The organism is Marinobacter sp. B-12 (assembly GCF_056857915.1).
The window spans coordinates 1-57,536 of sequence record NZ_JBSXOB010000034.1 but is presented as its reverse complement, the minus strand read 5'-3'; the positions used below and the strand labels follow the sequence as shown (position 1 = coordinate 57,536).

Annotated in this window: 52 protein-coding genes and 1 pseudogene (1 of these 53 running past the window's edge); 32 read left to right on the top strand and 21 right to left on the bottom strand. The window is 55.9% G+C overall.

What is annotated here, in order from left to right; translation table 11 throughout:
- The 9 genes from AC13D2_RS03970 to AC13D2_RS03930 all read left to right on the top strand — a co-directional run.
- Positions 1–1,426 carry the 3' portion of a long-chain-fatty-acid--CoA ligase gene (locus AC13D2_RS03970; RefSeq protein ID WP_300496246.1) on the top strand. 185 nt of this gene lie to the left of the window's left edge, so only the last 1,426 of its 1,611 coding nucleotides appear in the window; its start codon lies beyond the left edge, outside the window; the stop codon is at positions 1,424–1,426.
- A gap of 133 nt (positions 1,427–1,559) precedes the next feature.
- Positions 1,560–2,783, top strand: a complete 1,224-nt coding sequence (locus tag AC13D2_RS03965) for an ABC transporter substrate-binding protein (RefSeq protein WP_482938243.1) — start codon at positions 1,560–1,562, stop codon at positions 2,781–2,783.
- Between the two features lie 77 nt (positions 2,784–2,860).
- Entirely contained in the window at positions 2,861–3,730 is an 870-nt protein-coding gene (locus tag AC13D2_RS03960) for a branched-chain amino acid ABC transporter permease (RefSeq protein ID WP_007152275.1), read from the top strand.
- On the top strand, positions 3,727–4,674 hold the full coding sequence (locus AC13D2_RS03955) for a branched-chain amino acid ABC transporter permease (protein ID WP_007152274.1): 948 nt from the start codon (positions 3,727–3,729) through the stop codon (positions 4,672–4,674). Before AC13D2_RS03960 ends, AC13D2_RS03955 begins: the two co-directional genes overlap by 4 nt.
- Positions 4,671–5,453 (top strand): ABC transporter ATP-binding protein, encoded by a 783-nt coding sequence (locus AC13D2_RS03950; protein WP_300496255.1) that lies wholly within the window; start codon positions 4,671–4,673, stop codon positions 5,451–5,453. Before AC13D2_RS03955 ends, AC13D2_RS03950 begins: the two co-directional genes overlap by 4 nt.
- Positions 5,450–6,154, top strand: a complete 705-nt coding sequence (locus AC13D2_RS03945) for an ABC transporter ATP-binding protein (RefSeq protein WP_292048158.1) — start codon at positions 5,450–5,452, stop codon at positions 6,152–6,154. Before AC13D2_RS03950 ends, AC13D2_RS03945 begins: the two co-directional genes overlap by 4 nt.
- Positions 6,155–6,184: 30 nt before the next feature.
- Positions 6,185–6,892, top strand: coding sequence for a TetR/AcrR family transcriptional regulator (locus AC13D2_RS03940; RefSeq protein WP_300496258.1), 708 nt, complete (start codon positions 6,185–6,187; stop codon positions 6,890–6,892).
- Positions 6,893–6,919: 27 nt separating this feature from the next.
- Positions 6,920–8,383: an NAD-dependent succinate-semialdehyde dehydrogenase gene (locus AC13D2_RS03935; RefSeq protein WP_300496341.1), complete on the top strand. Its 1,464-nt coding sequence runs from the start codon at positions 6,920–6,922 to the stop codon at positions 8,381–8,383.
- 23 nt (positions 8,384–8,406) lie between these two features.
- Complete coding sequence (locus AC13D2_RS03930) at positions 8,407–9,630, top strand: CaiB/BaiF CoA transferase family protein (protein WP_300496261.1); 1,224 nt, start codon at positions 8,407–8,409, stop codon at positions 9,628–9,630.
- A 10-nt stretch (positions 9,631–9,640) separates the two neighbouring features.
- On the opposite strand, the gene AC13D2_RS03925 is transcribed toward AC13D2_RS03930, so the two are convergent.
- The 7 genes from AC13D2_RS03925 to AC13D2_RS03895 form a co-directional block, all read right to left on the bottom strand.
- The gene (locus tag AC13D2_RS03925; protein ID WP_482938242.1) at positions 9,641–10,258 is read right to left on the bottom strand and encodes an SCO family protein; all 618 of its coding nucleotides are present in this window, start codon (positions 10,256–10,258) and stop codon (positions 9,641–9,643) included.
- On the bottom strand, positions 10,255–11,097 hold the full coding sequence (locus AC13D2_RS03920; RefSeq protein ID WP_300496267.1) for a cytochrome c oxidase assembly protein: 843 nt from the start codon (positions 11,095–11,097) through the stop codon (positions 10,255–10,257). Before AC13D2_RS03920 ends, AC13D2_RS03925 begins: the two co-directional genes overlap by 4 nt.
- Before the next feature lie 107 nt (positions 11,098–11,204).
- Positions 11,205–12,767, bottom strand: a complete 1,563-nt coding sequence (locus AC13D2_RS03915; RefSeq protein ID WP_300496269.1) for an FGGY-family carbohydrate kinase — start codon at positions 12,765–12,767, stop codon at positions 11,205–11,207.
- On the bottom strand, positions 12,764–14,392 hold the full coding sequence (locus AC13D2_RS03910; RefSeq protein WP_300496272.1) for a glycerol-3-phosphate dehydrogenase/oxidase: 1,629 nt from the start codon (positions 14,390–14,392) through the stop codon (positions 12,764–12,766). Before AC13D2_RS03910 ends, AC13D2_RS03915 begins: the two co-directional genes overlap by 4 nt.
- On the bottom strand, positions 14,392–15,987 hold the full coding sequence (locus AC13D2_RS03905; RefSeq protein ID WP_292048151.1) for an FAD-binding oxidoreductase: 1,596 nt from the start codon (positions 15,985–15,987) through the stop codon (positions 14,392–14,394). Before AC13D2_RS03905 ends, AC13D2_RS03910 begins: the two co-directional genes overlap by 1 nt.
- A 127-nt stretch (positions 15,988–16,114) precedes the next feature.
- Positions 16,115–16,777, bottom strand: a complete 663-nt coding sequence (locus tag AC13D2_RS03900; protein WP_292048150.1) for a transglutaminase-like cysteine peptidase — start codon at positions 16,775–16,777, stop codon at positions 16,115–16,117.
- 8 nt (positions 16,778–16,785) lie between these two features.
- Positions 16,786–17,448, bottom strand: a complete 663-nt coding sequence (locus AC13D2_RS03895; protein ID WP_292048149.1) for a type II secretion system protein N — start codon at positions 17,446–17,448, stop codon at positions 16,786–16,788.
- 193 nt (positions 17,449–17,641) lie between these two features.
- On the opposite strand from AC13D2_RS03895, the gene gspE reads away from it, so the two are divergent.
- The 11 genes from gspE to gorA all read left to right on the top strand — a co-directional run bounded on the left by gspE (position 17,642) and on the right by gorA (position 27,551).
- Positions 17,642–19,150, top strand: coding sequence for a type II secretion system ATPase GspE (gene gspE / locus AC13D2_RS03890; protein WP_151982116.1), 1,509 nt, complete (start codon positions 17,642–17,644; stop codon positions 19,148–19,150).
- A gap of 4 nt (positions 19,151–19,154) precedes the next feature.
- Positions 19,155–20,366: a type II secretion system inner membrane protein GspF gene (gene gspF / locus AC13D2_RS03885; protein WP_292048147.1), complete on the top strand. Its 1,212-nt coding sequence runs from the start codon at positions 19,155–19,157 to the stop codon at positions 20,364–20,366.
- Between the two features lie 64 nt (positions 20,367–20,430).
- Complete coding sequence (gspG, locus tag AC13D2_RS03880) at positions 20,431–20,868, top strand: type II secretion system major pseudopilin GspG (protein WP_292048146.1); 438 nt, start codon at positions 20,431–20,433, stop codon at positions 20,866–20,868.
- Entirely contained in the window at positions 20,850–21,404 is a 555-nt protein-coding gene (gene gspH, locus AC13D2_RS03875; protein WP_292048145.1) for a type II secretion system minor pseudopilin GspH, read from the top strand. The genes gspG and gspH overlap by 19 nt, the downstream gene beginning before the upstream one ends.
- Positions 21,401–21,775: a type II secretion system minor pseudopilin GspI gene (gene gspI, locus AC13D2_RS03870; protein WP_292048143.1), complete on the top strand. Its 375-nt coding sequence runs from the start codon at positions 21,401–21,403 to the stop codon at positions 21,773–21,775. Before gspH ends, gspI begins: the two co-directional genes overlap by 4 nt.
- Positions 21,775–22,545: a type II secretion system minor pseudopilin GspJ gene (gene gspJ / locus AC13D2_RS03865; protein ID WP_292048142.1), complete on the top strand. Its 771-nt coding sequence runs from the start codon at positions 21,775–21,777 to the stop codon at positions 22,543–22,545. Before gspI ends, gspJ begins: the two co-directional genes overlap by 1 nt.
- On the top strand, positions 22,538–23,551 hold the full coding sequence (gene gspK / locus AC13D2_RS03860) for a type II secretion system minor pseudopilin GspK (RefSeq protein WP_300496285.1): 1,014 nt from the start codon (positions 22,538–22,540) through the stop codon (positions 23,549–23,551). The genes gspJ and gspK overlap by 8 nt, the downstream gene beginning before the upstream one ends.
- 77 nt (positions 23,552–23,628) lie before the next feature.
- A complete protein-coding gene (gene gspL, locus AC13D2_RS03855; protein ID WP_300496287.1) occupies positions 23,629–24,933 on the top strand; it encodes a type II secretion system protein GspL in 1,305 nt (434 codons plus the stop codon).
- A gap of 4 nt (positions 24,934–24,937) precedes the next feature.
- The gene (locus AC13D2_RS03850) at positions 24,938–25,468 is read left to right on the top strand and encodes a type II secretion system protein M (RefSeq protein WP_292048137.1); all 531 of its coding nucleotides are present in this window, start codon (positions 24,938–24,940) and stop codon (positions 25,466–25,468) included.
- A 22-nt stretch (positions 25,469–25,490) separates the two neighbouring features.
- The gene (locus AC13D2_RS03845; RefSeq protein WP_292048136.1) at positions 25,491–26,156 is read left to right on the top strand and encodes a GNAT family N-acetyltransferase; all 666 of its coding nucleotides are present in this window, start codon (positions 25,491–25,493) and stop codon (positions 26,154–26,156) included.
- Positions 26,157–26,189: 33 nt separating this feature from the next.
- On the top strand, positions 26,190–27,551 hold the full coding sequence (gene gorA / locus AC13D2_RS03840; RefSeq protein WP_292048135.1) for a glutathione-disulfide reductase: 1,362 nt from the start codon (positions 26,190–26,192) through the stop codon (positions 27,549–27,551).
- Positions 27,552–27,578: 27 nt separating this feature from the next.
- Here the strand turns inward: gorA and AC13D2_RS03835 are convergent, their stop codons facing one another.
- From AC13D2_RS03835 to AC13D2_RS03825, 3 genes are read right to left on the bottom strand one after another with little or no spacing between them, the layout of a single operon-like run.
- On the bottom strand, positions 27,579–29,522 hold the full coding sequence (locus tag AC13D2_RS03835) for an ATP-binding protein (RefSeq protein WP_292048134.1): 1,944 nt from the start codon (positions 29,520–29,522) through the stop codon (positions 27,579–27,581).
- Complete coding sequence (locus AC13D2_RS03830; protein ID WP_292048133.1) at positions 29,515–30,498, bottom strand: ABC transporter substrate-binding protein; 984 nt, start codon at positions 30,496–30,498, stop codon at positions 29,515–29,517. Before AC13D2_RS03830 ends, AC13D2_RS03835 begins: the two co-directional genes overlap by 8 nt.
- Before the next feature lie 35 nt (positions 30,499–30,533).
- Complete coding sequence (locus AC13D2_RS03825; protein WP_367190958.1) at positions 30,534–32,651, bottom strand: TonB-dependent receptor plug domain-containing protein; 2,118 nt, start codon at positions 32,649–32,651, stop codon at positions 30,534–30,536.
- A gap of 196 nt (positions 32,652–32,847) precedes the next feature.
- Between AC13D2_RS03825 and AC13D2_RS03820 the strand changes: the two genes are divergently transcribed.
- Complete coding sequence (locus AC13D2_RS03820) at positions 32,848–33,516, top strand: J domain-containing protein (protein ID WP_482938241.1); 669 nt, start codon at positions 32,848–32,850, stop codon at positions 33,514–33,516.
- Here the strand turns inward: AC13D2_RS03820 and AC13D2_RS03815 are convergent.
- From AC13D2_RS03815 to AC13D2_RS03800, 4 genes are all read right to left on the bottom strand, one after another.
- The gene (locus AC13D2_RS03815) at positions 33,478–34,491 is read right to left on the bottom strand and encodes a bile acid:sodium symporter family protein (RefSeq protein ID WP_292048129.1); all 1,014 of its coding nucleotides are present in this window, start codon (positions 34,489–34,491) and stop codon (positions 33,478–33,480) included. The two genes, AC13D2_RS03820 and AC13D2_RS03815, sit on opposite strands and share 39 nt — an antisense overlap.
- Positions 34,488–35,168, bottom strand: a complete 681-nt coding sequence (locus AC13D2_RS03810) for a FadR/GntR family transcriptional regulator (RefSeq protein ID WP_292048128.1) — start codon at positions 35,166–35,168, stop codon at positions 34,488–34,490. Before AC13D2_RS03810 ends, AC13D2_RS03815 begins: the two co-directional genes overlap by 4 nt.
- Before the next feature lie 88 nt (positions 35,169–35,256).
- Positions 35,257–36,738: a flavin-containing monooxygenase gene (locus AC13D2_RS03805; RefSeq protein WP_300496299.1), complete on the bottom strand. Its 1,482-nt coding sequence runs from the start codon at positions 36,736–36,738 to the stop codon at positions 35,257–35,259.
- 78 nt (positions 36,739–36,816) lie between these two features.
- The gene (locus AC13D2_RS03800; RefSeq protein WP_292048124.1) at positions 36,817–37,785 is read right to left on the bottom strand and encodes a beta-ketoacyl-ACP synthase III; all 969 of its coding nucleotides are present in this window, start codon (positions 37,783–37,785) and stop codon (positions 36,817–36,819) included.
- 186 nt (positions 37,786–37,971) lie between these two features.
- Between AC13D2_RS03800 and AC13D2_RS03795 the strand changes: the two genes are divergently transcribed.
- The 3 genes from AC13D2_RS03795 to AC13D2_RS03785 all read left to right on the top strand — a co-directional run bounded on the left by AC13D2_RS03795 (position 37,972) and on the right by AC13D2_RS03785 (position 39,402).
- Positions 37,972–38,754, top strand: a complete 783-nt coding sequence (locus tag AC13D2_RS03795) for a hypothetical protein (RefSeq protein WP_482938240.1) — start codon at positions 37,972–37,974, stop codon at positions 38,752–38,754.
- 91 nt (positions 38,755–38,845) lie between these two features.
- A complete protein-coding gene (locus AC13D2_RS03790; RefSeq protein ID WP_292048120.1) occupies positions 38,846–39,100 on the top strand; it encodes an HP1242/YdcH family protein in 255 nt (84 codons plus the stop codon).
- A 149-nt stretch (positions 39,101–39,249) separates the two neighbouring features.
- The gene (locus tag AC13D2_RS03785; protein WP_167319384.1) at positions 39,250–39,402 is read left to right on the top strand and encodes a hypothetical protein; all 153 of its coding nucleotides are present in this window, start codon (positions 39,250–39,252) and stop codon (positions 39,400–39,402) included.
- A 17-nt stretch (positions 39,403–39,419) separates the two neighbouring features.
- Here AC13D2_RS03785 and AC13D2_RS03780 read toward each other — a convergent pair whose 3' ends face one another.
- A complete protein-coding gene (locus tag AC13D2_RS03780; protein WP_420388692.1) occupies positions 39,420–40,802 on the bottom strand; it encodes an aminotransferase-like domain-containing protein in 1,383 nt (460 codons plus the stop codon).
- Positions 40,803–40,967: 165 nt separating this feature from the next.
- Between AC13D2_RS03780 and dctP the strand changes: the two genes are divergently transcribed.
- The 4 genes from dctP (at position 40,968) to AC13D2_RS03760 (ending at position 45,238) form a co-directional block, all read left to right on the top strand.
- A complete protein-coding gene (dctP, locus tag AC13D2_RS03775; RefSeq protein ID WP_482938239.1) occupies positions 40,968–42,023 on the top strand; it encodes a TRAP transporter substrate-binding protein DctP in 1,056 nt (351 codons plus the stop codon).
- A gap of 70 nt (positions 42,024–42,093) precedes the next feature.
- Complete coding sequence (locus AC13D2_RS03770; RefSeq protein ID WP_482938238.1) at positions 42,094–42,609, top strand: TRAP transporter small permease subunit; 516 nt, start codon at positions 42,094–42,096, stop codon at positions 42,607–42,609.
- Entirely contained in the window at positions 42,606–43,928 is a 1,323-nt protein-coding gene (locus AC13D2_RS03765) for a TRAP transporter large permease (protein ID WP_300496320.1), read from the top strand. Before AC13D2_RS03770 ends, AC13D2_RS03765 begins: the two co-directional genes overlap by 4 nt.
- A 23-nt stretch (positions 43,929–43,951) precedes the next feature.
- The gene (locus AC13D2_RS03760) at positions 43,952–45,238 is read left to right on the top strand and encodes a hydroxymethylglutaryl-CoA reductase, degradative (protein WP_300496323.1); all 1,287 of its coding nucleotides are present in this window, start codon (positions 43,952–43,954) and stop codon (positions 45,236–45,238) included.
- 57 nt (positions 45,239–45,295) lie between these two features.
- Here AC13D2_RS03760 and AC13D2_RS03755 read toward each other — a convergent pair whose 3' ends face one another.
- The 5 genes from AC13D2_RS03755 to AC13D2_RS03735 form a co-directional block, all read right to left on the bottom strand.
- Positions 45,296–46,519, bottom strand: a complete 1,224-nt coding sequence (locus AC13D2_RS03755) for an MFS transporter (RefSeq protein ID WP_300496326.1) — start codon at positions 46,517–46,519, stop codon at positions 45,296–45,298.
- A 92-nt stretch (positions 46,520–46,611) separates the two neighbouring features.
- Entirely contained in the window at positions 46,612–47,550 is a 939-nt protein-coding gene (locus AC13D2_RS03750; protein ID WP_300496329.1) for a peptidoglycan-binding domain-containing protein, read from the bottom strand.
- 106 nt (positions 47,551–47,656) lie between these two features.
- Entirely contained in the window at positions 47,657–49,519 is a 1,863-nt protein-coding gene (locus tag AC13D2_RS03745) for a methyl-accepting chemotaxis protein (RefSeq protein WP_482938237.1), read from the bottom strand.
- Between the two features lie 216 nt (positions 49,520–49,735).
- Complete coding sequence (locus AC13D2_RS03740; protein WP_292048110.1) at positions 49,736–50,701, bottom strand: ABC transporter substrate-binding protein; 966 nt, start codon at positions 50,699–50,701, stop codon at positions 49,736–49,738.
- Positions 50,702–50,986: 285 nt separating this feature from the next.
- Positions 50,987–52,249 (bottom strand): MFS transporter, encoded by a 1,263-nt coding sequence (locus tag AC13D2_RS03735; RefSeq protein WP_300496335.1) that lies wholly within the window; start codon positions 52,247–52,249, stop codon positions 50,987–50,989.
- Between the two features lie 210 nt (positions 52,250–52,459).
- Here AC13D2_RS03735 and AC13D2_RS03730 point away from each other — a divergent pair, with 210 nt between their 5' ends.
- Positions 52,460–53,908, top strand: coding sequence for a malate:quinone oxidoreductase (locus AC13D2_RS03730; RefSeq protein ID WP_482938236.1), 1,449 nt, complete (start codon positions 52,460–52,462; stop codon positions 53,906–53,908).
- Positions 53,909–53,991: 83 nt separating this feature from the next.
- Here AC13D2_RS03730 and AC13D2_RS03725 read toward each other — a convergent pair.
- Positions 53,992–55,299 (bottom strand): annotated as a pseudogene (locus AC13D2_RS03725) (ATP-grasp domain-containing protein).
- A gap of 240 nt (positions 55,300–55,539) precedes the next feature.
- Between AC13D2_RS03725 and AC13D2_RS03720 the strand changes: the two are divergent.
- The 3 genes from AC13D2_RS03720 (at position 55,540) to AC13D2_RS03710 (ending at position 57,422) form a co-directional block, all read left to right on the top strand.
- Complete coding sequence (locus AC13D2_RS03720; RefSeq protein ID WP_300500229.1) at positions 55,540–56,220, top strand: glutathione S-transferase family protein; 681 nt, start codon at positions 55,540–55,542, stop codon at positions 56,218–56,220.
- A gap of 1 nt (position 56,221) precedes the next feature.
- A complete protein-coding gene (locus tag AC13D2_RS03715; protein WP_300500227.1) occupies positions 56,222–56,917 on the top strand; it encodes a glutathione binding-like protein in 696 nt (231 codons plus the stop codon).
- Positions 56,918–57,083: 166 nt separating this feature from the next.
- Positions 57,084–57,422, top strand: a complete 339-nt coding sequence (locus tag AC13D2_RS03710; protein ID WP_482938235.1) for an Hpt domain-containing protein — start codon at positions 57,084–57,086, stop codon at positions 57,420–57,422.
- The last annotated feature ends 114 nt before the right edge of the window (positions 57,423–57,536 follow it).

Here is a 57,536-nt window from a genome sequence, read left to right as displayed (position 1 = left end):
CGGTATCGAGACGGGCGACACGGTCGCAATCCTGTGTCCAAACTCCCACGAAATGCTTGAGGCCCATTACTCCGTGCCTATGTCCGGAGGGGTACTTAACGCCATCAACATCCGTCTGGATGCCGGGGCCCTGTCGTTTATCCTGGCTCATGGTGAGGCCCGGGTTCTGTTTTACGACACCCAATGGGAAGAGCAGGTACGGGCCGCTGTGGCCGAGCTTGAGGTTAATCCCTTGTTGGTGGCCATCGATAGCAAGGCCGGGAAGAGCCAGGGGCTGGCGGATCTTGATTACGAAGCCTTGCTGCAGGAAGGCGATGCCGAGGCTGGCTGGCAGCATGCGGCAGACGAGTGGGACGCTATTTCCCTGAATTACACCTCTGGAACCACCGGCAATCCAAAAGGCGTGGTTTACCACCATCGCGGTGCCTACCTTGCGGCCATGACCAACGCCATGGCTTTCGACATGACGGCCGAGACGGTCTACCTGTGGACACTGCCGATGTTCCATTGCAATGGCTGGGCCTATACCTGGGCAATCACCGCCGTCGGGGGTACTCACGTGTGTCTTCGGGAGGTAAATAGTCAGGAGATCTACCGCCGGATTGAAGACTACGGTGTGACCCACATGTGTGGGGCGCCGGTGGTGATGAACCTGCTGATACAGGACCTGGGGCGGGCGAGCCTGACACTGTCCCGGCCGGCCCGATTTGCTCTCGGTGGCGCAGCGCCCCCCAGCAGTGTCATCCGCAAGGCAGAGGAGATTGGCTTCCAGATTACTCACCTGTATGGCCTGACCGAAACGTTCGGCCCTTCGACACTGTGTGTGCCCCAGCCGGAATGGCAGCAGTTGCCACTGGAGGATCGGGCGAAAAAAATGTCCCGCCAGGGCGTTCCCACGCACGGCCTGGATGAAGTTGCAGTGCTGGATATGGTCAGCGGAGAAGCAGTACCTGCTGACGGAAATGTCATGGGCGAGATCTGTGTCCGCGGCAACACGGTGATGAAGGGGTACCTGAAGAATGAAGAAGCCACAGAAGAGGCGTTCAGCGACGGATGGTTCCACACCGGTGACCTGGCTGTCATGCACCCGGATCATTATGTCGAAATCCGCGACCGGGCCAAGGATGTGATCATCTCCGGCGGCGAAAACATCTCCAGTCTGGAAGTGGAGGAGGTGCTATACCGGCACCCGAAAGTGTCTGAGGCGGCAGTGGTCGCAATGGCCGATGAAAAATGGGGGGAGGTCCCCTGCGCCTTTATCAATCCGATCGATGATGGAGAGGAGCTCACGCCCGAGGAGATCATCGCTTTTTGTCGAGAACAAATGGCGCACTTCAAGGCGCCCCGAAAGATCGTGTTGGGTGAGTTGCCCAAGACAGCCACTGGCAAGATCCGAAAGAACATTCTAAGGGACACGTTGTCCTGATGACTGCGCTGACCATGGTCAGCAGGAGGTTGCGATAACGCGAACGACGAACTTACGACTATGAAATCCCGGCTTGATTCAACAGGCCTGGACGTTCCAGTGACAACAAAGACAAGAACACAGGAGCATTAACATGAAATCAATAAGCATCAAGAAACTCATGGTTGCGATGACCGCAACCGCTACGCTTGGTACCGCAGGTATCAGTTATGCCGATGACCCGATCCGGATCGGAGGCCTCTACATTCTCTCTGGCAGCGCCGCCACCTACGGTGAGTTTGCCCAGAAAGGCATAGACCTGGCGGTGGATGAAATCAACGGCTCCGGCGGCATTCTGGGTCGCCAGGTCGAAATGGTTTACGAGGACACTCAGGGGAAGGCGTCGGTAGCCATTCAGGCTGCCCGCAAACTGGTGTACTCGGAGGGTGTGGACGCACTCGTGGGCCTGGACAGCTCCGGCGTGGCCCAGGGTATGGTTCCAACCATGCCGGAGTTCCAAAAGCCCCTGATCATTACCCACGCTGCCACGCCGGATGTCACCGGCAAGCTGTGTAATTCGTTCACCTATCGCATCAGTGTCAACGTGGCCCAGAACATGAAAGCCGCTGCTCTGGTCGCAGCAGAAACCGATGCCACCAACTGGACCACCATTGGTCCGGACTATGCCTTCGGCCATCAGTCCTGGGAATTCTTCGGAAACTATCTCAAAGAGATCAATCCCGACGTCAACCTGATGTCGGAGACCAACTTCCCGCGCTTCGGCGCCGAGGATTTCACCCCGTTCATTGACAGGGTGATGGATTCTGACGCCGAGGGCGTTCTGATCTCTGTCTGGGGTGGTGACCTGGTCAATTTTGTCCGCCAGGCGAATACCCGTGGGTTCTTTGAAAAGGACCTGGAGGTAATGTTTACCGTTGGCGCCGCGACGGAAGTACTGACTGCACTGGGTGAAGAAATGCCTGAGGGCGTGCACCTGTCTACACGATACTGGTACGAGGCCTACGATAACGACATCAACGAGCGCTTCGTGAAAGCCTACCTTGACGCCTACGGCAATCCGCCGAGCTATAACGCCGAGGGTGCGTATGCCGCGATGTACGCTTATAAGCAGGCAATGGAAGCCGCCGGTAGCACCGAGGGCCCTGCAGTTGCCAAGGCGCTTAGCGGCATGAGCATGGAAGCCCCGAACGGAACGGTCACGTTCCGCAAGGGCGATAACCAGGCTATGGTCAGCCCGAACTGGGGTGTTTCTGGCCCCATGCATCCGGAACACGGTATCCGCACGCTGAACAACCTGCAGATATTTGACGGCGAAAAAGTAGCCCGCACCGTCGAAGAGACCGGTTGCAAGCTTTGATCTGACGGTTGTTCTTTTGCTTGCCGTGGCGTCCTTCGGGGCGCCACGAATCCGGCCCTAACGTAATGAGGTAATACATGTCTGGCATCGGAGCGGCGTTGCTGAATAGTCTCGATATCGGGCTGCTGCTGTTTATCATCGCAGTGGGCCTTAATATCGTGTTCGGTGTGCTGAACATCATCAACTTTGCCCACGGGGCACTTTACATGCTGGGGGCCTATCTGGCCTTCACACTGATCAATATAGCGGGCATGCCTTTCTGGGCGGCCCTGATCCTGGCGCCCATTGGCGTCGCTATCCTGGCCGTCATCATCGATCGGGTTCTGTTGCGCTTCATCTATTCCCGTGACGTAGCAGACAGTCTGCTTCTGACTTTCGCAATCCTGCTGATCATCAACGAAAGTGTGAGGATGATCTGGGGCAGTGGCATCCATGTGGTCCAGCCGCCGGATCTGCTTTCGGGTTCGGTGCAGCTGTTGGGCAGTTCGGTTGCCACCTACAGCCTGTTTGTGATCGTCATCGGCCTGCTATTGCTGGCCGGTCTCTGGTACCTCTTCAACCGCACCCGCGTCGGCCGAATCATGCGAGCCGCGGCACTGGATCGCGATATGGCCGAGGCGCTGTGCATCAACACCCGGCTGGTAGTGACCGGCGTGTTTGCCTTTGGCGCTTGGCTGGCCGCCGTCGGAGGTGTGATGGCGGCACCCATGCGTGCGCTGGATCCTGGCATGGGGGACAAGATCATTATCGAGTCGTTCATTGTGGTGGTGATCGGGGGGCTGGGAAGCTTCCCGGGAGCCTTGCTCGGAGCCATCATTCTGGGCCTGATTCACGGCTTCGGTGGCCGCTACCTGCCGGAAGTGAACCTGCTGTTGCCGTTTGTTGGCATGGCGCTGGTTCTGTTGTTCAAACCAAACGGCATGATGGGTAAGGGGGCAAACGCATGAAGACCAAGGTTCTGATGGCCATACTGGCTGTGGTGATTGCCGGGCTGATTGCGGTGCCCTGGATTGCTTCCTATTTCTATGTCTTTATTTTTACCGAAATCCTGATCCTGGGCCTGTTCGCGGCCAGCTTCAACCTGATTTTCGGATATACCGGAATGCTGAGCTTCGGGCATGCGGCGTTCTTCGGTATTGGCGCTTACGCTACCGCCCTGGTGTTGATTCACCTGGAGTGGCCGTTCCTGGTCTGTCTGTTGGTGTCCATGGGGGCGTCCGCACTACTGGCTTTGATGATCGGCTTCCTGAGCGTACGGCTCAACGAGGTGTACTTTGCCATGCTCACCCTGGCCTTTGGCATGATGGTCTTTGCCATTGCTTACCAGTGGCGATCGGTGACCAACGGCAGTGATGGCCTTGCCGGGTTTACCCTGGGCTCTTTCGGGCTTGGGCTTGATCTGACTCTGGCCAATCCATCGGTCTATTACCATGTTGTGCTGGGCATTGTGGCCATTGCCGCAATCGTGCTGTATCTGATCTGCCGCAGTTCTTTCGGCATGATTCTCAAGGCGATCCGCCAGAATCCCGAGCGGGTATCATTCGCCGGGCTGAACGTGCGTACGTATCGCCTGGTGGCTTTCGTCATCGCCGGAACCTTCGCGGGCCTGGCCGGTGGCCTGATCGCCCCGTTCCTGAGGGTGGCGAGCCCGGAACTTCTGCACTGGTCCATGTCGGCCGAACCAATCCTGATGGCCATCCTGGGGGGCACCGGGTTTTTCCTCGGCCCGTTTATCGGTTCTGCGGCGTTCGTATTGCTGGAAACCTGGATCACCACTTACACGGAGTCCTGGATGCTGGTCCTGGGGATCATCCTGGCAATGATGGTGATCTTCTTCCGCAAAGGGCTGTTGGGCACCGCCATTGACTGGTGGATGGAGGTGAAGAAATGAGTAAACCGGTCCTTACCATTACCAACCTGACCAAACGGTTTGGCGGAGTTACGGCGGTCTCCGATATCAGCCTGGACGTCATGCCCAAGGAAACCATCGCGATTATCGGTCCCAATGGTGCCGGCAAGACCACTTTCTACAACATGGTTTCCGGCCGGATGCAGCCGACTGAAGGCAAGATCATGCTGGACGGCAGGGATATCACCGGCCTGCCTCCCCACAAGATCAGCCGACTGGGCGTATCCCGATCGTTCCAGATCAATAACATCTTTCCTGAGATGACGGTGCAGGAGAACGTGGAAGTGGTGTTGTCGGCCTATCATGGCCACAGCCGCAAGCTGTTCAATATTGCTTCCCGCAATACCTCTATCCAGCAAGAGGCGGTCGAGTTTCTGAAGCGCCTGGGCATCGACAGCCTGAAAGCACAACGTGCCGAAGTGATCAGCTACGGCGACAAGCGATTGCTGGAAATCGCCATGGTGCTGGCAACGCAGCCGAAGCTGGTGCTACTGGACGAGCCCACCGCCGGGATGACCCCGGATGAAACCAGGCGCACCACGCGGCTGATCAAAAAGCTTGCAGACAGCGGTGACTACACATTCATGATTACCGAGCACGATATGGATGTGGTCTTCAACCTGGCGGACCGGATTCTGGTCATGCACCGTGGCGAAAAGCTCTTTGCCGGTACCCCGGAGGAGGTCAAGAACCACCCGGAGGTTCGTGTCGCCTACCTGGGCGAAGAAGACGACGAGGCGGTCGAGGAGGCCAACCCATGATTCTTGATGTTCGCAACATTCAAACGTTCTATGGTGAGAGTCAGGCGCTCCAGGGTGTTACCCTTCAGCTCGAAGCCGGTGAGACGGTTTGCATTCTGGGCCGGAACGGCGCCGGAAAGAGCACCACCCTGAAAAGCATCATGGGTCTGACACCTCCGAGATCCGGAGAGGTCTTTTATGAAGGCAAGCCGATCCAGGGTAGGCCGGCACACCGGATTGCCCGCGCTGGCATCGGGTATGTACCGGAAGACCGCCGGATATTTCCCGGTCTGACAGTGCGGGATAACCTGGATGTGGCCGCCTATCAACGCAAGGGCAGTGCCGCGCGTTGGACAGTGGATGGCATCCTCAAGAAATACGAGATGCTGGGCGAACGGGCGGACCAGGACGGCGCTACCCTGTCCGGTGGCCAGCAACAGATGCTGGCGGTGGCAAGGTCCCTGATGATTCAGCCACGGCTGTTACTGCTGGATGAGCCCAACGAAGGACTGGCCCCGGTTATCGTGCAACAGATCGGTGAACTGATTGACGATCTCAGCCAAACCACAACCATCCTGTTTACGGACCAAAGCGTGCGATTCGCGCTCAAGCACGCTCAAAGAGCCTACATTCTGGAAAAGGGCCAGGTTGTGCACGAAGCGAGCAGTCAGGATTTGAAGACGGACCAGGCCACACAGGACCGATTCTTGTCCGTGGCATAGTGTGGCTTATAATCCCCGCCGCAGAGGCAAATGGACGTGGCAGTTATGATCGAAAATTACGAAGCATTCCGCGGTGAAGTCCGTCTGTCCAAGGAGGATGTGATCCGTGATGTGTTCCGCCAGAACAAGGAGCGCATCAGTATCAAAAAGGAGGCGACGGCGGTCAAGAATCTGACCCGAATCATCGACTCGACCCTGCGGCTGGCCAACTCCAAGGGGTTCCATGCGATGACGCTGAGGGACCTTTGTGGGGATTCCGGCATGAGTATGGGCGGACTCTATGCGTATATCCGCAACAAGGATGACCTGATCCACCTGATCCAGAGCCACGGATTCATTATCACGCGTCGGACCCTGCTTCACTACACTGATGAGGTTCAGGATGTACGCGGCCGGCTGTTTGCCGCGATCAAGGCACATTTGTATCTGAGCGAGTTAATGCGGGCCTGGTTCTACTTTTCCTACATGGAAGCGAAGAGCCTGCCGGTCGAGGAAAAACGTGACGCTGTCGCCATTGAGCTGGAGATCGAGGAGATTTTTCTTCGGCTCATTGAGGATGGCATAGAGGCTAAGGTTTACTGCTCGAGAAACTCCCGCCTTGTGGCCTCCATGATCAAAGCCTTATTGCAGGACTGGTACCTGAAACGCAGGAAATACCGTGATCAGAATGTTGCTGTTGACGATTATGCCGCGTTTGTCAGGGATGTGATTGAAAGCTATCTGCTCGGAGAGCGTTGACTCTCTTCTGTGAGGAATGTGATGACTATCAGACTGACAAACCCGGCACTATTGCGCGAAAGCGCCTATATCAACGGCGAATGGGTCCAGGCCCGGTCGGGCAATCGGCTCTCGATAACCAACCCAGCCAATGGCGAGCATCTTGCTTCCGTGCCGGATATGGACGCCGAAGATACCCGGCAGGCTATTCGCGCGGCTGAGGCAGCGTGGCCGGAGTGGCGTGCCCGTCCTGCCAAGGAGCGAGCGGGGGTTTTGCGTCGGTGGTTCGATCTGGTGATGCAACATCAGGAGGACCTGGCCTGTTTGATGACGGCAGAGCAGGGCAAGCCGTTGGCCGAGGCACGTGGTGAGGTTGCCTACGGCGCCAGCTTTATCGAGTGGTTTGCCGAGGAAGCCAAGCGGGCCTATGGCGACGTGGTTCCTGGCCACGGTCGTGACAAGAGGATTGTGGTTATCAAACAGCCGATCGGAGTCGTGGCGGCCATCACACCCTGGAATTTTCCGGTGGCCATGATCACCCGTAAGGTCGCCCCGGCACTGGCCGCCGGTTGTCCCGTGGTGGTTAAACCGGCGGAAGACACGCCGTTGTGTGCGCTCGCCCTTGCGACGTTGGCTGAGGACGCCGGAGTGCCGCCGGGGATCCTCAACATCGTTACCTGCTCGAAAGACCGGGCGCCGCAGGTGGGTGAGGAAATGACCACCAGCCCTATGGTTCGCAAGGTGTCGTTTACGGGGTCCACGCCCGTGGGCAAACTCCTCATGCGCCAGGCCAGTGGAACGGTCAAGAAAGTGAGCCTGGAATTGGGCGGCAATGCACCGTTTATCGTGTTTGACGATGCCGATCTCGACGCCGCGGTAGCCGGATTAATGGCCTCCAAGTACCGTAATACCGGGCAAACGTGTGTGTGCGCAAACCGCATTTATGTGCAATCTGGCGTGTATGACGAGTTTGTTGACAAGCTTAAGACGGCGGTTGGCAAGCTGGTCGTGGGGCCAGGCCTGGAAGGCGAAACCCACCAGGGTCCACTGATCAATCAGGCTGCGCTGGACAAAGTCAGGCGGCACATCGCCGATGCCACAGAACGGGGCGCAAAAGTTGTGATGGGAGGCCAGGCACACGCTCTCGGTGGCACTTTCTTCGAGCCCACCATCCTCACCGACGTCACCCAGGACATGCTGGTGGCCAGTGAGGAGACCTTTGGCCCGGTGGCACCGCTTTTCCGGTTTGAGACTGAAGAACAGGCAATCACCATGGCCAACGATTCGGAATTTGGTCTGGCAGCATACTTCTACAGCAATGACATCCGGCGCATCTGGCACGTGGCCGAAGCCCTCGAAACCGGAATGATCGGCATCAACGATGGCATCATTTCAACCGAGGCCGCCCCCTTCGGCGGGGTCAAGGAAAGCGGCTTGGGGCGTGAAGGGTCACGGCATGGCCTGGACGAGTTCATGGAACTCAAATACCTCTGCCTCGGCGGTGTGCGCTAAGCCCCGTGTTCAAGGAGAATTAAATGTCTGGTGCCCTATCTCACTTGCGTGTCCTGGATCTCTCCAGGGTGCTGGCCGGCCCTTGGGCGGGCCAAATCCTGGGCGATCTCGGCGCGGAGGTTATCAAGATTGAGCGTCCAAAATCCGGGGACGATACTCGATCGTGGGGGCCTCCCTATCTTCAGGGGGCTGATGGCTATGCAGATCTATCCGCCTACTTCCTGACCGCCAATCGCAACAAGCAGTCCCTCGCAGTCGATATCGCCCATCCCGAAGGGCAGGAACTGATCCGAAAGCTGGTCGCAGAATCGGATGTCATTCTTGAAAACTTCAAAGTGGGTGGCCTCAAGCGCTATGGCCTGGATTATGAAAGCCTGAAGCGTATCAACCCCAAACTCATCTACTGTTCGATCACCGGGTTTGGCCAGGATGGCCCGTACGCGAATCGGCCCGGTTATGATTTTTTGATCCAGGCCATGGGCGGGCTTATGAGCATCACCGGGCAACCGGACGGGGAGCCCGGCGCCGGGCCGATGAAGGTCGGCGTAGCACTGACGGACATTATGACCGGGCTGTATGCCACGATCGGTGTGCTCGCCGCGCTCAGTCACCGTGACCGTACGGGAGAGGGGCAGTATGTGGAGGCCGCGCTGCTGGATGTGCAGGTAGCCTGTCTGGCGAATCAGGCCATGAATTACCTGACCACGGGCCAGGCGCCAGGGAGGATGGGTAACGCCCACCCCAATATCGTCCCATATCAGGATTTTCCGACGGCAGACGGCAACATGGTGCTGACGGTCGGTAACGATGAGCAGTTCGCCCGGTTGTGCGATGTGCTCGGACATCCGGAGTGGGCAAGCGATGAGCGTTTTGCGACAAATCGGGCCAGAGTGGCGAATCGCAAGGAATTGATTCCAAGGCTGCGGCAGGCCACGGTGATGCGGTCAACACAGGAATGGGTGCAAGTTCTGGAGCGCTCCGGGGTGCCATGTGGACCGGTTAACACCCTGGATCAGGTCTTTGAGGATCCACAGGTTCTTGCGCGGGGGATGAAGCAGTCTGTTCAACACCCATCGCTGGGCGATGTCCCGACGGTTGGCAATCCAATCAGGCTGAAGCTGACTCCGGTAAGCTACAGGACGGCGCCTCCGCTGCTGGGGGAACAGTCTAAACAAGTCCTGGAAAAGATTGCCGGCCTTTCTCCTGGCGAAATAGCGAGCCTCAGGGAACGCGGCGTCATCTCGTGATCCGGTCGCGTTAGCTTTCTTCAGCCAACGCCACCAGATCTGTACGGATTTCCTCCACACTCAGCTCTGGACGGATCAACAGGCGGGCCTTTCCTTCGCGGTCGAACACATACACGGCGCCGCTGTGTGAGACGTTGTAGTTACCGTCCGCATCTGGCTCGTCGTAACCAAAGGTCGTGCGATAACGCTTACTGAGTTCCCTGAGCGCCGGTTCCTCGCCGGTCAGGCCGATGGCCCGGTCGCTGAAAAAGCTTACGTAGCTGTCGATGCGTTCTGGGGTGTCCCTTTGGGGGTCCACGCTGACAAAGACAATCTGCGTGTCCGTCCGCAACGCCTCCGGCAAATTTGTCACCGCCCTGGACAGTTTCTGGAGTGTGGCAGGGCAGATATCAGGGCACGAGGTGAAGCCGAAGAACAGGAGGCGAATCTGACCATCGGTTTGTTCTGCGGTGATGGTGTCGCCCGAGGTGCCTGTCAGTTCGAAGGCCAATTCCGGCATAAGCCCGCTGATGTCTTTGCCATTCCAGTTTTCATCGTCGCCAAAGCACCCGCCAAGCATCACCAGGGACGCCAAAAGTGCCATGGCAGAGATCGTTCTGTGACTGCAGGGTAGGAACCGAATTTTCATGAATGGCTGGCCTTCAGTTTTTCGTTATAGGGTGACACCTTGCCATCTTCACGCATGGCACGTCGAAGGATAATCAGTATGCCGAGAATGCTCATCATCGCCGGCGGAATCCAGGTCAACAACCCGCCGAGCAGCTGATCGGTTTCAGGCGGCATGGGCCAGGCCCGCCCGCATACCTCATAAACGTCGTACACCATACCTCGCGCAAACACGATATAAGCGCCAAGGATCATCTGAGGTATTGCAACCACCGCCAGAAGCAGGATGCGTTTACCATAACCGAGGGCGTCACTCGTAACCGGGGAGCGAGGGTCGAAAATCAGCCACCAGAACAGCATGCCGTCCAGCAACATGCTCCAGTTCATCACCCAATACAGATCCCGGCTGAGCATGGCGTCGAAGTGGACAGGGGGCCAGAGCCAGAAGTAGATCAGACCCACAAACAGGAATGAGGCAATCGCCGGGTGCTGGAGAAAACGGTACACCCATCCCAGCGGTGTTAATGCCCGCCGTATTCCAGGCGTGATCAGGCTGTAGAGAAAGCGCATTACCGGAAGGGGGTTGGACAATGCGATCAGGATCGGCCCCAAGTGGTGCAGAATCAGGTGCTGGCCCCGGTGAACGAAGAACATGTACTGGGAGTAGTAATCAAAACGGGTTTGCATCACGCCGTAACAAAGCATGACGCCCACCACAAATACCAGTATCCGGCCGCTTCCCGGGCGATCTTCGGCAGGCATCCTGACCAGGCCGTACCCGTAGAACGCCAGAACGAGCACGAAACTCACTATGGTGAGCGGCGAGAAGTCATAGGGTATGAGGTAGTCTAAGGCCGACATCGGGCTTGCCTTTGTGCTCTGGGGGCTGAACCGGGTGATTGTTTTTGACTGATCCAGAGTTTTACCGGAGTGACGGCTAAATTCAAGAGATTGTTCGGTTTGTTGTGTTAATCCGGATAGCCGGTGATATCGCGGATTTTTCGGTACAGCGGCTGAAGCTGAGGGTACATTTTCAGATATACCTCACGATACAGGCGCTCGTAGAGTTTCTGGGTGTCGGCCTGCGGATGGAAGACATCACCAACTCGGGTCATCGCGCTCACCGCCGTTTCAAAATCGGGGTGCAGCCCCAGACCAACAGCGGCGTCGATGGCGGCGCCAAGACCGGAGGTTTCGTAGGTATGGGGCCGTTCCGCGGGCAGGCCGAATACGTCGGCGGTCAGTTGCATGGCGGCATCGCTCTGGGAGCCGCCGCCAGCGACCCTCAGCCTGCGGATAGGGACGCCGCTGCGTTTTTCGATCCGTTCCTTGCCTTCACGCAGGGCGTAGGCCAGGCCTTCCAGTATGGCGCGGTAGATGTGGGAGCGGGTATGCACGTCGCCAAAACCGATGATGGAACCCTTGGCTTCCGGCCCGGGCTGGCGAACCCCGGGTGACCAGTAGGGTTGCAGCATTAACCCCATGGAGCCGGCCGGGACGGCCCGAACCAGTTCATCGAACAGGACTTCCGGCTCCACGCCTTTCTGCTCCGCCAGTTTCTGTTCCCGCAGGCCGAATTCGCGCTTGAACCAGCTCACCATCCAGAAGCCCCGATAAATCATCACCTCGGTGGAATAATGGCCGGGCAGGGCGGACGGATAGGGTGGCATCATGCGTACCGGTTCCAGGTAGCGCTTGCTCGTGGTGTTAATGGTGGCGGTGGTGCCGTAACTCATGCAGCCAACCTCCGGCGTCAGTCCGCCGGAGCCAAGAATTTCGCAGGCTTTATCCGATGCCGCTGCAATCACCGGGAGTGGCCCCGGCAAGCCAAGGTGCCGGGCCGCGTCGTCGGTGAGATCGCCGATCTTGTCGCCGGGTTTGACCAACTCCGGCAACATCTCACGGTGAACGGGCATGGTGCGCCACTTGAAATCCCGCTGACTGGCCCACTGGTGGCGTTTGTAGTCGAACGGGATATACCCCACCTGACTGCCCACGGAGTCTCTGAACTGGCCTGTCAGGCGGTAGTTCAGGTAGCCCGACAGCAACAGGTAATGCCGGGTGGCCGCCCATATCTCGGGCTGGTTCTGGGCAATCCAGTTGGCCTGGGTTTTCTCCCGGAAGCGGTCAACGGTAGGCTCCAGCCGAAGCAGCTTGAACAACCAGCCCCATAAACCGGGCACTGGCCCTTCAACCCTGGCGTGACGCTGGTCGAGCCAGATGATGGCTGGCCGGAGTGGCTTGCCATGTTCATCCAGATTTACAACGGTGCCCCGCTGGGTGGTCAGCGTTACCCCGACTACTTGATCCGGCCTGGCTTCGGTGTTTTGCCAAAGCAGTTCGCACGCCTTACCGAGGTTTTCCCAAAAATACTCCGGATGTTGTTCCGCCCAGCCCGGCTGCTCGGAGAAGTAGGGCTCAATTTCCTGTTTGCCCTTGCCGACGAGATTGCCCTGAGTGTCGAATAGCAGGGCCCGTACGCTCTGTGTGCCGTTGTCGATGGCCAGGATGAGCGGTTCGGTCGTGTTCATCCATTGGCTCCCGGTTTGGCCGGAGATGTGGCCGGTAGCGAATAGCTAGCGCGCCAGAGCTCCTGATAACGTGCCTCTTCCCGTTCCCAGGTGGTGTCGTCCCAGGCCAGAATGGGTTTGCACAGAGAACGTATTTCCGGGAGCAGGCCTTCGCCGCCTTTTGGAAGGACCAGCCCGAGCCGGGTACGGCGCAACATCAGGTCATCCAGGTGGATTACGCCGGTATTGGCGGCCGCCCAGGCCAGCTCTGCCCAGAGTATGTCGGTGCCAGCAATGGTTTCATGGGTGCCGGCACGCAGAACCTCTGCCAGAGCAGGACCGTAAAAGCCTTGTAAACGATGCCAATTTCGGTGGCTGATGGCGTCAGGACGTTCGAGGTTCGGGGGCGGTGTGAATACCGGCTGCGCATCGTTCCTGAGGCGAAACCCCGATATTTGCCCCCGTTCGAGTACTTCCCGGGCGATCAACCGGAAGGTGGTTAACTTGCCGCCGGCGACGCTGATCAGGCCGTTGTCGGACCAAATCACATGCTCCCGGTTTTCCTTTGAAGGCTCTGGCGTTCCCTTTGATTGATTGACCACGGGTGATTGGGTGACGACGGGGCGCACTCCGGCCCAGGTTGCGATCACGTCACGTTCTGTGATGGCACTACTGGGGAACAGGCTTGAGGAGATCTGCAGCAGGTAGTCCAGTTCCTTCCGGTTGATGGCCGGCTCATGGGACAGCGACTCTGTGTGATCGAGATCCGTGGTCCCGAGCACCGTGGCGCCTTGCCATGGGAAGGCAAATACCGGGCGATGGTCCTCCGGATGAAACAGGGACACTGAACAGGACACCGGAAGCCGCGAATAGGGAACAACCAGATGGCTTCCCCTCAGGGGACGTATTCGGGTGTCAGCACTATCGGTCTGCTTCAACTGGCCCGCCCAGGCACCCGTGGCGTTAATAACCAGTGGTGTGTTGACGACCAATTCCTGTGTTTGGGCCTCTTTGCTGGTGTCCAGAAGCCGAACGCCTGTGACGGCGTTGGTCTCACTGTTTCGGAGAACTGCCTGCGCCTCCATGTAATTCAGACAAATGGCACCATCGGCTTCGGCTTCTGCGAGCACGCGTTGCACCAGCCGTGAGTCGTCGGTAACGGCATCGGTGAAGCCGCTGGCACCGGTAAGATGTTTGGTGGACAGGCCAGGCACCCACTGCAGAGTTTCTACCGGGCTGAGTCGTTGCCTGAATGGCTTGCCTGCAAGTCGGTCGTACAGACGAAGAAGCAGTTGGAACAGCTTCGGGCCGGGGAACTGCTTCTGGTAGTGAGGCATGATGAAACGAAGGGGATCAATTAGCCCCGGCGCCTCTGCCAACAGGCGCTCCCGTTCTCGAACCGCGTCCCGAGTCAGGCGAAAGTGCCCGCTGCCCAGGTAGCGCAGGCCACCATGGATCATCTTCGAGGAACGGCTGGAAGTGCCCCAGGAGAAGTCCCGTTGCTCCACCAGCAAGGTGCTCAAGCCGCTGCCGGCAGCTTCGCGAGCAATACCCGCGCCGGTAATGCCCCCGCCGATCACAACCACATCGAAGTCGGCGTCGCCACGGGCCAACTGGTCAAGCTTCTGTTCGCGTGTCAGTGGCATTACTTCTGAACCAGTGTTTGTGGATTCATCAAGCCGGCCGGATCGAATGTCTTGCAAAGAGATCCGATGGCCAGCATGCCCAGCTCGCCTTTTTCAACCGGCAGAAAGGGTGCGTGATCCTTGCCAACGCCATGCTGGTGGCTAATGGTGCCCCGGTTGTTAACAATAATGTCCGATGTGCTGTTTTTTAGGGTTTTCCAGCGGGCCAGGGTTTCCTCGTAACTCTCGGCCACGCGGAACACATAGGTGGTATACAGGCTGCAACCCTGGGTATAGAAATGCGAAAGGTGGGTGAAAACGTGAACCAGCTCTTTCTTTTCATTCAGTTGGTTACGGAGATTTCCTTCAATCTGGTTTAAGAGTTTATCGACGTTGTCCCAGTCGGTGGCGGTTTCCAGGGTGTCGACGGCGTAACCGAGTTTCCAGAGGGCTTCCCGCAGGTAGGGCATGGTGAAGCGCTTGGCCGCCCATTTGTCGCCCAGTTTCTGACCGGTGTAGATGCCGCCAAATTCGCGGCAGATTTCGCGGGTTTCCTTGAGCGCATTCCGGCATTGGCGTTTGCTGCCTGTAAGGCCAAACGTCATCATGCATTTGCCGTCTTTGGCGCCTCTCAGGCCCAGATAGGATTCCAGCAGGCCAATCATACCGGGGTGTCCTGCCAGGGCGAGCTGGGTTTCGGTCTCGATGGCGTTGCTCAGGCGAAGCATCGAGAGCTGGGTACGGTTCTGCACCAGTTTGCGACAGGCTGTCCGAGCCTCCTCCCACGAAGGGAAGAACATGACATGGAAGCTTTCTTGGGCCGGCAAGGGCGTGACACGTACTTTAACTTCGGTGATCAGGCCGATCCTGCCCTCGGAGCCCAGGATCATCTCGCGGATGTCCGGGCCGGCGCTCGAAGCGGGAATCGTGGGAATGTTCAGTGTGCCTTTCAGGGTTTCGATGCGGCCCCCGGCAAACAGCTGCTCGATACGACCGTAACGGAGTGACTGCTGCCCGCTGGAACGGCTGGCGACCCAGCCGCCAATGGTGGACAGTTCGAAAGACTGCGGAAAGTGCCCCAGGGTATAACCCAGCGCCCGCAACTGGGACTCCACCAACGGTCCCGGGGTGCCCGCCCCGAAAGTAGCGATCTGGCTTTCTCTGTCCAGGTCTATCAGGCGATTCATCCGCCCCATATCGACGGTCAGCACTGGTTGTTCGCTGGCCACGGGGTTGATGTGGCCCGCCACGCTGGTGCCGCCGCCATAGGGGATAAGGGCAATACCATTTTCGTCGACGTATTGAAGCAGGGCCTGGACATCCAGGGACGACTCAGGATAGGCAACACCATCGGGAAAAACACCAAAGTCGCCGCTGCGCATGGCAAGCCAGTCTGCGAGGCTTTGACCGCGGGCGTGACGCACCCGATCTTCGGCCGCGTCGATACAGGCCGGATTTGGCGGCAGCCTACTTTCCGGCACCTGGGCGCAAACCTGTTCCAGGGATACATCCGCCAGTGGAGCGGCGCTCCCTACGTGCTTGTCCAGAAACCGCTGCCCCTCTTTGGGTAATTCAAGGTTGAATTGGTCATCTCCCCAGCCGTTCCAGCGTCGCATGTTGGGCGTTCCTCGTTGGTAAATGTGTGTACGTCTGATTATCCGTGGGGCAGATTGTACCGCCGGGTACCGTTTACGCAGTGTCGCCTGGCGACAAGTCTTGTGTCTTATGCCGACAGCAGTGAATCTAGCGAAGACTGTCCACCATGCGATCATTGAGGCTTTGCCAGTGCTCCAGTTTTCTCGCTTCCCCGATTCGTTCGGAGTCACCACCTGAACGGTTCAGCCACAGGCCGTCACCGTTAAAACTGTAGACCGGTTCCAGGTCCGGTCTTTGGGACGCGGGTTTGATCTCGTTGATAAGGTTGTCGAGGATCAATGGATCGGCGTCGGGCTCCGGATACCACGCCAACACCATGTGCGCCTGATTCAGCGCCAGGGCCTTGACGTAAACAATGCGAAGTTGCTCATCGGGTACGCCCATTGACTTGAGGGTTAGGTATTTTGCGATGGAGAAGTCCTCGCAGTCGCCGCCGTTGGTGGTCAGCAATTCAACGGGCGTCGCCCAGTAGTCTTCTTCTCCCCAGTGGGCAATGTCGCTGACAAACTGGACCCGGTTAAAGAAGGAGTTAACGAGCCGGAGCTGTCGGTCGATAGCTGCCCGGGACGCAATGTCGTAGAGGCTCTGCCAGGTTTCCAGCCGGCCGTGAGCCTCCTCGCCGAACTCCGAACGCACGTAGGACATGAGTCGTTCGCTGAGTTCGAAGGCAGCCACCGATAACGTGATGACCATGAGTAGCATGGAAAGCAGGGAGCCGCGGCGGCGAGGATTCGATGCGGCCGTCTCCATGGCTGCCCTCAGTTATTGGCTCTCAGGCGTTCACGAAGTTGTTCCAGGCGCTGCCGAATTTCCTCCCGGCGTTGGTCGCTGGTGTCTGTGTTGGCGGAGGAGGCGCGTCTATCCACGCCTGATGGACGTATCTGTGTGCCACGGGGCTCCTCCGGGTCGTCGGAGGTTTGCGTGGAGGCCATCGAGATACCGGATCTATCCTCGTCTTCTGGAAAGTAGAGATTTTCCAGTTTGCCGCCACGCTCAATAATGATTCGATTGGCACGTACAGATCGAAGTGTGGCGTTGCCGGGCAGCTGGTCACCGACAAGATAGGCTTCCGTGTTTCGTTCGTCGTCTTCAACCAGAGCGCTGCCGGGAAAGTCGCCGGAAGCAGCCAATACACCGCGGAGAAACAGGCGCAGATTGGTCTCCGGCAGGTTCTCGGTGTCGGGTTCCGATTGAGGGGCCTCTTTGCCAGGTTCTCCAAACAGGGTAAAAGAGGCCAGGTTTACCTCTGGCACCTTCCGGGTCCCGGTTTCCGCCATTGCCATGTCTGTAGCGGAAGTGGTGTCGCCAGCACTGGTTTCATTCTGCCAGAAACGAACGCCCTGCCACGCTGTCACAGTGATCATGGCGATGCCTGCGACGGTGGTGAGTATCAGTGGTAACCTTGAATTGGTAAAAAGCATTGAATGTCCCGAAAAGAGCAGGTGTGGGCCGGCAAAAGGCCCACAGGTTATCAGACTGCAACGTTTTATTGGCAGTATAGTGTATAGAGTTATTCAGCGGTTCCATATCCTATGGTAGCCTTCCTGAATTAATTGAATAAAAAGGGATTCTGGAACATTTTCTTTCCGCCCCGGCAACAAAACGAGGACGATCGTGGACACAGACACAGAACTTCAGCCGCAGGATGCTCCGCTGGGCCGTCTACCTTTCACGTTCGCTAAACGCAACGGCGTGATCCTGACCCGTGACGACGACGGCGATCCTGTCATTCTGGTAAGGCCCGGGGCGGGTCATTCGGCGCTGGCGGAAGCCAATCGCATCAGTGGTGGGCGCGCCAGGTTCTCTCCCATTGATCCGGCCCGGTTCGACGCGGCGCTGAATGCGGCCTATCAGAATGATTCCGCCGAAGCCATGCAGATGGTGGAAGGTATTGGCGATGATATGGACCTGGCATCGCTGGCGGATTCGGTACCGGAAACCGAAGATCTTCTGGAACAGGAAGACGACGCCCCGATCATCCGGCTCATCAATGCAATTCTTACCGAGGCGGTCAAAACCAGCGCCTCTGATGTACATATCGAAACCTACGAAACACGGCTTGTGGTGCGCTTCCGGGTGGATGGTGTACTGCGGGAAGTGGTGCAGCCCAAACGAGCGCTGGCGCCCTTGCTGGTGTCGCGGATCAAGGTTATGGCCAAGCTGGACATCGCGGAAAAACGGGTGCCGCAGGATGGTCGTATCGCCCTCCGTGTTGCCGGACGTGAAGTAGACATTCGTGTGTCCACCATGCCGTCATCCAGCGGTGAGCGGGTGGTATTGCGTCTTCTGGACAAACAGGCCGGGAGCATTCGCCTGGAATCTCTTGGTATGGCGGGCGGTGATCTGAAAATACTGCGCCGGCTGATCTATCGACCCTATGGCATCCTGTTGGTAACCGGTCCCACCGGTTCTGGTAAATCGACAACGTTGTATGCGTCGCTGCAGGAAATCAATGATCGCAGCCGGAACATACTGACCGTTGAAGACCCGATCGAGTACAACCTGCCGGGTATCGGGCAGACGCAGGTCAACACCAAGGTGGATATGACCTTCGCCAGGGGGCTCCGGGCCATTCTGCGTCAGGACCCGGATGTGGTCATGATTGGTGAAATCCGTGACCTGGAAACGGCGGAAATCGCCGTTCAAGCCAGTTTGACCGGTCACCTGGTGTTGTCGACTCTCCACACCAACACCGCCGTGGGTGCGATTACCCGTCTGATGGACATGGGGATTGAGCCGTTCCTGATCTCTTCCAGTCTGGTGGGCATCGTGGCCCAGCGATTGGTTCGGGTACTCTGTAAGGACTGTTGTGAACCCTACACGCCGAGCGAAGAACATTGCGAATTCCTGCAGCAGGACCCGGCCAATCCGCCGACGATTCATCGCGCCAAGGGCTGCGAACATTGCAACCATTTGGGGTATCGGGGCCGTATAGGCATATACGAAGTGGTCGAGGTCAACGAGGAAATCAGTTCGCTGATCCATAAACGGGCAGGGGAGTTGGATCTCGAACACGAGGCCAGGCTCCATGGCCCTAGCATCCATGCCGATGGCGTCCAGAAAATCCTGGATGGGGTGACCACGGTCGAAGAGGTCCTTCGCGTGACCCACCGGAGCAGATAACTCGATGCCAGCATTTGATTACAAGGCGCTCGACAGTCGCGGAAAACAGAAACAGGGCGTTGTTGAGGCCGATGCACCAAGAGCGGTCCGCCAACAGCTACGGGAACGGGGCCTGACACCGCTGGCGGTGGAGCCCGCCTCGGAAAAGCAGGCCCGGAGCAACCCTCTCAGTAGTCGGGGCAGCCTGGCCACAGCGGATCTGGCCCTGGTGACCCGGCAACTGGCGACGCTTATCCAGTCAGGCATTCCGATCGAGCAGGCGCTTTCGGCAGCCGCCCAGCAGTCCTCCAAACCGCGCATTCGCAGTATGCTGATTGCCATACGCGCGAAAGTGATGGAGGGTTACAGCCTGGCAGACAGCCTGGGTGAGTTCCCACGGGCATTTCCACGGCTCTATCGCTCCACCGTCGCGGCGGGTGAGCACGCCGGCCATCTGGATTTGGTGCTCAACCGATTGGCGGACTATACCGAGGCCCGGCAGGAGGCCCGTCAGAAAATCCAGTTGGCGGCCATTTACCCGATCATTCTCAGCGTTGTGGCCATTGCCATTGTGGTGTTCCTGTTGACCTATGTTGTGCCGGACATCATCGAGGTGTTTGTGAAGCAGGGGCAGGAGCTTCCGGCGCTGACGGCCGCCATGCTGGCAGTCTCTGATTTTCTGGGCAACTACGGTATTTATCTGCTGATACTGATCATTATCGCACTGGTTGTTTTTCGGTGGTCATTGAAGAAACCCTCGTTCCGGCTCCGCTTTCATAAAAGCCTGCTCAACATGCCGCTGTTTTCAGGCATGGTTCGCGGTGTCAACACTGCACGCTATGCCAGTACACTGAGCATTCTGACCACCAGTGGCGTGCCGTTGGTGGAAGCCATGCGCATTGCCGGTGAGGTGCTCTCGAATGACCATCTGCGTCAGGAACTGCGGGATGCAGCCAGAAAGGTCAGTGAAGGCGGTTCCCTGCATCGTTCGCTGGACCAGACGGGCTACTTCCCGCCGATGATGCTGCATATGATAGCCAGCGGCGAGGCCAGCGGCGAACTGGACGGTATGCTGGAGCGGACCGCCACAATGCAGGAGAACACCCTGCAGTCCAAGATCGCGGCCATCGTGGGTCTTTTCGAGCCGATGATGCTGCTGTTGATGGGGGTGGTTGTGTTGATTATCGTGCTGGCAATCATGCTTCCGATCCTGAATATGAGCAACCTGGTTGGCTAGGCCAGGACCGGCGGGCCAACCCCATTTCCAAACCCAGAGATAGGAACAGATGAAGAGTGAAACAATGAAACATCAAGTGGCACAACGGGGTTTCACCCTGATCGAAATCATGGTGGTCATGGTTATTCTGGGCTTGCTGGTAGCCATTGTGGCGCCCAATATCATGGGGCGAAGTGACCAGGCCCGAGTGACGGTTGCCGAAACACAGATGAGCAACATCGCAAACGCGCTGGATCTCTACCGTCTCGATAACAGTCATTACCCGTCAACCCAGCAGGGCCTTGAGGCACTGGTGTCCAAACCCAGCGGCAGCCCCGAGCCAAGAAACTGGAATCCAGAAGGGTATCTGAACAGCGTTCCTGAAGACCCCTGGGGCGCGCCATACCAATATGTTAATCCAGGCAGGGAAGGCCCCTATGACCTGTATTCCTATGGTGCGGACGGCCGGGAAGGCGGTGACGATGACAACGCCGACATCAGTGTATGGAAGGTCAGGGACTGATCGTGCTCTCCAGGACGCGACAGTCGGGCTTTACACTGATCGAAATACTCGTTGTCCTGGTGGTGGTTGGACTGCTCGCGGCGCTTGCCGTCATGTCGATGGGTGGCAGCTCGCGTGATCGCGAGATGGAAAATGAAGTACGCGAGCTCTACCTGCTGATGCAGACTGCCTCAGAGCAGTCAATACTGAACAATACTGAGTTGGGCCTGATCCTCGAGGATGAGAGCTATCGTTTTGTCGCCTGGGAAGAGTTGAGTGGCGAATGGAAGCAACCCGCCGAGCGAATGTTCCGGACACGGAGCTTTCCGGAATGGATCACAGTGACCGAATACATAGAAAGCGATACCCCCCGCCTGGCGTCTGAGGAAGACGAACTGAGGCCGGATGTGGTGTTTTTCTCCAGCGGTGAAACCACGCTCTTTGAGCTGGAGTTCCTCGTTGGCCGTGACGATTCCAGGATGCACACCATTGCGTCTGATGGTGTTTCTCCCCTGGAATGGCGCCATCCCGGGAGCGAGGAGGCCGAGGAAGAATGAAGGGCCAGCGCGGTTATACACTGATTGAGGTCCTGGTGGCTCTGCTGGTGTTTGGCCTGATTGCGACCGCGGCCGCTGAGGTTGGCAGTCAGTATATTTCCAGTTATGAGCGAATTCGCGACAAAACCCTGGCTGGCTGGGTGGCGGACAATCGCATCAACGAAATCCGGCTTCAGGAAAACCTTCCCTCTATTTCAGAGAACTCGGACGACATCGAATATGGGTCCTATCGATGGCAGGTAACGACCGCTGTCCTTGCCACAGAGGACCCGTCCATTCTTAGGGTTGAGGTAACGGTAGCGCAATACCGTGGCAACAGAACCGAGCCCGCCCCGATTCACACGTTGTCTGCATTTATTGGTGAGAACTGATGTCGGCCCCCATGATCGTTTCTCAACACCGGTCGCATCCTTCCGCTCAAGCGGGCTTTACCCTGATGGAAGTGCTGATCGCGGTGACCATCACCGCTGTTATCGGCCTCGGGGTATGGCAGGTGCTGGGCAATGTGGTCTCGTCCAGGGATCGGGTCAACGAAGTCGCGGAACAGTTTGATGACATTCAACGCACCATGCTCTTGCTGGACCGGGATATTACCCAGGTGGTGAACCGGTCCGCCCGCGACATATACGGCGATTTTCGTCCCGCACTGACCAGCCGTGAGGAGGAATTTTCATTGATTCTCACCCGCCAGGGATGGCGCAATCCGCTTGGAACCCGACGCAGCAGTCTGCAACGGGTTGGCTGGGAATACACCGGGGACGAATTGCGCCGACGGTACTGGGTAACCGTCGACAGGGGCCAGGAAGACAACAGCCAGGACCTTCTTCTGCTTTCCAATGTCACCGACTTCACCGTCCGCTTTCTCGATGACCAGCGAAACTGGCGGGATGAATGGCCTGACGAAGAGAGTATGGCCAACACGACGCCGGGTACGCGCCCCGACATTCCCTTACCGTTGGGTATTGAGGTCACCATAGAGCACGAACGCTTTGGTGAGCTGGTAAGGACCTTTACGCTTCCTGATTTTGATAATGACGTTGCCCAGGGTGTGGTGAACAGCGTCAACGACGCCGCGGATGATCAGGACGATGACCAGCAACAGGACCAGAACTCTTCCGAAACAGGAGCAGTTGGTGGGTAAACGTCCATTCAACGGAAGACCGGCTAATTCTCAGGGCGGAGTGGCGTTGATCATGGTACTCCTCGCCATGGCACTGGTGGTCATGTTGGCCACAGGCATGACGCAGCAGCAAAGCGTGCGGGTGTTCCGCGCCAGTCACTACCTTGCCCAACAGCAGGGGCACAGCGTCGCCCTGGGGGCGGAAGCTTTCGCCCGCCAGATTCTGGTACGGGACTTTGAGGACGATAAGGAAAACAACCTTATGGTGGACAGCCTGGATGAGTTCTGGGCCAAGAATGCCGCCATCCTCCCTCTCGATGATAATGGCGTGGTTGAAATTCAAGTTGATGATCTCGGCGGCAGAATCAACCTCAATGATCTGGTGAGTGCCAACGGACAGGTCGACCCTATTGTTCGTGATCGTATAGCCCGTTTGCTCCTGGTTCTTGACATCACCAGGGTCAAAGTCGATGCGCTGATCGACTGGATCGATCCGAACGACCAGACCGTCAGCGCCAATGGAGCGGAGGACGGGCGGTACCTGTCTGAGGATCCGGCTTACCGGGCCGGCAACCAGCCCTTTGTCGATGTCTCCGAACTCCGCATGATCGATGGTATGACCGAGGAAGCCTACCGGGGATTAAGGCCTCACGTATCGGCGTTACCTGTGACCGGCTTGGGCATCAATGTGAATACCGCGACGGCCCCGGTACTCAGGTCCCTTCACGAGGAACTGACACAGGCGCAGGCAGCCGCTATTCTTGAGAGACGTTTGGAGGAGCGCTTCGAGAACGTACAGGACTTCCTGGCGTTACCGGAGTTCGCTGGCCTTGGCCTCAAGTCAACCGGCCTGGGCCTGCAGACTCGTTTTTTTGAAGTGGTGTCGCGTATTACTTACGATAACCGGGTTGCCAACCTGGTCAGCACGGTTTATCGAAGCCCGGAAGGCGAGATGCAGACCGTTTCTCGTGACATCGGGCAAAAGAATCGCATTACCAAAGAACCGTTCAGCGTTTCCGAGGAATAGGGAAGTCCGGAGCCGCAATATCGTCACAAAAAGAACCGATAACCCCGAGAGGGTTTCGAAAAAGGAAACTGTTCAGAATGTCCTATCGCCTCTACGTCAGGCCGCGGCCACCGTTCGCGGACCTCGACGCCAACCCGGAAGCCCAGTTGTACAATTGGGTGCTGGTGGATGCCAGTGGAGATGCCCAGGCCCGGGGAACAGCGGATTCACGAGACACCATCGAGCAGACTCTGACCCAGAATGACCTCGAAAACGTCCTGTTGGTGGGTCTCATCCCCGGCGACGAAGCGTTGTTTTGCGTAGCTGATATTCCTGCCAAACAAACGCGATTTGTTCATCAGGCACTGCCCTATGCGGTTGAGGAACAGGTTGCCCAGGATATCGAAAACGTTCATCTGGCCCTTGGCAACCGAACGGAGAAAGGTTTTCGGGTGGCCGCTATAGACCATGGTCAAATGGCAGAATGGGTGGTGATGTTCAGTGGGTGGGATCACCTTAAATTGGATGCGATCTACCCGGATTCCAGCTTACTGCCGGTAACTGAAGGTGGTTGGTCGGTATGTTTAGATGGCGATTCCGCCATGCTATCAAGTGACCAAGGGGAATGGCTCAGCGTACATGCGCGTAACCTGGCGATGTTCGCTCAGACGCTCGCGCTCCCTCCTTCTGATGAGGTAGTTGCCGAGGTGCCGGTCACGGTCTACGGCACTGAGCAGGAGTTTGAGCGTCAGCAGTCTGACCTGAGCGAGTTGAAATCATCGGGGCGCTTGACGGTCCGCGAGGAAACGCTTGAATTGATGCCGCTGGAACTGCTGGCACATTCCCACCATCATCACCTTTGCCAACCGATCAACCTGTGCCAGGGAGCCTATAGCATCCGCTCGGATAAATCGAGTGTGTTGGGCGCGTGGAAACCGCTTGTTGCCGTGGCCTGTGTATGGTTTATGATCCAGATTGGCGTGGAAGTAGGCATGGGCTTCTATCATCAGCAGCAAGCCGACGAGATCCGCGGACAGGCGATGGCGGTTTATCGTGAAGCCTTCCCGGGAGATACCAGGACCCATGCAGGAAACGTACGCCGGGTTGTTGAAGGGCAGATGCGCCAACTTCAGGCAGAGGGCCCAGACGCCGGTTTTATAACGTTGATGAAGTACACGGGTGAACAGTATTCGAAGATTCCCGATTCACGCGCTGTCAATTTCAATTCGGTTAACTACAGCCGGAATCGCGGGGAACTTGTGGTAGATGTGCGGGCGGACAGCTATGACAAGCTCAGCACCCTGAGAAACGGCCTGACCAGTCGGGGGTTGGAAGCGAAGATCGGCTCGGTGGTTAATGAATCCGATGGCGCCCGCGGTCGCCTGACGGTTTCGGGAGGATAATGGCATGTTAAACAGGATCAAGGAGCAGCCAGCCGTCGGAAAGCTCATCGCCCAGTATGACCAGTTGCCTCGCAGGGACCAGCAGGCTCTGTCGGTTCTTGCGGTGGCCGTTCTCCTCGGTATTCTCTATTTTGGGATTTGGCGCCCCGCTACGGATTTCCACGCCGAAGCTGTCGAGTCGAGGGAGCGTGCCACTGAACTGTTGGCGTGGCTTGAGGCTAATCGTCAGTCATTGGAGCGTCTGTCCAGTGCCAGTTCGTCTCAGGGAGGCGCAGGTTCTGATACGCCGGTAGACGGTAGAGCACTTATGGCGCTGGTGACGCGTAGTGCCAGCGAATCGGGCCTTTCGCTTCAGCGCTTCGAGCCCAGCGGTGAGAACGCCATTCGGGTCTGGCTCGAGGGTGCACCATTCACTGAGGTGGCCAGCTGGCTTGAACGCCTGAACACTAGCCACGGTGTTCAAATAGATCAAGCATCCATGGACCGACAGAACGATCCAGGGATCGTATCCGTACGTCTGACGTTAACGATTTGAGGCAGACACTGGAGAACATGTAATGAGTGACGGCACGCAGAACAAGAATAGCCAGGAGCCAGTCATTGTTCGACTCGACGGAAGTGCCCGAAATGAGGCGATTTCCATATTAGTCCATGCGTACCGGGATGAACCGACGTTCCAGTACCTGTTTGATCATCGTCGGCCTGGCTATCAGCAGCGCGTGCGGGCCACGGTGCGGGAACTGATTGACCTCTATTTTGGTCTGAATCAGGACGCGGTGGGTGTGTTGGTGAACGATACCCTCGTTGCCGTTGCATTCATTGGCGAGCCGGAGCTTCGGCTGAACCTCGCGGAGCAGCTCAGTTGGCGCATTCGTATGGTTTTGACCACAGGGTTTGCCTGCACCCGTCGTTACCTGGATTATCATGAGAGGATCCGGGAAATGCTACCCCAGCCCCTGGCTCACCAGTTGCCGTTGATGGGGGTGAATCCGAACTATCAAAACAAGGGGTATGGGCGATTGCTGTTATCCACGGTTGAGCGGCTCTGCGCAGAAAATCCCCGGGGGAGCGGGCTTGTCCTGGATACGGGCAACAGCCGATACCTTCCGTTCTACGAGTCAGAGGGGTTCCGAAGCCTTGGCACTATTCGCCTGGGGAGCTTTGAGGATCACATACTATTCCGTGAGGTCCGCCCCGACGAACAGGCGGCGGTATCCGGTTGAACGAACAGATTGTCGATAACGACAGGAGATACTGTGTCTGACAGACAGGATTTTGATCTTATTGTTGTGGGAGCCGGCTCCGGCGGTGTAAGACTGGCGCGCATGTCGGCAGCCAAGGGAGCTCGAGTAGCCGTGGTTGAATCGCGCTACCTGGGCGGGACCTGCGTCAATGTGGGTTGCGTACCCAAAAAATTGTTTGTCTATGGTTCCCACGCCGGAGAAGACATTGAGGACGCTGCGGGGTATGGATGGAACGTTCCCGGCGACCAGGTGAGCTTTGACTGGACCAGACTGGTTGCCAACAAGAACGCAGAAATCGAACGTCTTAACGGGATCTATGGGCGTATGCTGGCCAATGCCGGCGTTACGGTGATTGAAGGCACCGCGTCGCTGACCGACGCTCACACCGTTGTGGTGGGAGAGCGGTCCTATACCGCGAAGCATATCACCATTGCCACCGGCAGTTGGCCAGTGGTCCCGGATGTACCCGGCAAGGAATGTGTTCTTACCTCGAACGAGATGTTTTACCTGCCGCAAATGCCGAGGCAGGCAGTGGTCTGGGGCGGTGGTTACATAGCGGTAGAATTTGCCGGTATTCTTGCCGGGCTTGGCGTTAAGACAACACTTCTTTATAGGGGGGATCTGTTTCTTCGCGGCTTTGATGACGACATCCGAGAGTTTACTGCTGCGGAAATACGCAAGAAGGGCGTCGACCTGCGCTTTGGCGTCAATATCGAATCCATCGAGAGCGAGGACACCCACTACAACGTCGACCTGACCGATGGCTCCCGTATGAACACTGGTCTTGTGATGGCGGCTACCGGGCGCCGTGCATTGGTAGATGGCCTGGGGCTTGAGGCACTTGGGGTTCAGCTCAGTGCCTCCGGCCACGTAGTTGTAGACGATCACTTTCAGACAGCCGTGCCCTCCATTACAGCCCTCGGAGATGTTATCGGCACACCCCAACTGACGCCGGTGGCGCTGGCACAGGGTATGGTGCTTTCTCGCCGACTGTTCGGAGACGGCCAGGGCGAGATGGACTATACAAGCATTCCTACGGCGGTATTCTGTCAGCCCAATATCGGAACGGTCGGCCTGACGGAAGCGGAGGCAAGGGAAGCCGGGCATAAGCTCCGTATCTACCGGTCGGAGTTCAAACCGATGAAACATGCCTTGAGTGGGCGGGATGAGCGGTCACTGATGAAACTGGTGGTGGACGCTGACACAGGCCGGGTGCTGGGCGCTCATATGGTTGGGCCCGATGCCGGGGAAATTACCCAGGGGATAGCGGTTGCCCTGAAAGCCGGCGCGACCAAAGAGCAGTTCGACAGCACCATCGGTATCCACCCGACCTCCGCCGAAGAGTTCGTCACCATGCGTGAGCCCGTCACGTAATCTTTCCGTCTTACGAAGGGCCGCTGGTTACACCCGTATCCAGCGGCTGAGTACCACTCTCAGGTTTTCTTTTCTTACTGGCTTGGCCAGGTAATCGTTCATGCCCGCTTCTCGACAGCTGGATTCGGTTCCCGGAAGAACGTCGGCTGTCAGCGCGATAATAGGTGTTCCGCCCTGGCCGTTGCTCTTTTCCCATTCCCGGATACAGCGGGTTGTTTCATAGCCGTCCATTACTGGCATCTGGCAGTCCATCAGGATAACGTCGTAGCCTGAGTGGTTGGTCTGGACAAGTTGCAGCGCCTCCTCACCATTGGCAGCAGTATCTGTTTCAAAGCCTAGCCGTTTAAGCAAAGCGGTGGCGACCCTCTGGTTCACCATGTTGTCCTCCACGACCAAAGCGCGGGCTTGCTCACTGCCAGCTTCGATGGGAGCCTTTTCTGCCTGTTCCAAGTGATCTTCCTGGGTCGCCAGTTCAAAGGGTAGTTCAAAGCGGAACTGTGATCCTTTGCCAATGTCCGTTTGAACTTTAACGTGGCCTCCCATCAGTTCCACCAGTCTCTGGACCAGCGAGAGCCCCATGCCGGTGCCGCCGTAACGACGTGAATCACCGGTATCGAGTTGCTCAAAGGAGTTAAAGATGTCTTGAATCCGCTCAACCGGAATGCCGCATCCGGAGTCGCTGACAGTGCAGTTGAGCACCAGACAGTTCTCTTCAACGGCGAAAAAGCCAGCCTGAACTTCGATGAAACCGTCGCCTGTGAATTTGATGGCATTATCGATAAGGCCCGCCAGAATCTGACGCAGGCGCGGAGCGTCACCGAGTACTACCAGATGGTCCGGCCAATCTCCCGTGAATATGGTGGACAGGACCAAACCCTGCTGCTCCGCCACATGACGGTAGCTTGCGGTGCAGTTGGTGATGAGTTCTTTTAGGTCGAATTCGCGGTTATCCAGTTCCAGCGTACCGCGGTCAATATGGGAATAGTCCAGTATGTCATTAATAACCGTCAGCAAATCCTCGGTGGACTGCCGCGCTGTCTGGAGATAGTCTTTCTGTCGCGCGCTCAGGGCTTCATCGGTCACAAGTTCGATCATCCCCAGAACACCATTGAGCGGTGTCCGTAACTCATGGCTCATAGTGGCAAGAAACTCGGATTTGGCTCGATTCGCCATTTCCGAGCGTTCACGGGCTTTTTCAGAGGAAGCCAGAGTTTCATCCCTGGATGCTTTGAGATTTCGAAGGTGCCTGGAGAGGGCGTTCAGGCTCTTCTCCAGTTCTTGGGTTTCCCGGGTGGTACCTGTAAGGCCAACCTCAACTTCTTCGTATTCGCGATTGGTCAGTTTTGCAACCCGACGGGATAGGCCGTGGATAGGTGAGACGATGCTGTTCAGTGAATGATTGACTATTAAGAGCGTAAATAACAGCAGCGAAAATCCAACCGCCAATGATGTCCAAAGGATGTCTTGCTGGCGTGCAGCGAGTTGGGCTTTGTTGACACCGACCTGAATCGTACCCACACGAAGCGCTCCCGACCCGAACCCGTAGTTTGGTTCGAACCATTCAGTCTGGCGGTATTCTCCGAGGTCAAGCGGTTGTTGCAGTATCTCCGATTCAAAAACGTCGAAGGTGTCCTCAGTACTGATATTGCCTGGGTCTTCCGCAGAGACGAATCCGACCTCGTCGCCCACCACGTTGGAGACGCTTATCCATTGAGCCCGGCTGCGCCGCAGTGATTGCGACAGAATCTGCTCAAGGGCGGCCGTGTTCCCTGAAACGACGGCATATTCGACCGCTGGTGCAAGGCTGTCAGCAAGCATTTGACTGCTATCAGCCAGATCCTTGCGGGCGTCGTCGAGCCGAGCAGACGTAAAGAACACCATCAGCACGATGAACATGACGAACGCCGGTGCGGCACCCAGTAGCAACAGCTTCCGCGTGAGGGAGATAGGCCTGCCCATACGCTTAATCATCAGACACCTCCTTGGAACCGGCAAGCCGCTCGCTGACAGACTCGACAATTTCCTCACGATCGGGCAGCGGAATGTTCAGTGAACGCGCAACCTGGCCGTTAAGCTCGATTCTGAAAACATTGGGATAGGCGGGCGGGGGGAACTGGCCGTCGAGGCGGTATTGTTCTATGTATTCAGCCGCCAGTTTGGCAATCTCGGTTAAAGGTGTATAGGTCGACGCCAGTGATCCCGCTTTAACATAGGCCTGGCTCGGGCCGATAACAATCCGGTTACGACGGTAGGCCGTCAGCAGGATATGCTTGATCGTTCGTGGGTTGTATATACCGCTGTCCGGCGCGGCCAGAATAAAGTCACCGTAGTCCAGAGCATGAATCAGCGTTGGTATCAGGTCGTTGTCGGAGCCGACGACAAATACCCGCGCCTGGAGCCCGTAGGTTGGGAGTTTGTCGAGTAGGGGGTCGTAGAGCTCGACGGTTTCGGGACGGGCAAGCATTGCCACCCGGGTGGCATGGGGTAGAATTACCTGTCCAGCAATGGCCTGTCTGATCAGCGGGGGATTGTAAAGTATGCCGGAAACCGAGCCCTCGGAGCGCTCAGCATATCCGTCAATAAACGATTGATCCACAAGCAAAGCCAGGATAGGCACATGACGGTTTTCCTGCCTGACCCGTGAGAAAGCCTTTGGTCCGAGCGCGATAACTGGTGTGGTATTGTCCTGAGACGTCTGACCGCTGTCGAAGGAGCGAATATTGACAGCACTGCCCAGCGCCTCCTCAAGCAGGGTGAGCATGCGGCGGTTTAGAGCCGAGTTCTCGGAACCGACCAGATACACCTGGGAAGCTGAAGTGGGTTGCGCGTAAGCAGGCTGAAAAGACACCGACAAGACGGCAAGCAGTGTCAGCACGGCGCCGCCCAACGCGCGCCTGGCATGGCCACTTGGTTCTTTCCCCACTTTGGTGTTGTACGTTGATTTCATACCATCCAGGGTCGGGTATCGTCCGAGTGGTGCCTTTAGAATCTTACACCAGCTTCAGCGAAGAACTGGTTATGATCCCTAATGATGTTATCAGGGCTCAGATCTGTCGTATCTTGGTCAAGGTAGTGTTGCATGGTAACGGCAAACTCATAACTATAGCCGGTTTCGAAAATGTGCCTCGCCAATCTCAGATCCAGACGCTCGAACTGGGACCGCCTGAACTCATCGGCAAAATAGAACGCCGCTGATGAGGTCAGATTAAAAGGCAGGTCCTGTATCCACGCAAAACTTCCTGAATGCCGGACCGACAACCGCCCCAACAGGTCAATGGCGTATTGTTTGTCACCGGCATCGCGATCATTGGCACCGGTATAGCGGCCATCCTGATCCAGATAAGCATAGCTCATCCTCAGCTTTGTACCGGGAAAGTCCAATGACGCCTCTACCTCAAAGCCTTTCTGATCGAGTGCGACATTGTTGTCGATGGTCCAGTCTTCTTCGTTGATGATGCCGCTGATCATGTCTCGAAGCTTGTCGTTGAAATAACGAACTTCCAGTGAAAAAGTGGAACTGTCCAGATAGTACTGGCCAAAATAGCTTATTTCCCGGGATATTATGCGCTCTTCTTCAAGTGTTTTGCCATACGTCGAGGTGGCGGGGTCGACCAGGTTACCCACCAGGAATCGTTGCCCTTCAAGAGAGGCGTATGGTGGCTGAACATTCCTGGGGCGATAGGACCAGTCCGGATTCTGTTCGAACGCATCCGGTGTGCGTACCGCCTCGGAGTAGACAAATCGGAGCGTGTGGTTGTTGGCCAGGATGAAGTTGGCGGCCACCCTGGGAGAAAAATAGCCTTCGTCCGTGGTTGTGGTTTTTTCCCAATTGCCGCCAGCGTTCAACGTAAGCCAACGTAAAGGGGAATACTCAAGGTTCGCAAAAACCTGCGACTGATAGTTGTTACCGCGGCCATTGAAATAGGTTTCAGATCGATAAGTGTCCTTACGATAACCAAGACCTGATACCAGTTTGAGGTCCGGGTTGAACAACAGGGTATCCTGAATTTCGAACTCCAGACGGGATTCCTCGATGTCTTCATTCAAGTTTGCCCTGAAAGGGTCTACTTCGTTGGCGGTGCAGGGCTCAAGATCAAAGCTGTTTCCCTGAAGAATGTTGTCAAAGGTATCCCCGGGAATGCAGATGCTCCAGCGCTGCCGGCGATCATAGTTCTGGAAGCTGGCCTGAACATGGTAGAAATGGTTTTCGGAGGTCGTCACGTTCAGGCGGGTTTGTAGATAATAGTCGTCGACAATGATGTCAGGGTGGTCATCGGCGCCGAGTTTTCCGTTCTTGATCTGGTCCTCTTCGTCAACGCCATCCACCACACCGCCGCGCAAGTCCAAACTGTACTGGCTATTCAGGAATAAACTGCTGTCGTACGTAAAGGTGTTGATGTCGTAGCCATCATGAAAGGGATAGTAGATGTCATCGTCTACCTGCTCATCAAAGCCGTCAGACTTGCGTTTCTCGTAGGCGAGGCGCCAGTTGTAGTCGCCAGAGGCGTTGCCGGCGGAACCAAACACCCTTTTATAGCCTCTGGAACCGGTAATGGCGCGGGCTTCGATGCCGGCCGTATCCTCTGGTGCACGGGTGATGATGTTGATGGTTCCGAGGAAGGCATTGATGCCGTACGCGGCGCTGTTTGGGCCACGGCTGACCTCGATTCGTTCTATGAGCTCCAGGGGAACCGGCATGGTATTCCAGTCCATGTCGGACAGGTTAGGGCGGTACGACGTACGGCCATCAACCTGAACCTGCAGTCGGCGCTGCTCATAATGTACAGTACCGTGGTAGCTAGTTACCGGACTGTTGCTCCCAACCTCGGCTACAGTCATGCCAGGGACCAGGCGAAATACTTCCACCAGGTTCATGATACCGAGATCCCGGATCATTTCGCCGGTGATGATGGTGGTCGTGCCGGGCACACGTGACTTCGGTTGCCTGAGACGGGTTGTGGTCAGTACTTCTGGAATTCTGGAATCCATTTCAAAGGCGTCCGGTGAATCGCCAAGCGCTGCCAGCTCGAAGATTTGGTCGTCGCTTTCCGCCGCTACCACCGGAACAACGGCGATGAAGGTGCCTGCAAACACCGACATCAGGCGACTGCGATAAGTATCAGGGCGAACAAGCCCCGGAAATTTAATGAGATAGGTCGTAACTGGCATGAGTGTCGTTTTATACTTTGCCGAGTGTGGGATTTTTTATGGTGAACGCTTTTTTATATCCTATGTGACCAGATTACATTTGTCTCTCTAAAATTTAATGAAAGTCTGATGAATGAGTTATAACTCTATGAATTGTTGGGAAGTATTGGGTATCGAGCCCACCGATGATCATGCCCGTATCAGGGCGGCTTATGAGCAACAGGAAAAGTTCGCCTCTGGTGAGGAGCTTGAACGGTTGCGGCAGGCTTTCAAGGAAGCAACGGGCGGCGAGCCGCAAACGGATAACGGTCCGTCCGATGCCGGTAATGAAGGTCAGCCTCAGGTGGCTGAGCCCCCTGCGACGGTAAGGCAGGAGGCTGAGGGGTTGGATGCCTCGGAACGACAGGTGGTAAGAGAGGTGGTCATCCAGGTACGAGCCCTGCTGAATGATTCCAGCCGCAGCAAGGACGCGCAGATCTGGAAAGCCATTCTCGGGGAGCCACCCGCGGATCAGTCTCATGTTCGCAGAGAAATCGCCGACGCGCTGGAGCCTCAGGTTCGGCCAATGGCGCAGAACGGCAGTTTCCCGGCGCCGGTTGTGCAGTTTCTGGCGGGGTGGTTCGACTGGCATAGCCTGCGGGACGTGCAGGAGCATGATGCCGAAGAGGACCTGGAGGCGGAAAATCCAACGGGTGATGAACAGCCACAGGAAGAACTGCCGCCGCAGATGGTTAACTTCTGGCCCGCGGTGATAGGCTGGATTGTCGGCTTGGCAGTATTAGCGACCTTGTTCAGTGGAATGGGGGGCGGCGGCTGACGCGGCCTCAATCTTGCGGCGATACGTCTGAGCCAGCATGGCCCCCACAATGACCTGAATCTGGTTGTAGCACATGATCGGCAGCACGATCATGCCAAACCCGGGGTGTCCGGAAAACAGCACCTTGGCCATGGGCAGGCCGGAGGCCAGACTCTTCTTTGAGCCGCAGAATACCACGGCAGCCTCGTCCTCCAGGCTGAACCCAAACCGGCGGACCACAAACATCGCCAATACCATAAAGAATCCCAGCAGCGCGAAGCACAACCCAATGGCCAGCAGAATCGCCTTCAAAGGCAGGTTCTGCCACAGGCCGCTTGCAACCGAATGGGAAAAAGCGGAATACACGATCAGCCAGATCACAAACTTGTCGTAGCGGGAGGCGAGCGTTTCGTGCCGAGCCAGGAAACCGCCCAACAAGGGGCGCAGGCCGTGGCCAACCGCAAACGGCAGAAGCAGTTGTAGCACGATGTCTTTGAGCGCCTCAGCCACGGAAAAGCCGCCGTCTCCTGACGTGCTGACCAGCAGCAACAGCAGGAATGGCGTCAACATCATGCCGAACACGTTGGAAGCGGCAGCGCTGCAAATGGCAGCGGGCACGTTGCCCTTTGCCATGGCGGTATAGGCAATCGAGGAAGAGACGGCCGACGGCAGCACACCCAGGTACAGGAATCCCAACCCCAGATCTGCCGGCATCCACTGAGGCGCAAAGCGGCTGATTTCATTGATGGGCAATGCCATCAGGGGAAAGAAAACGAAGGTGAAAGCGGTAATGATGATGTGCAGGCGCCAATGGGTGGCACCGGCTACAATCTGTTCACGTGAAAGCGCCGCGCCATGGAGGAAAAACAGGAGTGCCACGGCCACAGTGCCTGCGGTTGCCAGGGCGTTAGCGGCATCACCACGTACCGGCAGGAACGTGGCGAGGACAATCGCACCCAAAAGCAGTAGCGTGAAAGTATCTAGCCTGAATTTCATGGATGCGTCTTCCCCAATGCTCTAAGGCTTGGCTGGAGCAAGGCCTTCGACAGCGCTTCCGCCTTAACGGGGTCCTGTCGTCGGATCGCCGCCAGTAGCAGTTCGTGATCCTCCTGGGAAGGTTCAGGAAGTTCTGAATCGAGTTCGGTCAGTTCAATGGTTTGTGTCACCGCATGGGCAAAATAGTCGTAAAGCTCCGACAGGGCAGGGTTGTGTGAAGCCGCGACCAACGCCGTATGAAAGGCGTGATCGTGACGGATGCGGCTTTCAACATCGTCACCGGCTTTCGCCCGTTCATCCAGGGCGAGTGTCATTCTCTCCAGGTCCTGTGCGTCCCGACGCTCCGCAGCGAGCTTCGCAGCCTCGGTCTCAAGCATGATCCGTACTTCGAGCTTGTCTCTTAACTGAGCGCGGTTGATTCTCCGCAGGGTTTCTCCCGCGTCCTTTGTGGCTCGAACGTAGGTGCCGTCACCCTGGCGCGTCTCCAGCATGCCAACATGCACCAGGACCCTGACCGCTTCACGAACGGTGTTACGGCTCACGCCGAGGGATTCCGACAGTTGGGCTTCAACGGGCAGCCGTTCGCCAATTGCCCAGTGACCTTTTTCAATGGCCTGGCGCAGGCTTTCTATGGCGGTTTCGACGAGAGACCCCTTTGAGATTCTGGCGAGCTGCATGTTTAAGATCCTGGTAAATGATGACCCAATCATCCTATGAATATATTCGAGCTGTCAAATCGACGAATCTGGATAGAGTAAATAGAGGCTAAACGGAAGGGTGCAGGAACTCGTAGTCATCCGGGTTCACCTCTCGTGTGGCCTTGCGGTAGGTGAAGGTAAAGCCAGGCCAGTTCACCGTGTTCTTACCATCACTGTCCAGATACCAGGAGTGGCAACCGGAATCCCACACGCTGTTTTTAAGCTTGGTCTGAATGCCCTCAGAGAACGCTCGAAGCCGATCCGGTTTTACATCCATAGCCGTGCCGGGTGTTGCGTTCAATATATTGATGCAACAGAGCACATACCGGACCTGCGACTCCAGCATGTACACGATGCTGTTGTGGGCGAGGTTTGTGCTGGGCCCGTAGAGCATGAAAAGGTTGGGGAATCCGGAAACCGTAATGCCCTTGTAGGCCTCAGATCCATTGGCCCAAGCCTGGTTGAGCGACACGCCATTGCGGCCGGTGATGTCCATCGGCGACAGGAATTCCGAGGCTGCAAATCCGGTCCCCAGGATTATCGTGTCTAACCGGTGCAAAGAGCCGTCGGTAGTAATCACACCTTCCTCCACGACACGCTCAATACCAGTGGTGACGAGCTCGACGTGAGACTGATCAACGGCTGAATACCAGTCGTTGGAAATCAGTATCCGTTTGCAGCCTATCTTATAGTCCGGAATCAGATGCCTGAACTTCTCGGGATCGCGAACCTGGTGTTTGGCAAAACGCTTCGCCTGCCAGGCAAAGATTTCGAGCAAGCTGTTAAAACGGGTGAAAGCGAGGGCGCGACTTTCGTTCTTCCAATAGATCAGGAAACGATAGATGCGGTCCCAGGCTGGAACCTTCTGGAACAGTGCCTGTTCCCATTTATAGAACGGCCGGTCGGGCTTCGGCAGTACCCACGCTGCAGAACGCTGGAAAAGGCTGAGAGCTTTTACCTTTGGCGCGACTTCCGGCACAAACTGAATGGCACTGGCCCCGGTGCCGATCACGCCAACGTTCTTACCACTCAGGTCGTGGCTATGGTCCCAACGGGCGGAATGAAACGTCTTGCCCGCAAAGGTATCCAGGCCGGGGATGTTCGGCCTGGCGGGCTGATTCAACTGACCGGTAGCGGTGACAATGACATCGGCGACCAGGGACTCTCCGTCGGTGGTGGTGACTGTCCAGGTGTTGGTGGCTTCGTTGAAAACTGCGTTGGCGACTTCCTTATTGACCTGAATATGCTTCGCCAAGCCATACTTCTCAACGCAGTGCTGCATATAGCCGAGAATTTCTGGCTGCAATCCGAACTTTCGTGACCAATCGTGTTTGGGCTCAAAGGAGAAGGAGTACAAGTGAGATTGAACGTCACAGGCCGCACCAGGGTAGGTATTATCACGCCAGGTGCCCCCAACCCCAGACGCTTTTTCCAGGAGGGTAAATGTCTCAATTCCGGCATTCCGGAGCTGGATGGCCATGCACAGGCCGCCAAAACCGGTGCCAATGATGATCACAGACGGTGTTGTACTGCGGACACTCTCGTTCACGGAACCTTCCCTTTAACGGTATTATGGGAATTCGGATACCGGGTAGAGTATACGTCTGACGCGAATTGCGGTAGATGGTTAGAATCGGATTAACGCAGAACCCCATGTAAACCCGCCACCAAAGGCTTCCAGCAACAGCACCTCATTTTTCTGGATGCGACCATCGCGAACGGCAACGTCCAGTGCCAGCGGAATCGACGCGGCGGAGGTGTTGCCGTGCTTGTTGACGGTCACCACAACCTGATCCATGGACATGTTCAGCTTACGAGCCGTGGCCGCGATAATCCGTAGATTCGCCTGGTGTGGTACCAGCCAGTCCACATCGGACTTCTTCATCTGATTGGCTTCCAGGGTTTCGTCCACAATTCTCCCCAGCGTGTTCACGGCAATCTTGAACACTTCATTGCCCTTCATGTGAACATGGCCCTTGCCGGCCCGGACTTGATCGAAACCATCGCCAATACCAAAGGGAACGTGGAGCAGGTCTTCGTATTTGCCGTCAGCATGGATGTGGGTCGACAGAATGCCGGTTTCCTCACTGGCCTCCAACACGACGGCGCCGGCACCGTCACCGAACAGCACACAGGTGCCTCGGTCTTCCCAGTCCAGAATGCGGGAGAACAGCTCCGCGCCAACCACCAGAACCTTCTTGCTGCTGCCGGTTTTGATGAACTTGTCAGCAACAGACAACGCATAGACAAACCCGCTGCAAACAGCCTGGATATCGAACGCCGGGCAGCCATGAATATCGAGTCGCGCCTGTAGGATGCACGCTGAGCTGGGGAAGATCTTGTCCGGAGTGGATGTAGCGAACACAATCAGGTCAATGTCGGCAGGCTGAAGACCGGCGGCTTCAATGGCCTGGCGGGATGCTTTTTCAGCAAGATCGACAGTGGTTTCACCTTCTACGGCGATGTGTCGCTGTTCAATGCCGGTACGCTCACGAATCCACTGGTCGCTGGTGTCGACGACCTTCTCCATGTCTTCGTTTGTCATGACATTCTCGGGCAGATAGGAGCCCGTGCCGACAATTCGCGCGTACGTCATGTGCTAGTTTCCTCAGGTGAACGGATCAATACTCAGATTCTTTCAATCATCCTATACCCTATTGATCGCTCCCAGCTATTAGCATTTTGTCAAAGATGAGCGGGAGATACCCCGGAAAAGCTGGTACTCAGCCTGTAATCAGCTATACCTGTAGACAGGAACTCTTGTTGTGAAGGAGTGCTGCTGATGACAGACCTTCCCCTCGGTATGAAGTATTACCTGCTTATTCTCACCTCAAGCCTGATTGAAGACCTCAATGACTATGGCGTCAAATGGATCGCCAACGAACCGGGCATCGCGATTCGCGACGTGGAAAAGGCGTTTTTCTGTGCCCGGGCCCTCGAAACCAGGATGCCGGACGAACCGGGCCAGGCGGACCCGCGCCTGTGGCCGGAGCTTATGAAGTCTATACATACCATTCGGCGTGTCCTGGACGTAGTCGAGAAAACAAAGTTCGATGCCGTGATCGCCGAGGCCATGGAAACCACATCCGATATTGCCCGAGCTGATATCAAACACGTCTTCGAACAGAAACGAGAAGCAGGGGAGGTGGATTTCCGGCTTCACGGACTTCTCAACACCAAGCCGGACTCCGGCGAACCGGATCCGGCAGTGCGCGAGGTATTCATGCTGAAGCGGGCGCGTCGCTATCAGAGCTTTATGGCCTTCGACGGCGCCACGCTGAATGACGACGAGAAAGTGATATTGAATGACGCGCAATCGGTCGCCCGCCACATAATGGATGGCGACCGTGATAACCGTCGAATTGATGCGCTGCTCGTTATGGGCGCCGTGCTGATTGAAACGGCCAGCGTGAGACCGAAAGCCAGGATACCCCGACTGATCCGGGACAGCTTTGATCGCATGGCCACCAAGGCCGCGATGGCTCTCGGTGCCATTGTCTACCGTGACGAGTATCGTGAGTTTAAAGCTTCTCTCGGATTGGAACGGCTGGATTCGGATTTATAGGGAGTTGCTTTATAACGTTTTAACGGTTCACAACTCCCGATGATGAATGGCATGCTGACTGACCACTCTGCGAAAAGAAGGAGACGAGGTAATGGGCATTTCCAACCACGAACTTCATAACGAATTTCCCCAGTTTGGCGAGTTGATCGACGAACTGAAAAAGAACGACCCGACGTTCCAGCACCATTTTCGGCAGTACGCAGAGCTGGATCAGGAAATCGAAGGCCTGGAGCGCAGGGATGCACCGATCGGGGACGATCAGTTGCACCAGATGAAACAACAGCGCCTGCAACTGAAAGACGACCTGTATAAGACGCTGGTAAAGAAGTCGAACGGGGCAGCATAGGTACAAGTTGCTAGGCTCGCAGACCCCGAAACCAGGCCTCGTAGTGGTTTCCAAGTATGGGGCCGGGCAGGGATCATCCATAGAATAGGTAACTACTTAAAACCGATTACGGTTGCCCCTTTTTTGTTACCGATAGATGGATGATTGAAATGAAAAGAGCCGCATCACTGTACAAAGGGTGGAGAATGAAGCGCAACTTCCTCCACCTGGTCATGACCATGGAACCCCGCCTTCTCAAGGACGTTGGGTACCCACCTGAGCTTGTGGCACAGCGTCTGGATACACCGTTCTGGAAGTTTTAAAAAGCGAGTTGAGGCGGTTATTTCAGCACAGCTGCCTGTAGGAATCGTAGTAGCTTGTGGTTGTTCGCATGAGCAATGTTAATTCGCAGAGCGGACTCCCCGTTTTGGTCAGCCAGCTCAAAAAGTTGGCTGGGCGCCAGAAAAATACCTTCTCCTGCAGCCCGCCTGCTTAGTGCCATGACGTCCACGCCAGGTGGAAGCGGGCACCACAGGTAATACCCTCCTGCAGAGCTTTCGATGTTGTCCAGGCCAATGCCCCTCAACGCCGATACCGCGTCGACACTGGCATTGGCCACCCGATCCCGTAGTCTCTTCAAATGACGACGATACCGACCCTTGACGATCATCTCGTGAACAATGCGTTCCGTGGTGCTGGAACTGTTAACCACCGTCAGCATCTTGATGTCCGTCAGTGACGTGATCAGCGCAGAATTAGCCGCGATATACCCGCAACGCAGGCTGGCCGACAACGTTTTTGAAAACGTTCCCACGTAGATTACTCGGTTCAGCGCATCCAGTGACGCGAGGTGAGGTGTTGCCTTTGGCAGTATATCGGCAAAGGGATCGTCTTCGATTAAAACCAGATCATACCTTTCCGCTATCGTGAGTAGCCGATGCATCTTCTGCAGTGACGTGGAAGTGCCTGTTGGATTGTGAGCCATCGGTTGAACGAAAAACAGTTTTGGCCGGAACCGCCGTATCTTTTCCTCCAGCATCTCCAGATCTGGGCCATCGGATTCCCGCTTTACGCCAATGACGTTGGCTTTTTGAAGTTTGAGTTTGCCAAACATCGGGTAATATCCTGGCGTTTCGACCAGAACAGGGTCGTTGGGCTGCACGAAATGGCGAACGATCAGGTCGAGCGCATGGTTGGCACCAAACGTCATCAGAATCTGGTCGGGACTCGCGCTGATTGCCCGGTCAGTCAAAGCTCGGGCAATGTCTTCCCGTAAAGCCTGAAGGCCTTGTGGTCTGCCATACTCGAAGTCGTCGGCAAGATCGGAAGCGCTGCCTGTGCGCTTGAGGTATCTGCCGATCTCCGAACTTTCCATCCAGGTTGCGGGTAGGCGGCCGTCACCTGCCCGGATTTCATAGTGCTGATTCAATTGTTCGCGCAAGAGTGAAACAAGATCCAGGGCTTCTGTGACGTGCTCGGAGTAGGGAACAGGTTGTGTCGGGTTAGCCGCCTGCACGTAGAATCCGGAACCCCGCCGAGGGCTGATGTAACCGGTTGCCACCAAACGGTCGTAGGCGTCCGTTACCGTGTTCTTGGAGACCCCATGGCTTTCGGCCGCCACCCGGATGGACGGCAGCCGTGACCCGGGCATCAGCTGTCCCGATTCAATCTGATGAATCAATGTGTCCGCGATGTGTTGCGCCCGGGAGACTTCGTTTGCCATATTAACTCCAAATTGTACCAGTAAATAAGCTGGTACAGTCCGTGGTACACATGCCACAAGTGTCACTTGTCCATTTTAGTCAGCTGTCCTAGTTTGTACAGGTGCGCCGTGCAGGTGTACGCGGCAATAACAAACACAATAACCAAGAGTACGATGGAGAACACTATGAACGAATCGATACGCCAGAAGACCGTTGTCGGTCTTCGTCATGCCTGCAAAGGTTTGGTTGCTGCCGCCGCGATTTTTACCGGTGTGACGTCGGCCACAGAGTTGCCTGAAGTGAACTGGCGAATGCAAGCTCTGTGGGATGCAGGAACCACCCCCTACGAATTTGAGAAACGATTTGTCAGCCGTGTTTCGGAACTGACCAATGGTCAATTTACTATCCGGCTTTTTGCCGGCGGCCAACTGGCTCCTTCCGCTCAGGCTTTTGAAGCCGTAAGGGGTGGTGCCTTTGAAATGATGAAAACCTTTGATGGTTATGAGGCAGGCTCGATACCCGCGTTTGCATTCACAAGCACGATACCGTTCGGATTTCCCGAGTCAGATCAATATGAAGCCTGGTTCTATGAGCGTGGCGGCCTTGAGTTTGCTCGCGAAGCTTATGCAAAAGCAGGGCTTTTTTATATCGCACCGACCGTTTACGGCCAGGAACCCATTCACTCCAAGTTTCCGTTAAACACACTGGCCGACGTTGAAGGTAAAAAAGGTCGTTTTGTCGGCCTGGCCAGCACCGTGATGTCAGAATTTGGTGTATCGACCACGCCGTTGCCAACCGCCGAAGTCTATCAAGCGCTTGAAAAAGGAGTTATAGACTTCGCTGACAGGGGCGATCTGACCGCCAATTTCGAAGCCGGCCTTGGTGAAGTTGCCAAGTACGTTATCGTGCCAGGCTTCCACCAACCTACCACCGCTACCAGCTATGTTGCCAACCAGCGTGCCTACGATAAATTGCCAGATTACTACAAGGCTGCGCTGGAAAGTGCTGCACGTGAGGTATCCGCAGCGCTTCGCCAACACAACGTGGCTCAGGACGCAGTCGCTTTAAAGAAGTTTGAAGAGCAGGGAGCCGAAATCATCCACCTGGACGCCAATACCGTGGCGCAAGGTCGCCCCACCGCAATGAAAGCCTGGGAAAAAGCTGCTGGCGACGATGAACTTGCCAACAAGGTCCTGGACAGTCAGGTCGAGTTCATGAAGGAACTGGGACTGCTGGAATAATACCCACCCTGCCATAAATCAGAACCAGCCCGGTCCCCGCCGGGCTGATACCGCAGAGTGAGGAGTGGTTATGTCTATTGTTCAGGGCTACTGCAAGGCCGTCACCAGTCTGAATCGGTGGTTGGCAGTGTTGGCATCGTTGTTGGTGTTCATCATGGTGGCTGTTATTTCCTATGAAGTGGTGGCCCGCTACTTTTTCGATGCGCCGACTGTCTGGGCGCTGGAATTGTCCACGCTGCTGCTTGGCCCCTACTTTATGTTGGCTGGCCCGTATCTGCTGCACACCGCAGGACACGTCAATGTCGACATTCTCTATGGCAAATTGTCTGCAAAGGCAGCAGCTATCGTCGATACGGGCATCTATCCTGTTATCGGGTTAATCGCCTGTGTGCTGATCTGCCAAAGCATTCCTGTTGCGGTTAATTCAATTGAATCCGGTGAAACGTCGTTCTCGTCCTGGAATCCGGCAATATGGCCGGCAAAAACCTTGATACCGGTTGCCTTTACTCTTTTGTTGCTCCAGTCAATTGCGGAAACGTTGCAGGCAATCGTACGAATTAGGACGGGTGGGGGGAGCGTGTCATGAGCTCGACCTTTGTTCTGTCCGCGATGTTTATTTCCCTGCTGGTGCTGTTGCTAAGCGGGATGCCACTTGCGTTCGTTCTTATATCCCTGGCGGTGCTTTTTACTGTAACGCTCTGGGGAACAGATGCCCTTGTTCTTTCCGTTTTGCAGACATTCGATGTCATGACATCCGATGTACTTCTTGCAATACCACTCTATGTGCTCATGGCCAGCATCCTACAGCGGTCGGGAATCATAGAAGCCTTGTATAAGGCCATGGAACTTTGGTTCCGACGACTACCCGGTGGGCTGGCGGTGGGTACCATCGCAATATGCACTGTGATGGCGGCGATGACCGGCATCGTAGGGGCGGCCGTTGCGGCAATGGGAATTCTGGCACTGCCATCCATGCTCCGCCGAGGCTATGACGAAAAACTCGCACTGGGCACCATTTGTGCCGGTGGCACCCTAGGAATCCTGATCCCTCCGTCCATCATCACCATTGTTTACGCGGCAACCGCGCAGGTGTCGGTGGGCAAAATGTTTGCGGCGGGTATCATTCCGGGCATGGTCTTGGCAGGGCTGTACATTGCCTATGTGGTGATCCGCACCCTTTTAAAGCCGAGTGTGGCACCACGTCCGGAGCAGGTGGATGTATCGGTACGTGAGATGTTTGCGTCGCTTAAGTCCCTCATACTTCCAGCGCTGATTGTCTTCAGTGTGCTTGGGAGTATCTATGCGGGTATCGCCACACCGACTGAGGCCGCGGCCGTTGGCGTGGTGGGTGCTATGGTTTCAGCAGTTTTGCAGCGCACCTTCACACCCGACAACCTGAGTGCCGCCGCAATGGATACATTGCGTGTGACGACCATGATCATGTGGATCACCATCGGCGCCAAGATTTTCGTATCGATCTTCACCGGTACTGGCGGCGCGGACTCCCTGTTGACGTTTATCCAGGATCTGGAACTAAACCGCTGGCTGGTGTTACTCGCAATGATGGGCATCCTGGTGCTGCTAGGACTGTTTCTGGATGAGATCGGCATCATTCTGCTTTGTGTACCGGTGTTCCTTCCCATTATCAACGCTTTCGACTTTGACCCGATCTGGTTTGGCGTGTTGTTCCTGATTACTGCGCAGATGGCCTATATCACCCCGCCGTTCGGATACACCCTGTTCTACATCAAAGGGGTGCTTCCAGCCGGTATCGGGATGGAAACGGTCTATCGGGCCATTGTTCCTTTCCTGTTGCTTCAGATGATAGCGCTGGTGCTGTTTATGATATTCCCGGATTTGGTGACTTGGTTGCCTAACCAGCTTTCCCAGCGCCTGGCGTCCTGACAAATATAATGGAGATTCTTTAAATGCACACTCAAAACTCCCGTATATCCGGCTTCCACAAGCTTTCAATGTCAGAAAGGCTCAACAAGGTCATGGAGGTTGCCGGCCTTGATCGGAGTGTAGAGGCAAAGCTCTCGAACACCGGTAATCTTGACGCTTCTGTTGTGGACTCAATGATCGAGAACGCTGTCGGCACCATGAATATTCCGCTGGGCGTTGCGACGAACATGATTGTTGACGGCGAGGACGTGCTCATTCCGATGGCAACTGAGGAATCATCCGTCGTTGCCGCAGTTTGCAATGCTGCGAGGCAGTGTCGTGACTCCGGTGGATTTACGACATCCCTGTCAGGCTCGTTAATGATCGCTCAGGTGCAGCTCATTGATGTCAGTAATCCCGAATTTGCGCGCCTTCAGATTCTTGAGAACAAAGAGAGGATTCGAGATGTCTGTGACCAGACCGACCCGGTATTGCTGAAACATGGCGGCGGCTATCGAGATCTGGAAGTTCGGGTACTCGAGGGTGGGCGCAACGGACCCATGGTCATTACCCACCTGATCGTCGACACCCGCGATGCGATGGGCGCAAATGCCGTTAACTCTATGGCGGAGGCAGTGGCTCCTCTGATTGCGGAATGGACCGGCGGCAAGACATATCTCCGGATTCTGTCTAACCTTGCCGATCGCCGCCTCGCAAGGGCCAGGGCCACTTGGTCGCTGGATGCCATTGGTGGGGAGTCGGTTCGCGAGGGGATTCTATCGGCATTTGATTTCGCGGATATTGATCCGTACCGGGCCGCAACGCATAACAAAGGGGTTATGAATGGGGTGAGTTCCGTTGTGTTGGCCACCGGTAATGATACGCGAGCGGTTGAGGCAGGTGCTCACGCGTATGCCGCGCGGTCGGGGCAGTATCGTTCGCTGACCCGATGGGAAATAGATCAGGACGGTAATTTGACTGGAATGATCGAGATGCCGATGGCGGTCGGGCTGATAGGTGGGGCGACTAAATCACACCCGACTGCCCGCATTGCATTGGAGATCATGAATACCACAACCGCTGAAAAATTGGCCAGAGTGATTGCGGCTGTCGGGCTCGCACAAAATTTCTCGGCCTTGAAAGCGCTTGCTACCACAGGCATTCAGAAAGGGCACATGGCCCTTCATGCCAAGAACATCGCCGTCATGGCCGGTGCGGCCGGCCCGGACATTGATACCGTGGCCAGAGAGCTGGTTGAGGGCGGAATAGTACGGGTGGATATCGCTGAGGAAATCCTGCTGCGTATGCGGAGTAAAGGCGGGCCATCCTGATTCGAGACTGTGTACTGGCAAACGGTGCCACCCGTGAACGTAAAAACGGCAGCGCGGTTAGTGATCCTGGCTAAACGCAACGTTGTTGTCGACACGCTCTGCGCCGGACTGCTGACGCCATGCCAACAGGAATATGGCGAGCCCGGCAGCGGCCGTTGTGGCTCCGACATACCCCGTGGACTGCCACCCCATGCCTGCACTGATAGCCATACCGCCCAGCCAGGGACCAAGGGCATTGGCCACGTTGAAGGCCGCGTGGTGAGAGGCCGCAGCCAGCGTCTGGGCACCGTGCGCCACATCCATCAGGTGAGTTTGCAGTGCGGGCCCAAGGCCAACCATCAAGGCGACCAGGAAGCACATCACCAGCATGGTCCAGATGGTTTCCGTGGCGTAGGGATACAGAAGTAGCATGCTGATGCTCCACAGCAACATCCAGCCAACGCTGCGGAACTGGAGGCGATCAAACAGCCATCCTCCGAGGATGTTCCCAACGAACCCCCCAAGCCCGAAGACCGCGAGTGCGATCGGAATCCAGAAGGGGTCGACCCCGGTGACTTCCAGCAATGTCGGAGCCAAATAGCTGAACACACAGAACATACCGGCAAACCCGATGGAGCCGATCGCCAACGGGTACCAGATTTCCGGACGATTGAACGCCCGGATTTCTGAGAACGGGCTTTGCCGTTCCTCTTGTCGGTTGAGAGGAAGGAAAAGAACAATCATCAATTCGGTAAGAGCTGCAACAGCGCCCACGAACCCGAAGGCGTACCGCCAATCCAGGTGCTGCCCAAGAATCGTTGCCAGTGGGTTTCCGATCAACAGCGCGAAGGTGAGGCCCATCATGACCAGGCTCACTACCTTGGCGCGCTTGTTAAACGGTACGAGTGAGGCGGCGACCAGAGCAGCAACACCGAAATAGGCCCCATGGGGAAGGCCGGCAATGAACCGGAACACCAGAAGTGATCCATACCCCGGTGCCAGGGCACTGGCAATATTTCCCAGTGCGTAGAACGACATCAATAGGATCAGCAGGTGCCGGCGATAGAGTCTGGCTCCACCAATGGCCAGGATCGGGGCGCCCACGACGACGCCCAGCGCGTACGCACTGATCAAGTGGCCAACCTGTGGTTCCGTAACACCCAGATCCGCAGCAACGCCGGGCATAAGCCCCATGATGGCGAACTCTCCCGTACCTATCCCGAATCCGCCCATGGCGAGAGAGAATATGATCAGTGTAATCCTGGCGGGAGAGTAGGGGGCTTCCTGCAATTGAGAGGGCATGGGGTGGTTGGCCTTGGCTACCAGTCAGTAAATTTGAAACAAGGCCATCCAGTGTGAGCTAATCCAAGGCACTTCGGAATACGCGTATGTCCTCAGATCAGCCAGCCGAAGAGGAAGTCGAATAGCGAGCTGAAAAAACCGCCACTGCTCTTGGTGACAGTGGTTGGTTCCGAAGTGTTGTCTGAGGACGAACTTGTGGCCTGCAATGATTCCGAAATCTCCGGATCGCCAGAAGTCGTCGTTTCCTGTGGCAACTGATAATCAACATCCGTTGATGTCTCTTCGGTCGCCTCGGAAGGCACATTGAGTGCTATGGAAGGCTCGGCATCAACGGTTGAAAGCTCTTCGACAGTGGAGGGCTCCTCAACAATCTGGCGCTCGACAGTGGTTTGGGGCTTTTCCGTGGCTGAGGGCATCTCCGTGGCTGAGGGCTCTTCAGCAACCGCAACTGCAACAGGTTCGCTTTCCGGTTCTTCTACTGTTTGAGGGGCGGGCATTGATGCTTGGGCTATTGTCGGCTCGGGCTGAATTACCGGGTTATCATCCGTTGCCAGAATGGCATCAGGTACAGGTACCGCTTCTTCTTCCAGGGGTGGTGATTCTGTCGAAACCAGCGCTGGCTCGGGTCGGACCTCTGGCTCAGGCGCTGCAGCAACGGGTTGTTCCTCATTGGCCGACCCGAAACGCTCCTTGTCGATTCCCGCATCAGCCATCGCCCCCTCACGGTTCTGCGCGGTGTTGCCAGTCACTGGATCGCCATCCTTAAAGGCGATTCCCAGGGCGGACAGCGTTTGTGGGTCCAGGTCTCCAGTGGCCTGCAACCCGTCGTGACCCGATTGATACTTCCGGATGGCTGAGCGCAGGGTGTTATCCATCCACCCATCGGCTTTGCCGATATCGTAGCCTGCGCCATAGAGGGCATTTTCAGCAGCAAAGATGGTGTCGGCAGGATCGGCCTGAGCGACTGCACAGAAGGACACCGTCAACGCGGCAAGAAAACCGGGCATCCTGGTAAAACGTGAATGGCTCATGGGTAAATCTCTCCCTGATACGCCGTATTGCTTTTGTTTGAGTATCGAAAGTATCAGTAATTGAACATGTCGCCTATGACGCAGTTAACACAAGCGGAAAAGGGCTCTAGTCCGATGTCTTGAAGCGACGTACCAGGCCGTTAAGGTCCTCTGCCATATCCGCCAGGGAATTGCTGGATTGGTTTACGTGGGCGATATCGTCGGTGAGTTTATCAATGGCACTACTACTGGCCTCCACGTTCTGAGTCATTTCAGCAGCGGTCGCCCGCTGTTGCTCGGTGGCGCTTGCAACTTGTGTCGTCATGTCCACGATCCGGTTCACGGCAGCCATAATTTCCGACAGGGCAGCACCGGATTTGCCAGCTTCTTCACTGGCTTCCGAGGCCATCTGTTTGGCCTTACTCATATCAACCACCGCGCCAGCGGCACCGCTTTGCAGATTCGAAACGATCCGCTCGATATCGACCGTGGAATCCTGAACCCGCTTGGCGAGGCCACGAACCTCATCGGCAACCACCGAAAACCCGCGTCCCGCGTCTCCCGCACGCGCTGCTTCAATGGCGGCATTGAGGGCAAGGAGGTTGGTTTGTTCTGCGATGGCCTGGATAACGTCCAGTACGTTTCCGATCTCACCGGACTCATCTTCAAGTCGCTGGATGCGCTTTGACCCTGCTTCGACCTGTTCCGCCAGTCGGGTAACGGATTTAATCGCGGTCGACACCGTTTCCTGACCGGTTCCTGCCAGGTCGGCAGCCTGGCGTGCGGATTCATCCGTGTCATTGGTGTTGGAGGCGATCTCGTCGGAGGTGGAGACCATTTCCTGCATCGCCGCCGAAACCTGAGTCACCTGATCCCGTTGTTGCTCGGCGTTGGCCGTGGTGCTGTTTGTAATACCGGACAACGATTCGGATTCCGTACTGAGACGCCGAGACGACGCAACAATCTGGGAAATAATGTCTTCCAGCGTTTCCAGGAAGGCATTTACCGCAGAGATAAAATCGCCGATTTCGTCCGGGCGGCCCTTGGTCAGCCGGGTAGAAACGTCGCCTTCGTTATTGCCGATATTTTCCAGGTAACCCAGAATTTCCGACCGCGCACGTTTGACGCTGTTGCCCATCATGCGGCTCATCAGCAGGGCGACGACCAACCCCAGAATGACAGACGCAATAAATGCGGCGAGTGTCAGCTTAAGCGCATCCTCGGTCTCTGCTTCGGCTTCGTCTGCCACGGTTTCGAGGGAGGCAAAAACCTCTCTCTCAAGACCCTGAGCCATGTCAGTGATTTGGGGTCCCAGAACGTCAAGCTTGTCTTCTTTCGTCCGGATCATCGCTTTTTGCTGAACCAGCAGTTCATTGACCGATGACTGGTATTTCCCAAGTGCCTCTATCGCCGTATCGACATACTGCCTGACGTAACCGGGGACTGAGTCCATATCCAGAAACTCGAGCGCATCGGAAATATCCTCCATGGCATAACCCAGTGCCGTTTCCGAGGACTCGTCGCCATCAGCAAAGAAGCGCTGTGAGGCCATTCGCATCATGAGCGTATCGTGAATCAACTGTTCCAGAACAACTCGCAACCGGCTGTCCGGCTCTCTGTTGGTAACGCCATCCATAGCCCTGCGCAGCGCCTCTGAAGCAGTGGGGCCGTATTGGTCGAGTTCATTGGCAATGATATTTTTGACTTGCTGCTTGGTGGGTACCAGTTCGTTATTGAAGACATTCGCGTACTGCAGTGTCGCCTCTTCGATCTCAGCAACCAGTTGCACGCGGTTGGTACTTTTAATCGTCTGCTGCGCCGCTGATAGCTCACTGAAAAAATCCGTCTCGAGCTGCTTGAAGCGTGCCAGGATGTCTTCGTTACCGGTAGCGTAGTAGTCAAAGACTCCCAATCTCATATTGTAAAGATTGATTAGCACACCGGTCGCAACGGCGGTTTCCGGTGCAAGATCCCTTGCGACTGTATCCATTCGCGCATCAAGGTTTTGAAATTCCCGGACGCTGTAGAAGGTTACGAGTGCGAATAAAAGCAGAATAAAAACAGGTGCGATCAGGAGTTTTCCGCTGACACCTAGCCGACGCTCAATAACTTCTAATTTTTCTACAGCCACTGGTCTGCCCCTCTATGCATGCGAGATCTCTTGGTTAACGGCGGGTTCGGGATAATCTGGAGCCGCTTAGCCAATTTATTCAACGAAGTTTGCTTGGGTCGCAATCATGGGGGAAAGCTCCAGGTTCCAGTGAGCCATGCCGCTTCGGCTGTATATGTAGTGCCCGCTCAGGGAATTCATTTTGGGGATGCGGGCGGGTTTGACACCATTCATGATGAGGGACGCCAAGCGGGCGGCAGTGATGCCCTCCTGGTGAGCCGAAATGGTGAAGCCGCCAATCGCTTGCTGCTTACCAATGTTAATATCCCAAAAGGAAAAGATGGGAACCCGGCTTTGATTAAATGCCCTCGTAATGAGTTCGTCCGGTGCGATGTAGGTGCCCTCTGTGTCTCGGATGGTGTGGTGGGTCCCAACGATGATTGCATCGTACAGTTCGTGGGCCTGAACTACCGACTGCAACCAGGTGTCTTTGTCGTTGGTAAGGACGATGTCCAGTTTGGAGCCATATATTTCGGCACTTCTCTTGTCGCCGAAATATTCATTGACTGCGTTTCGCATGGTGGGTGAATCGTCCATTAATACCAGAAAGTGCTCATCCACTTTCAGTACTTTCTGCAGATGACGGATGCTCTCCTCAAAAAATGGCCGTTCCAGCAAGCCGGCGACCAAATCGTGTTCAAGGGTAGGGTGCTGCGCCGGACCGCCGTTGACGCCCAGGAATACCACCGGAATCTTCCGTTCAACCAAGTGGTTGGCCATCAGGGAGAATGCGTTGTCATCTCCAAGAATGGCAATGTCAGGCTGGATCTCGGTAATGGATTGTTGGAGGCGGGCTACTTTTTGGGGCCATTCTGATTTCGGTAATCGTTTGGTGTCGAGGGCAAGCACGCGAATATCGTGGTCCTCGCCCAGCACTGATTGGATGGCGGCAATATAATCGGCGTCCCATTTGTAGCCTTGATGATAGCTTTCGATAATCACCACGGTTTTGCTGAAACACAGGGGGCTTACCAGCAGAAAAGCCAGGAGGAGCGTACGCATTGGGTGTTCCTTGTTATTTTCCGAGTGAAGTCTGCACCCGTTCTTTCTTGTTGAAAGCGCTTGTTATTATCGTTATTCCACTACGCCAAACAGGAACCGTGCCAAATTTATAAGTTAATGTTTTATAACGGTATTTGTTGCAATGGCAGGCATCGGAATGGGTTTATTGGTGCCGAGTGTCTGGTTTCAAGGACACAATGACCTGGATAGGGGAAAGCTTGTCTTGTTAATCGGACAGCACTGTCCTGATCTCCGGACTTTGATGGATTTCACGATCTCCGTGTTTCAGGCATCTTTTTCTGAGTTGGCAGCTTGGCTGGACGCCCAGGCGAACCCGAGCAACCCGACAATTGGGCCGGGAACCAGAAGCCAGGCGGCGTCCAGACCGATATGATCGAACAGCGCAGTGGTTGCGGCTATCGATACCACTGAAATTGCAAAGCCGATGGAGTTCTGGATCGCCAGTGCGGCACCGACCACTTCTTTCGGGCAAGCCTGGGCGGCCAGAGCGGAGAACTGGGGCGAGTCCGCGATCACGGTGGCGCCCCAGGCAAGTAGAAGGACTCCCAGCCACATGGCGGGTAAGTCACGCCAGAAAAGGGCAAACACCACAGCGCAAACGCAGGAGGATGCCAGCGCACCGAGCGCGACCTTTGTGCTCCCAATACGACGTGACAGAAATCCCCCGACGAGACACCCCAAAGCCCCAATGCCTATGATACTGAACGCCATGCCCGATAATCCGACGGCCGAGTACTCACTGAGCAGTGCCGTGTTGGCCACAAGCAGTGGTACTACCGTCCAGAACGCGTAGAGCTCCCACATGTGCCCGAAATAGCCCAGAGCTGCGGCACGAAATCGATTGACCTTGAAGGCGTCAAAGACCGTCAGCTGACGCTCGGAGGTGGTGCCCGACGCATGCTTCGCCTGACCTGTACCGGGTAAATGGGGCCCGTCCCCAAGCAGGTGGATAAGGAATGCACCAAGCAGTGCAAGCATCGATGACGCAAGGATAACGTACTGCCAGGGAAGATCCGCACCGGCTTCTCGTAATGCATGGGGCAGTGCGGTGCCAAGCGTCAACATTGCGACAAGCTGGGCAAGGGCCTGTCCGGTCCTTTCAGGAGCCCAACTGACAATCAACTTCATGCCCACGGGGTAGATACCCGCCAAGCTAAGGCCGACCAGGAAGCGGAACACAATGCCACTGGCCAAGCCCTCCGAAAACCAGGCGAAGCAGGCATTGAATAACGCGCCGCAGGCTGCACTGACCACGAAAATGAGACTCGCACGATACCGTTCTGCCAGGCCTCCCAAAGCCATGATCATTGTGCCCAGGATAAAACCGCCCTGAACGGCGCTGGTCAGCCAGCCAATATCAGCAGCACTGATTTGCCAACTGGTCATCAGAGTGTCCGTGGCACTGTTGGCGCTGAACCACAGCGATGTTCCGAACAGTTGAGCGAGGGCGATTGTCGCAACGGGGCCAAGCCAGCGCAAAAATCTTGAAGGGATGGGGGGAGCCCCCTCAAATTGTCCAGACGTCATAAGTGCGCTCCATATCCGTCGCGGCCATCAGTGTAGACTGACCGGCTGGCACAGTATACTGATGCACCATTCGTCATTTGTCGTAGAACCTGGGCGCCAGATGAAATGGGCAGGAGTGTGGCAGGTTTTCAGTGTTCGCTGGAAGCGTGGTACCTTCGGGCAAGACTTTATCGTTGGATATCAGAAAACTAAAGCGGGTGGATAGACTTTATGGACGTAATAATCATCGGCGCGGGGATTATGGGGACCACTTTTGCCACGTTGGCAAAAGAGCTGGCTCCTGAGTTGAACATCACCATCCTGGAGAGATTGGAGAGCGCTGGAGAGGGTAACTCGTGGGTGTTCAACAATGCCGGCACGGGACACGAGGCAAACTGCGAGCTGAACTACACGCCGGTGGATGAAGAAGTTATCTCCGTCGAAAAAGCCTTGAAGATCCATGCGCAATTCAATGTGGCCAAGCAGTTTTGGGCGCACCTGATCAAGAAAGGCGCCATTAAGGACCCCAAGACGTTTATCAATCAGACCAAACACTGCACCATCGTGTCTGAATCCTCAATCGATGAATTGCGACTGCGGTTCAAGGAAATGTCCGCTCATCATTTTTTTGAGAGTATGCGTTTCTCAGAGGATTTCGACGAAATCAAGAGCTGGATTCCCTATCTGATGGAAGGGCGTCCTCGCCATGAAAAAATGGCGGCGACTGTCATAGAAACAGGCACGGACGTAAATTTCGGTGCTCTGACCCAACAAATGGCGAAACATGCCGCCCAGGATCTCGGTGTGAAGATTGAGTACGGCACCCACGTAAAACGCGTGCACAAGAGCCCAGCAGGGAGCTGGCTTGTTGAAACCGAACGTCACGGAGCGCCCGTGCGTTACAAGGCCGATGTGCTGTTTGTTGGTGCGGGTGGGGGTGCATTCCCAATCCTGAAGAAAAGCCACCTGCCATTTGCAAAGCGGTTTACTGGCTTTCCAGTTGGTGGGCGTTTCCTACAGGCCCCGATCAGTGCAGAGCAGGCTGATCATTACCGGGCAAAAACCTACGGTAAAGCAAAAGTGGGCGCGCCTCCCATGTCTGTGCCGCATCTGGATCTTCGGGTGGCGGATGGCCAGCACTACTTACTGTTCGGCCCTTTCGCCTCCTTCAAGCCCGTTCTTGAGAAAGGCCGAGGGCTCTTTGACTACCTTCGGGCAATGCGCCTGCATGATATCCCAGGTCTGCTGAATGTCACTCTGGAGCACTTTCCGTTGGTGAAATACCTGGTTTCAGAGACCTTCAAGGGCGAGAAGAGCATGTTCGAAGAGCTTGAAAGCTTTGCGCCCGGCCTGAGCAGAAAGTTTGACTGGAAACCGGTTCACGCCGGCCAACGGGTACAGATTATCAAGGACGGCGATCTGCAGATGGGAACGGAAATCCTCGTGTCCAAGGACAAAACGTACGGAACGTTGTTGGGGGCATCGCCAGGGGCATCGGTTTCGCCGGAGGTTATGCTGCGGTGCCTGGAACAACTGCTACCGGCCATTTTTACCAAAGAGGAGGCCAGGAAAGCGAAGAAAGAGATTTTTCCTGAAGATGATCTGGATACCCTGGCCACAAATCCTGATCGTTATCGGGAAATTCGTGATGCCGTTAATAAACAGTTAGGGATAGTTTGAAGTAAGGCGTTCCATGATTCCGGAGTTACGGGTCAGAATCATGGAGCGCCATATGGAGATCTCCTGAATGGGCGGTGACTGCCCTAGACGTAGAAGTCCAAATCCTCCTGGGCTTTCAACAGATCCCGCATCTTGATGGGGTCATCGCCAAAGAAGAAGACCAGGCCCCAGTGAGTGCCGAAGGCGGACCGGTCAGGAACCGTTTCTTCCACCGGTGCAACGAGTTCGTGTGACTCAAAATAGGGGTGATCAACACACTCCGGAGGCATTTCCAGCTTGCTGACCACGCGGCGGCGCGGATAAACACCGAAGCAACCGGCATAGCCCTTGGCATCGACCACTTCGCGTGGGAAGAACTTTTCCACTTCCTCTTTGGTGCTCTTGGGATCAAACACCAGCATTGACGCCTGGTACGCGTTGAACCCATACGCACGTTCAATCAGCTCAAACGCCTTGAAACCGGGTGGTCGATAAGCAACCTCACCAAAGTACATTTCACCATCAGCAGTAACGAAGTACTCCGGATGAATCAAGCCAAACTGAATATCGAACGTTTTGATCAGCAACTCAATCTGCTTGGTAATGGCATTGCGCCAGCTTTCGAGTTGCTCGGTCGCCGGAACGAAAACGGAATAGCCTAGCGTTACGTACTCAGAGATATTCAGAAACTTGATCTTGCCATCGTGAATCCATGCCTCAACGGCAAACTCCCAGCCACTCAAGTGGCTTTCCATGAGCAACGGATAGTCTTCCGCTGGAATGTTGTCAATTTCCTCAAGCGTACGGATCATCCGATGGCCGAGACAACCAGCCTTGTCAAACGCCTTAACGTGAATCGGGTCGTCCGGGTCGCCATCCAGTTTCAGCAGGGTCTAGTTTACACGCTTCATGAAACGGACGATGTCGTCTTTCTCGTGGGCCTCCTCGAAGATCCCAACCCGAATGCCGCCAAGCTGGGCACGACGCTTCATCAAAGCCTTGTCACGGAACAGAATCGACTGCCCGTACATGCGAGGGCTATTCAGGAGCACTGAGTTGATCGCCCCGGACCACTCAACGGTCTCTTCAAACAGCGGTATGGCAACATCAACGCCTTCCTCTTTCAGCCTTTGAGCAATCTCCAGGGACCGATCATTCAAACGGATAAAGTCCCAAGGGATAAAGGGAATCTTGTTTGCGGTACAGAAATCCGTAGCCCATTCTGGAGCAACTACGATGTAGCGGCGGTCGAACTTCTGTGCGGCCTTGATGGCATTGACGCTCCAGCCAAGCAGCGCGATATAGCCTTTATTCGGATCCTTTGGGGTTTCGGTTCCCTTAACAGAGTCCATGTCTGGATCGAGCCAGGCAGCCACATCATTTGATAAGGGCGCTTCTTGTGTTGTCGACATGTGTCGTTCTCCTTGCAACTTGCCGGCTTTGGAATGTAAGTGATTGAAATTATTGATAGGCAAGTATCGTGAGTTAATACATTCTCTCTAACAACATAGTCGCTATCGCCCCAAAATGAAAAGAATGCGCCGGAATCATCCGTTTCGCCATACGAACCATCTTTCACCCAACTAATATTGAATGAATGCTCAAAAATGCCTAGAGTATAAGTTCCTGAAACAGACCGCCGGAGGCCCCTAATGATCAAATTCTATTTCCACCCCAGACCCAACCCGATAAAAGTAGCCCTGTATCTTGAAGAAACAGGCACGCCTTATGAGTTGGTTCCCGTCGATACCCTCAAGGGCGAGCAACACAGCCCCGAGTACAGGGCTATTAACCCAAACGGCAAAACCCCCGCGATCGAGGATGGTGGCGTACGGGTTTTCGATTCCAACGCCATTTTGCTCTACCTGTCTGAGAAGAGTGGGAAACTGGGCGGAGCGCCCGAAGATCGGGCAGAGCTGTTGTCATGGATGATGTTTTTGGCCTCTGGCCTGGGACCCTATTCTGGTCAGTCAGTGCATTTCCAACATGCCGCACCAGAACAGATACCCTATGCCGTCAACCGCTATCAGCGCGAAGCACAGCGTCACTATGAGGTGCTTGATACGCATCTGGCTGATCGCACGTATCTGGTTGGCGAAGAATTCAGCATTGCGGATATCGCCGCCTGGGGCTGGGTTGATAAAGCTGGGGTCGTGCTCGGAAATCCGGAGCTGGCCGGCTTCCCGAACCTGAAGCGGTGGTTTGACAGCGTCAACAGTCGTCCGGCAGTCGCACGTGCCAGGGCTGTCGGCCAGGACGTTCCGTTTCAAACCGAAATGGATGAGGCCGCACGCCGGGCACTTTACCCGCAAAACTACCCTGAGCAGGCGTGAAATGATTGATCTTCATTACTGGCCAACCCCCAATGGCCATAAAATTACGATCTTTCTCGAAGAAGCGGGGCTTGAATACGATATCCACCCGGTGGATATCAGTGCTGGCGATCAATTCAAGCCATCGTTTCTAGCGATTTCACCCAATAACCGGATGCCGGCGATCGTTGATCATGCGCCGGCCACCGGCGAAGGGTCGCTTTCCGTTTTCGAGTCGGGAGCCATTCTGCTGTACCTGGCAGAAAAAACAGGCCGCTTTCTGCCTACGGATCCTCGGGGCCGTATCACCGTCATACAGTGGCTAATGTGGCAGATGGGTGGGCTTGGCCCGATGGCGGGACAGAACCACCACTTCGTAAAGTACGCGCCGGAAGAAATTCCTTATGCCATTCAACGTTACGTGAATGAGACCAATCGGCTTTACGGCGTGCTTAACCAACGGTTGGATGGACGCGATTGGGTTGCGGATGACTACTCGATTGCGGACATGGCGATTTATCCATGGATCCTGCCGCATGAGTCGCAAAAGCAGAATCTGGATGATTTTCCGAATCTAAAGCGTTGGTTCAATGCCATGCAGAAGCGACCGGCTGTTGTCAGAGCTTATGAAAAGGGAGCACCGTGGTCCAGTCGGCCGGCCGTCACGGAGGAGGGTAAAAAAGTGCTATTTGGCCAGGCAGCCAGTCGGCAGGAATAGGGGGCACACCCGATTGCCCACCAACGACTGGAGGAGGGCGTGCATACGACTTGGCCAGCTTCGAGCTTATAGGATAAGATCGTTGTTGGTCGCTAAGTCTGGATGACTCAAGTTATCCGCAGTGTCCAGGGAAAGACAGGAGTGCCAAAGGAGGTGACTTGTAACTATGGACATTCTTGATGATGAAGTGCTCAAGCGTTTAGCAACTGACACATCAAGAGGCAGGTTTCCTGTCCTGATCGCAGCATTTTTAAAAGAGATCGAGAAGTGCACTGAACAGTTGAATGCTGCGGTTAGTGAACGGGACGAAGGGAAAGTTCGTGAAATCGCCCATGTTCTGAAGAGTGTTTCAGGGACATTTGGTGCCACGCGCCTTTATGAGTCATCAACGCGTATCGAACAGGCTGCGATTGAAGAAAAGGCTTGTCACAATTTGGCTTTGATAGATCACCATTCGAAAACGGTGGGTGATACTGTATTGGAGCCTGTAAACCAAATTGTGTAACTGCCCACGACTGAGTAATCTTTTCAAAAGGATACCATCGTGGGTACACAAGTGGATCAAGAAAAACTCAAAGCCATGGCCGCAGAGCTGGCCAAAGACATCAAGTCCGAGAAA

Bases quoted from the DNA above. Each gene is read 5' to 3' on its own strand.
- AC13D2_RS03965 (WP_482938243.1), top strand. From the start codon at position 1,560: ATGAAATCAATAAGCATCAAGAAACTCATGGTTGCGATGACCGCAACC.
- AC13D2_RS03960 (WP_007152275.1), top strand. From the start codon at position 2,861: ATGTCTGGCATCGGAGCGGCGTTGCTGAATAGTCTCGATATCGGGCTG.
- AC13D2_RS03955 (WP_007152274.1), top strand. From the start codon at position 3,727: ATGAAGACCAAGGTTCTGATGGCCATACTGGCTGTGGTGATTGCCGGG.
- AC13D2_RS03950 (WP_300496255.1), top strand. From the start codon at position 4,671: ATGAGTAAACCGGTCCTTACCATTACCAACCTGACCAAACGGTTTGGC.
- AC13D2_RS03945 (WP_292048158.1), top strand. From the start codon at position 5,450: ATGATTCTTGATGTTCGCAACATTCAAACGTTCTATGGTGAGAGTCAG.
- AC13D2_RS03940 (WP_300496258.1), top strand. From the start codon at position 6,185: ATGGACGTGGCAGTTATGATCGAAAATTACGAAGCATTCCGCGGTGAA.
- AC13D2_RS03930 (WP_300496261.1), top strand. From the start codon at position 8,407: ATGTCTGGTGCCCTATCTCACTTGCGTGTCCTGGATCTCTCCAGGGTG.
- AC13D2_RS03925 (WP_482938242.1), bottom strand. From the start codon at position 10,258: ATGAAAATTCGGTTCCTACCCTGCAGTCACAGAACGATCTCTGCCATG.
- AC13D2_RS03920 (WP_300496267.1), bottom strand. From the start codon at position 11,097: ATGTCGGCCTTAGACTACCTCATACCCTATGACTTCTCGCCGCTCACC.
- AC13D2_RS03915 (WP_300496269.1), bottom strand. From the start codon at position 12,767: ATGAACACGACCGAACCGCTCATCCTGGCCATCGACAACGGCACACAG.
- AC13D2_RS03910 (WP_300496272.1), bottom strand. From the start codon at position 14,392: ATGCCACTGACACGCGAACAGAAGCTTGACCAGTTGGCCCGTGGCGAC.
- AC13D2_RS03905 (WP_292048151.1), bottom strand. From the start codon at position 15,987: ATGCGACGCTGGAACGGCTGGGGAGATGACCAATTCAACCTTGAATTA.
- AC13D2_RS03900 (WP_292048150.1), bottom strand. From the start codon at position 16,777: ATGGAGACGGCCGCATCGAATCCTCGCCGCCGCGGCTCCCTGCTTTCC.
- AC13D2_RS03895 (WP_292048149.1), bottom strand. From the start codon at position 17,448: ATGCTTTTTACCAATTCAAGGTTACCACTGATACTCACCACCGTCGCA.
- gspF (WP_292048147.1), top strand. From the start codon at position 19,155: ATGCCAGCATTTGATTACAAGGCGCTCGACAGTCGCGGAAAACAGAAA.
- gspG (WP_292048146.1), top strand. From the start codon at position 20,431: ATGAAACATCAAGTGGCACAACGGGGTTTCACCCTGATCGAAATCATG.
- gspH (WP_292048145.1), top strand. From the start codon at position 20,850: ATGGAAGGTCAGGGACTGATCGTGCTCTCCAGGACGCGACAGTCGGGC.
- gspI (WP_292048143.1), top strand. From the start codon at position 21,401: ATGAAGGGCCAGCGCGGTTATACACTGATTGAGGTCCTGGTGGCTCTG.
- gspJ (WP_292048142.1), top strand. From the start codon at position 21,775: ATGTCGGCCCCCATGATCGTTTCTCAACACCGGTCGCATCCTTCCGCT.
- gspL (WP_300496287.1), top strand. From the start codon at position 23,629: ATGTCCTATCGCCTCTACGTCAGGCCGCGGCCACCGTTCGCGGACCTC.
- AC13D2_RS03850 (WP_292048137.1), top strand. From the start codon at position 24,938: ATGTTAAACAGGATCAAGGAGCAGCCAGCCGTCGGAAAGCTCATCGCC.
- AC13D2_RS03845 (WP_292048136.1), top strand. From the start codon at position 25,491: ATGAGTGACGGCACGCAGAACAAGAATAGCCAGGAGCCAGTCATTGTT.
- AC13D2_RS03835 (WP_292048134.1), bottom strand. From the start codon at position 29,522: ATGATTAAGCGTATGGGCAGGCCTATCTCCCTCACGCGGAAGCTGTTG.
- AC13D2_RS03830 (WP_292048133.1), bottom strand. From the start codon at position 30,498: ATGAAATCAACGTACAACACCAAAGTGGGGAAAGAACCAAGTGGCCAT.
- AC13D2_RS03825 (WP_367190958.1), bottom strand. From the start codon at position 32,651: ATGTCGGTGTTTGCAGGCACCTTCATCGCCGTTGTTCCGGTGGTAGCG.
- AC13D2_RS03820 (WP_482938241.1), top strand. From the start codon at position 32,848: ATGAATTGTTGGGAAGTATTGGGTATCGAGCCCACCGATGATCATGCC.
- AC13D2_RS03815 (WP_292048129.1), bottom strand. From the start codon at position 34,491: ATGAAATTCAGGCTAGATACTTTCACGCTACTGCTTTTGGGTGCGATT.
- AC13D2_RS03810 (WP_292048128.1), bottom strand. From the start codon at position 35,168: ATGCAGCTCGCCAGAATCTCAAAGGGGTCTCTCGTCGAAACCGCCATA.
- AC13D2_RS03800 (WP_292048124.1), bottom strand. From the start codon at position 37,785: ATGACGTACGCGCGAATTGTCGGCACGGGCTCCTATCTGCCCGAGAAT.
- AC13D2_RS03795 (WP_482938240.1), top strand. From the start codon at position 37,972: ATGACAGACCTTCCCCTCGGTATGAAGTATTACCTGCTTATTCTCACC.
- AC13D2_RS03790 (WP_292048120.1), top strand. From the start codon at position 38,846: ATGGGCATTTCCAACCACGAACTTCATAACGAATTTCCCCAGTTTGGC.
- AC13D2_RS03785 (WP_167319384.1), top strand. From the start codon at position 39,250: ATGAAAAGAGCCGCATCACTGTACAAAGGGTGGAGAATGAAGCGCAAC.
- AC13D2_RS03780 (WP_420388692.1), bottom strand. From the start codon at position 40,802: ATGGCAAACGAAGTCTCCCGGGCGCAACACATCGCGGACACATTGATT.
- dctP (WP_482938239.1), top strand. From the start codon at position 40,968: ATGAACGAATCGATACGCCAGAAGACCGTTGTCGGTCTTCGTCATGCC.
- AC13D2_RS03770 (WP_482938238.1), top strand. From the start codon at position 42,094: ATGTCTATTGTTCAGGGCTACTGCAAGGCCGTCACCAGTCTGAATCGG.
- AC13D2_RS03765 (WP_300496320.1), top strand. From the start codon at position 42,606: ATGAGCTCGACCTTTGTTCTGTCCGCGATGTTTATTTCCCTGCTGGTG.
- AC13D2_RS03760 (WP_300496323.1), top strand. From the start codon at position 43,952: ATGCACACTCAAAACTCCCGTATATCCGGCTTCCACAAGCTTTCAATG.
- AC13D2_RS03755 (WP_300496326.1), bottom strand. From the start codon at position 46,519: ATGCCCTCTCAATTGCAGGAAGCCCCCTACTCTCCCGCCAGGATTACA.
- AC13D2_RS03750 (WP_300496329.1), bottom strand. From the start codon at position 47,550: ATGAGCCATTCACGTTTTACCAGGATGCCCGGTTTTCTTGCCGCGTTG.
- AC13D2_RS03745 (WP_482938237.1), bottom strand. From the start codon at position 49,519: ATGGATACAGTCGCAAGGGATCTTGCACCGGAAACCGCCGTTGCGACC.
- AC13D2_RS03740 (WP_292048110.1), bottom strand. From the start codon at position 50,701: ATGCGTACGCTCCTCCTGGCTTTTCTGCTGGTAAGCCCCCTGTGTTTC.
- AC13D2_RS03735 (WP_300496335.1), bottom strand. From the start codon at position 52,249: ATGACGTCTGGACAATTTGAGGGGGCTCCCCCCATCCCTTCAAGATTT.
- AC13D2_RS03730 (WP_482938236.1), top strand. From the start codon at position 52,460: ATGGACGTAATAATCATCGGCGCGGGGATTATGGGGACCACTTTTGCC.
- AC13D2_RS03720 (WP_300500229.1), top strand. From the start codon at position 55,540: ATGATCAAATTCTATTTCCACCCCAGACCCAACCCGATAAAAGTAGCC.
- AC13D2_RS03715 (WP_300500227.1), top strand. From the start codon at position 56,222: ATGATTGATCTTCATTACTGGCCAACCCCCAATGGCCATAAAATTACG.
- AC13D2_RS03710 (WP_482938235.1), top strand. From the start codon at position 57,084: ATGGACATTCTTGATGATGAAGTGCTCAAGCGTTTAGCAACTGACACA.